This is a genomic window from Peptoniphilus mikwangii, assembly GCF_000468535.1.
Taxonomy (GTDB): domain Bacteria; phylum Bacillota; class Clostridia; order Tissierellales; family Peptoniphilaceae; genus Anaerosphaera; species Anaerosphaera mikwangii.
Genome location: NZ_AUQY01000002.1, coordinates 749,728 through 807,398, shown reverse-complemented (window position 1 = coordinate 807,398; position 57,671 = coordinate 749,728). Strand labels below are relative to the sequence as shown.

Below are 57,671 nucleotides of genomic sequence, written 5' to 3'. Positions count from 1 at the left end.
AAACTCATACTATACTGTTACCTCAAATGGCACCTCTTCACTTTGAAGTTTTTGCATCTGTTATGCAGGCGGAAGGTTATAATGTAGAAGTACTTGAGGATTTAGATTTTCATGTGGTAAATGAGGGGTTAAAGTATGTAAACAATGATGCCTGTTATCCGTCGATTTTTGTAGTAGGTCAGTTTATAGATGCATTGAAGAGCGGCAAGTATGATACAGACAATTTGACACTATTAATATCACAAACAGGGGGAGCATGTCGTGCGTCAAATTATGTGGGATTTATAAGAAAAGCGCTGAATGATGCAGGATATGGGAATATTCCCGTGCTGGCACTTTCTTTTCAGGGAATAGAATCTCATCCAGGTTTTGAAATAGGTAAGAAAAAAGGTATAAGGATTTTACAAAAGTTAATAGTTTCAATGCTCTATGCAGATTTAATTATGAGGCTGACTCAAGCTACAAGACCTTATGAAAAAATTAAAGGCTCGGCAAACCGATTAAGCAGAAAATGGATTAGTATATGTTCTGATCCAAACAACAGCTTTTCTATGAAAGAGTTTGAGAAAAATGTGCATGATATAATTTCTGAGTTTGAAAGTCTTGATGTGAACAATATTAAAAAACCGAAAGTTGGAATAGTCGGAGAGATACTTGTAAAATATTTGCCGGCTGCAAATAATTATATTGTAGATAAACTTGAAGCTGAGGGAGCGGAGGTTGTGATTCCTGATTTAACGGATTTTATAATGTATTCATTCAAAAATGCACAGATTAAGCATGAAGAACTTTCTAAATCGATACTTTCATCAATTTTTTGTAATATGGGGATATGGTTTATTGAAAGATATAGGGAAGTTATAAGAGACAGACTTGCACAATCACGTTTTGATTGTCCCAAGAAAATCGAAGAGATTATGGAATATGCAAGAGAATATGTTGATCTTGGAAATCAATATGGAGAAGGATGGCTTTTGACAGGAGAAATGGTTGAGTTAATTGAGATGGGAGTAGAGAATATAGTATGTGTTCAACCGTTTGGCTGTTTACCTAATCATATAACAGGCAAGGGTGTTATAAAGGCTGTGAGAGAAACATATCCTAATTCAAATATTGTTCCGATAGATTTTGATGCTTCGGCATCAGAAGTAAATCAATTTAACCGAATTAAGTTAATGTTATCTCAAGCAAGAAAAAATATGAACTAATAAAATAAACAGCTCTGTTATTTTACAGAGCTGTTTATTAATTTTACAAACATTAGAATTGCATCATCATATTCGGATTTGTTAAATTCAAATACATTATTTTGAAGAGTAAGCAATAATCCGTTGAATAGAAGCTGGAATAGTTTTAAAAGAGCATCCGAATTCATTTCATGTTTTTTTCGTTCATTTGCCCTTTCAATTTCAATAGAGCTTTTTATTTTTTCGGCTTGTCTTTTTAAAAAGTCTACATACTCATTATATGATTCCTTAGGACCATATTTTATTATATCTTGTTGCCAATGAAAAAGTTCTTTATTGTGTAAGAATATAAGATCCATTATTTTAACAATCCTATTTTCAATGGAAGATTTATTGTACAGAGCTATGTCAACTCTTTTATCATATTTTTTAAGGAGCATTTTAAGTGCAGCTCTGTGTAAGTTTTCTTTATTTCCAAAATGATAGTAAATTGGAGTTCTTGAAATACCGCATATAGCAGCAATTTCATTTATATTTGTTTTAGTATATCCGTTTTTTGAAAATAGATCATAGGCAACTGTCAAAATACTTTCTTTAATTAATTTTACATTTTCAACTGAATTGTTCATGCACATCTCCTTAATAGGTAATCTATATTTTATTTAATAAATTTTTTATAGTTTGGTCTTCAAGCAAGTTTGAAGTTTCATTAAATGATTTTATATCTTTGTCAGGTTCATATATTTTTCCTTCCAATTCAGCTTCCAATGCCTTTTTAATCTCTGCAAGTTTAATTGCAAGTTTAGTTTGAATGCTGATTACTTTTTTGGCGGAGTCGCTATTACCGTCAGATAATGCAGATGTAAATTCATTTACCATGTCTTTAGTAAGTATTGCGGCTTCTTTTAAAAATCTGTCAGAATTTGTAAATTTTTTAGGAGCATTTAAGGAGTTTATTTCTGCTGCTAAATTTTCGATTTCTGATTTTAAACTGTTATACTTAACTGCAATTTCTTGAGGAGTATATTTGCCTGCATCCTCAAAGTAGTATTTTTTAAGTTCGTTAAAATTAGTTTGTAGTTTTGTAGAAAGTGAAGTTATTTTTGAAATATATTCTTTTTCATCTGCTGACAAGTTTTTGTATTTATCAGTTGAAGAAAGCTTTACAATATAATTGTCTTTATCCCAATCTACTGTAACACCGAGATTTTCAGCTATAAATCTTATCGGGACGAAAGTTCTGTCCTTTGTAATTTCCGGCGCAACATCATTTTCTTTTGCAGTTCCATTTACGAGTACTTCTGTTTTGTCAATAGTAAGCACAATAGTTGTCATATTATTTGAAACAGTAACTTCTCTTTTTTCTGCATTCCAATCCACTTTGTAATTTAGTGCTTCAGAGATAAATCTAAGAGGAACTAAGGTACGGCTGTTTTTTATATATGGCATTACATCTGTCTTTATTTCTTTGCCGTCTAATTCTATTTTAATAGGTTTAGCTGCATATACATTTGTACCGATTATTAGAATTAAAATGACAAATAATAGATTTATAAATTTTTTCATAATTTCTCCTTTAATTTTTGTGTAATTTATCTGTTAGAGGAAGTATTATTTTTCACAGTGGGCATATCATTTTTTTGATAAATTGATTCAATGTAATTTAATGTTGCATCGTTTCCGCTTTGAACTTCAATAAATGATTCTGCTCCTCTTACAGGTTCAATTTTTCCGTTTACATTGTCTCTATAAAAAATTATATATTCTCTATTTTGTAGAAGATTTTTCGGAAGTTCTATAACTACACTTGACAGATCACCTTTGTAATCTTCCAAGAAGCTTACATCTGTAGTGTTATCCTGTCCTACTTGAATTCTTACTCTTGAAATATAGTCCGAATTGTCCATTAGATTTTTAAGTACTTCTCTGCTTAACTTTACATTTTGACCTGTGATTTGAGTTTCGTTTTCTACAGGTTCATCTAAAATGTCAGTGTTTTCTGAATCTGCATCTTCTACATTTTTACTTTTTTGTTCATTAGAGACATCGGTATTTTTATCATTTGCAGATTTATTTGTTTGAATTTTTGTTTCCGGCTTTTCCACTTCCGTATTTTTATTTTTGCCGCAACCAATCAGCAAAATACTAAAGCATAAAATAATTATTAATAAAAATTTTTTGTTCATATTGACCTCCTATTTGATTATAATTATAACACATTTATATAAAATGTCTTGTTAAAATAGATTTATTATGTGAAAATTATAGAAAAGTTAATTAAATTATTTAAAAGATTAATAATTGGTTAGAGCAAGATAATGCAGTATGGTATAATTTGGACTATAGGGTGATACTATGCCAACGGAAATTTTAGAAATATTGAATATATTAAATATGAGAGGGCATCTTGGATATATAGTGGGAGGTTCTCTTAGAGATATGCTATTGGATCGAACTCCATTTGATTTTGATATTGCGACTGATGCAAAGCCATATGAGATAGAGGAAATTTTTGAGGATTATTTGTTTTATTCTACTGGTAAGAAGTATGGGACTATAACCATAAAGTATAAAGACTATATTGTAGAACTTACTACTTTTAGAAAAGAAGGCGTTTATGAAAATCACAGATATCCCACAGAAGTATTTTTTACCGAGAATATAGAAGAAGATTTAAAACGTAGAGATTTTACAATAAATGCAATGGCGATGGATGGAAATGGGAATATTATAGATTTATATTCAGGAATCAGTGATATAAAATCAAGAGTAATAAGAACGGTAGGAAATGCAGATGATAGAATTTGTGAAGATGCACTTAGAATTTTAAGAGCAATCAGGTTTGCAGGCACACTTGATTTTAAACTTGATTGTGATTTAAAAGATGCGATTATCAAAAATAGATCTTTGCTGAGTAATATTTCAAAAGAGAGAATAGCATCTGAATTTAATAAGATTTTACTTAGTGAAATGCCGTCAAAATCTCTTAAACTTATGGCGGATACAAAAGTGCTTGATATAATTTATCCTAAACTTTATAATACTGTAGGATATAATCAAAAAACTCCTTATCATAATAAAACGCTTTTTGAACATTTGTTATGTGTTGTAGATAATGTTCCAAAGAATTTTGAACTTAGACTTGCGGCATTATTTCATGATATAGCAAAACCAAGTACACTTAGTGTAGATAAAAATGGAATAGGACATTTTTATGGACATGCGGAACTTGGAGCAAAAATGGCTGAGGAAATTTTAAGAGAAAACAGATATAGCAACAGCACTATAAAAAAAGTATCCACTTTAATTTTGTATCACATGAAGGTTCATGATAATATGACAGATAAAGCTCTGCGTAGGCAGATTAGAAAAGTTGGAGCAGAAAATATATTGGAGCTTTATGAACTTATGATTGCAGATAGATTTTGTACTATGACAAATAGGGATACAAAATTTTTACTTGATAGAAAAAACAGAATTACTGAACTTTTAAAAGAGAGTACATCCAAAGAAAAATTTTTAGCTGTTAATGGTAGAGATATAATGACATTAGGCTTTAAAGAGGGTAAAATAATAGGAGAAATATTGGAATATATAACAGAAGTTGTTTTAGATGATCCAAGTTTAAATAACAGAGAAGAATTAGAAAAAATAATAATAGAAAAATATGGGAGATAAAATTGGGAAAATTATTTGGTACTGATGGAATAAGAGGAGTTGCAAATTTAGAACTCACACCTGAACTTGCATATAATGTAGGAAGAGCTGCAGGATATATCCTTTCTAAGGATACTAAAGGTAAAATATTAGTTGGCAGAGATACGAGACTTTCCGGGAATTTACTTGAGAGTGCACTTATATCGGGGATTATGTCAATAGGTCTTGATGTTGAGCTTGCAGGAGTGATACCGACACCTGCTGTTGCATATCTTACAAGAAAAGGTGATTATTTGGCGGGAGTTGTTATTTCCGCATCACATAATCCGTTTGAATACAATGGAATAAAATTCTTTTCAAGCGAAGGGTATAAGCTCCCTGATGCTGTTGAAAATCAAATAGAAGAGTTAATATTTTCAGATACTAAAATTTACAAGAATGCAACATATGGGGATGTCGGCACAGTAACATACAGTTTAAATTTAAAAAAGGAGTATGAAGATTACCTTGTATCTATTTCAAATGTTGATTTAACGGGTAAAAAAATAGCAATAGATACGGGCAATGGTGCGTTAAGTGAAATAGCAGAGCATGTTTTGAGAAGACTTGGTGCTGAGGTATATGTGATAAATAATACTCCAAACGGAGAGAATATAAATTTAAGCTGCGGTTCAACAAATCCGAACCTTATAAAAGAACTTGTAATACAAACAGGTGCAGATATCGGCATGAGTTTTGATGGAGATGCTGATAGAATTATTGCGGTAGATGAAAAAGGAAATATAGTTGATGGAGATCATATACTTGCAATTTGCGCAACTTATCTTAAAAAAGAAAATAGGCTTTTAAATAATACGGTTGTCGGAACTATAATGGCAAATATTGGATTAAAGAGATATCTTTCAGAAATAGGAGCTGATTTGGTTTATACACAGGTTGGCGATAGATATGTACTTGAGGAAATGCGCAGGGGAAATTTTGTTATAGGTGGAGAACAATCGGGGCACATAATATTTTTAGACTATAATACAACCGGTGACGGACTTGCAACAGGACTTCACATATTGGAAGTTATGGGAAAATTAAACAAGCCTTTATCTGAGTTAAATGAACTTATGACAAGTTACCCTCAGGTTTTAGTAAATGCCAAGGTAAGAAATGATTTAAAAAATAAATATATGGAATTTGAAGACATAAGAGCAAAGGTATATGCAATCGAAAGTGAATTTAAAGGCAAGGGCAGAGTTGTAATAAGGCCTTCCGGAACCGAAAGTTTAGTCAGGGTAATGATTGAAGGAGAAGACGAAGACGTCTTAAAAAAATATGCAGGTGAACTTGCAAAATATATAGAAAATAGATTGAGTTAAAGGAGAAAATATGGATTATAGAATAGTAGTTGATACGGGTTGTGATATAACAGAGGAAATGGAAAGGGAAATGAATATTTTATCTGTTCCGTTTAAGATAACAGTGGACGATGTAGAATTTGTAGATGATGAAAATATAAACTTAGACGAATTTTTAGATTCAATGATTAAAAGCAACAATCCTATAAGAACATCATGTCCATCTCCTTATGACTATTTGGAAAAGCTGAATAAGTGTGAAGAAAAAAATATATTTGTAGTTACGATTTCGTCAAAAGTTTCAGGTTCATATAACAGTGCCGTTATTGCTAAAAATGACTATGTCTCTGAACATCCTGATAAAAATGTTTTTATAGTAGATTCAAAATCTGCAAGTGCCGGTCAGACATCGGTAGTTTTAAAATTGTGGGAAATAATAAATGAGGCCAGTTCATTTGAAGAAAAGACTAAAAAAATAACTACTGAGGTAGATAACAATAAAACATTTTTTATTCTTGAAAGTTTGGACAATCTGATTAAAAATGGAAGAATAAAGAAAACTGCGGGTCTAATTGCAAATATTTTAAATATAAGACCTATAATGACAACCGATGATGGGGACATTTGTCTTTTTGAAATGAACAGAGGATTTAAAAAGAGTTTGTCAAAACTTGCAAATGCAATTGGAAATGTAGCCTCTAATTTGGAGGAGAAAGTTCTTGTAATATCTCATGTAGATGCACTTGAAAAAGCAAAAGACTTAGAAAAAAAAGTGAGAGAGCTATATAAAATTAAAGATGTAATTATAATTCATACAAGAGGATTATCTTCGGGTTACGCAGATAATGGAGGCATAGTAATAGGACTATAAAAAGATATTAAAATTTTTATATTGAAAAATCCCCACATATTGTGGGGATTTTACTTTTGAACGAGAATTATACTTGTATGAAATATTATTTTTTAAATTATAAATTTTCTTATGTCTTTTATTAAATACAGAGAACCGCACCACAGAATCATGTCATCTTCATTTGCAAGAGAAACAGTTTTATCAAATGCAATTTTTCTGTCTTCAAATGCATATACTTCATTCGAGTATTTTGAAACCTCTCTCTTTAAAAACTCAAGTCCTGCAGCTCTTGGATTATCTATTGTGGTCAGTACAACAGAGCTCGCAAGAGGAATTAAATTTTTTAGGATATAGTCTATGTCCTTATCACCAAGTACACTGAATCCTAAAATTAATTTATTATAAGAAAAAGTTTTAAGATTTTCTATAAGTGCATCTATGCTTTCTGCATTGTGACTTCCGTCAAGGACAAAAGTAGGATTTTCCTTAATAACTTCAATTCTTCCTATATTTTTTGCACTTGATATTGATTTTCTTAGATTATCATCTGAAATAGAAAAAAATTTTTTTAAATAGTCAAGGGTCATTATTGCAAGAGAAGCATTATATACTTGATGTTTGCCAAGCAAAGATGTTCTCATATTTTTATGTTCTCTAAATGAGAATTCATTATATTTATCGGTAGAAAAAATATCTTTTACATCATCAAGGCTAAATGTATGAACCGGGGCATTTTTTTCTTTTGCTATTCTAATTAATTCTGTCATAACTTCTTCTTTTTGCGGATAAATAAAAACCGGAACATTATCTTTTATAATTCCACCTTTTTGCCAAGCAATTTCTTTTAAAGTTTTTCCTAAGATATTTATATGGTCTAATGAAATAGAAGTTATAACTGTTGCAATTGGTGTGTCAAAGATATTTGTGGCATCAAATCGTCCGCCCATACCGACTTCCATAACAGCTGTATCTACTTTATTTTCATAGAAATATAAAAATGCAACCGCTACGAAAATTTCAAAAGATGTAGCATAGTATCCTTCGCTGTCTAATTTTAATACTATAGGATAAATAACTTCCATGCACTTTACAAAATCGTTCTCTGAAATATACTCTCCATTAATTTGAATAGTTTCTCTTATGTCATCAATATATGGAGAAATAAATAATCCGCATTTTAAATTTGAGCCGGATAAAGTATTTTGAATATAACTGCATACAGAACCTTTACCGTTAGTGCCCGCAACATGAATTATCTTGATTTTATTTTGAATGGAACCAAGTTCTTCTAAAAGTTTTTTTACATTATCCAAGGTGTAATCACCTTGAGGATCGCCTCTATTTAGCATCCAATCCAAGTAATTTTTGTAATCCATAAAAACCTCTTTTATTTTCAATTATTAAAATTTTTTTGTTGTGTTTAATACACTGCAATTATATAATGATGTTAACAGAGTAGATAAAGAGCGTCAAGTGTTAAGAAATGGGTTGTTGTTCTTAAACGAATTTATATGATTCTTTATCGCGGCCGCTGTATTTTAACGTGCCCTCTACTTTGAATTAATTGAAAGGGGCTTTTTTTAATGAAAAAAAGTAATACGAAAGTTATTGTAAGAGCAGCATTTTTAGTTGCACTGTCAATAGTTTTAACAAGATTTTTGTCAGTTATGGTTACACCGCAATTGAGAGTCGGCATAGGTTCAATGCCTATAATTTTATCAGGTATGTTGTACGGACCTGTTGTTGGTGGAATAGTCGGATTAGTTACAGATGCAATAGGAGTAATGATTAATCCTCAGGGAACCCCTCATTTGGGTTTCACATTAAGCTCAATATTAACAGGACTACTTCCGGGACTTATCTGTATGAAGATGTTGAAAGATAATGACGAAAAATTAAATGTTGCAACTATAGTAAGTTGCGTCATAGTTATGCTAATAGTTCATATAGGTTTAAATACCTACTGGTTATCTCAACTTTTTGGAAAAGCATTTATGGCAATGCTGCCGATTAGAGCACTAAAAGCAATCATAGAAACTGTAATAACAATAATTCTTATAAGGGTATTATATAAAATACTAAAAAAATAAATCTACATATAAATCTACATAATGTAGATTTATTTTTTTATGAGTTAATCAATATATGTGTAATAATTAGTTTGGGTTATATAAAAGAGATAAGACCGTTTTTGAGATGGGAAGGAGAAAAACGACAGCTTTTAAAGTATATAAGTTTATACTATCCGTTTGATGGAAACATTACAAAATATGCAGGAATGCAAGTTATTAAAATGAGACAAATTAACAGTTTAAAATATGCCTATTTCAAGCCGTTCAACGAAATATGATTTATACAGGCCATTGCACAGAGGTCTTTTTTATTGTTCATTTTAAGGTTTATCTTTTATGCACACCCCTATAAAATAAAGTATTGTACTTTTTAATGTTGCCAATGATATGTTTACAGAAAAGAATAATGATGATTGGAAATACAAGAAAGTAGCAACTCAGAATGATTTTGATAGGTTTTAACTACTTATTTAAATGGGTATATAATATTAGAACATTTATAGTCTGGAGGTAGATTAAATGAAAAAAACAGCAGTTTTAATATATGATTCCTTTTGTAACTTTGAGTTTAGTGTAGCTCTTGAGTCATTATCACTAAGTGGGAAACAAATAACTGTATTTTCAAAAACAAAAGAACCTATCCAAAGTGAAGAAGGCTTAATAATGCAGGCTGAAAAAACTATTTATGAATTAAATATCGATGAATTTGATAGTCTACTTTTAACAGGAGCAACAGATATCAGAAACACAATTGAAGATGAAAGCATAATAGAGTTTATTAAAAATTTTGATGGTAAAATTATAGGAGCAATTTCTATCGCACCAATTTTATTATTGAAAGCTGGAATGCTTAATGAAAAATCTTTTATGGCAGGAGTAAATAAGGAAGATTTATTAGAAGAGGGTTTTGATGAAACTGATTTATCTAATATGGTAGGCTGGAATGACAATTTACAAAATCCGGTAGTGGATGGTTATATCATTGATGATAATATAATAACATCTGTGTCTTATAATTTTGTAAAATTTGGTTTAGCATTCAGTAAAATGCTTGGTTTAAACATATCTTCTAAAACATTTGGAATGTAAAACTTCAGGTTTACACTTATAATCATGTAACTTTTAAGCACTTACTATTGGTAGGTGCTTTTTTGATGCCCAAAATTAAGAAGGTGAGATATTGGCAAATAGAATAAAAGGGGCATATGATTCCAATGTCGTTTGAAGTTATGAAAATTTTTGAAAAAGCAGGTTTTAAATTAAAAGAACTTATAATAAAAGAACAACATAATTGTAGAGCGACAGGTTTTTGGAAAACTAATAACATAAAATATAATTTTTTATTGATAGCACATGAATATTTATTTATATTTAAAAAATAAAATTTCTCCTTTACTTAAAGGAGATTTTTATTTTTCTATAAATTTGATTTTACATATACAATTCTGTTTGTATTTGAATATTCTTCCGACAGTCTAAATTCAAGGTAACTGAAATTTTTAAATATTTCTTTTTCAAATGATTTATTTTTAATAATTTCTGCTGCAAGAGCTCCTCTTAATTTTTTTACAGTTGTGGAGTGTGCATGTTTATTTTTTTCAAAGTCTTCAAAAAATTCGATGTCAATAAAATTTGAAATTTCTTTATTTATGAGAGATGAAAATTCATATGATGCAAGATTGTAAATGCTGTAGTCTTTGAAGAAATTATCATAGTAGTTCTCCCAAAAATTTTTCAATGACAAATTATCTATTTTTATCGGCACGTTAAAGTCAAGTCTGTAAGGTGATATAATTTCTTTTGAAAATATTGGGCCGTATAGAGCGGACAGTATTATCAGATTTTTATATGCAAATTCAAAATCTTCATCGGTAAAGTTTTTTAAATTCATATTTTTAAAAGCAATGCCGTTATATGTTTTAAGTGCTATATTTCCGCAAGATGTTTCTATGGAATGAAATCTATTATAGTTTAGCGTTGCAAGCGCAGTGCTTATTTTAAAATATTTTTCGATTTCCTCTATATTAAGTTTTTTTAGTGAATTTAAAATTGTTTTGGTTTCATCTTTTAATGAAATGTTAAAGTCTTTTGAAAGTTCTATCATTTCTTTAGAAGGCGACATAATTATTATATTTTTCATAGTTAGATTATATATTAAAAACAGGCTTAGGTAAATATTGATATATAGATATGCTAAGCTATTTAATTTGGATATTTTATGTTATAATAAACAGTTGTTCGGGTATATTATGAGAAGGTGATATTAATGGAATTTAAAATACATTCAAGCTATGTTCCAACCGGAGATCAGCCACAGGCAATAGATGGTCTTGTAAATGGAATTAATAAAAATTTAAAGCATCAAACTCTACTCGGTGTTACAGGCTCGGGTAAGACTTTTACAATGGCAAATGTTATAGAAAGAGTTCAAAAACCGACTCTTGTTATTGCACATAACAAGACGCTTGCATATCAGCTTGCAAGTGAATTTAAGGAGTTTTTTCCCGACAATGCGGTTGAATATTTTGTGTCCTACTATGATTATTATCAGCCGGAGGCATATGTTCCTCAAACTGATACATTTATAGAAAAGGATTCTTCCATTAATGATGAGATTGATAAGCTAAGGCATTCTGCAACAATGAGCTTGTTTGAAAGGCGAGATGTAATTATTGTTGCATCAGTTTCTTGTATATATGGACTTGGAGATCCGATAGATTATGAAAATCTTGTTGTATCCTTAAGACCGGGAATGGAAAAAGATAGAAATGAAATTATGAAGCGTCTTATAGAGATTCAGTATGTCAGAAATGATCTTAATTTTGTAAGAGGTACATTTAGAGTTCGTGGAGATATACTTGAGATATTTCCATCATGGTCATCTGAAAATTCCATAAGAGTTGAATTTTTTGGAGATGAAATTGATAGGATTTCTGAAATAAATGCACTTACAGGGGAAGTTCTTGGATATAGAAAACATGTTGCAATTTATCCGGCATCTCACTTTGCGACAACGGAGCAAAAGGTTAAGCGAGCCATTGTTACAATTGAAGAAGAGCTGAATGAAAGAGTTAAGGAACTTAAAGATCAGGAAAAGTTACTTGAAGCACAAAGAATTGAACAGAGAACAAGATATGATATAGAAATGCTTTCCGAAATGGGTTTTTGCAGTGGAATAGAAAATTATTCCAGACATCTTTCAGCAAGAGAGGCTGGTTCAAGACCCTATACTTTGATAGATTATTTTCCTAAGGATTTTTTGACTATAATAGATGAATCGCATGCAACTGTTCCTCAGATAAGGGCAATGTATAACGGAGACCGTTCAAGAAAGCAGACGCTTGTGGATTACGGATTCAGACTTCCATCTGCTCTTGATAACAGACCGCTTAAGTTTGAAGAATTTGAAAGCATAATGAATCAGTGTATATATGTATCTGCAACGCCGGGTCCATATGAAAAAGAGCATGAACAGAATAAAGTTGAGCAGATAATTAGACCTACCGGACTTTTGGATCCTGTTATAGAAGTAAGACCTACAAAGTATCAAATAGATGATTTAATAAATGAAATAGAGAATGTAAAAGAACGCGGTGAAAGAGTTTTAATTACAACACTTACTAAAAAAATGGCAGAAGATTTAACTGATCATTTTAAAAAAATAGGTATGAAAGTTACTTATATGCATTCTGATGTTGATACTATTGAAAGGATGGAAATCATTAGAGATTTAAGGTTAGGTAAATATGATGTACTTGTGGGAATAAATCTTTTGAGGGAAGGTTTAGATTTACCGGAGGTATCACTTGTTGCAATACTTGATGCGGATAAAGAAGGGTTTCTTCGTTCGGAAACTTCGCTTATCCAAACTGCAGGACGTGCTGCGAGGAATGTAGACGGTAAAGTAATAATGTATGCTGATTTTGAAACAAAGTCAATGAAATATACTATTGATGAAACAAATAGAAGAAGGTTTATTCAAGATAAATATAATGAGGAAAACGGAATTATTCCAAAATCAGTTGAAAAGGGAATAAGAGAAGTAATAGAAGCTACTGTTGCGGCTGAGGGAGTTGAAAGCTATAGTAGCATTAATGAATTTAGTGATAAAGAAATTTTAGCAATGATAGATGCTCTTAAGAATGAAATGTATAAATCTGCAGAACAGCTTGATTTTGAAAGAGCTGCAGAAATAAGAGATAAAATAACTGAGCTTAGAGCTGAAATGGAAAAGATGAAAGATAATTGAGGGTGAAATTTTGTCAGAAGAGAATATTGTAATTAAAGGAGCACATCAGCATAATTTAAAAAATGTTGATTTAACAATTCCAAGAAATAAATTTATAGTTTTTACAGGTCTATCAGGTTCAGGGAAAAGTTCGTTAGCATTTGATACAATTTATGCGGAGGGACAAAGAAGATATGTAGAGAGTTTGTCATCTTATGCAAGACAATTTTTAGGACAAATGGATAAGCCGGAAGTTGATTATATTGAGGGAATGAGTCCGTCAATATCCATAGATCAAAAAACTACAAGTAAAAATCCGCGTTCAACAGTGGGAACCGTAACTGAAATTTATGATTATTTCAGACTTTTATATGCAAGAGTAGGACATCCGTATTGTCCTAAATGCGGTAAAGAAATAAGTTCTTTTACAGTGGATCAAATGGTAGACAGGGCAATGACTCTTGAAGATAGAACCAAAATTCAGGTATTGGCTCCGGTAGTTAGAAGGAGGAAGGGGACTCATAAGAGAACTCTTGAAAATATTAAAAAAGACGGATTTATAAGAGTTATAGTCGATGGAGAAATTAAGGACATATCTGAAGAGGATATAGAACTGGAAAAAAATAAGGTGCATGATATTGAAATAGTTGTAGATAGAATTGTCATAAAAGATGGAGTCGAATCAAGACTTGTGGATTCTATCGAACTTGCACTTGGATTATCTGAAGGTATGGTAAACATTGATGTGGTTGGAGGAGAAAAAATTACATTTTCTTCAAAGCTGGCCTGTCCGGACTGTGGAATTGTAATTGAGGAAATATCTCCGCGTTCATTTTCGTTCAACTCTCCGATAGGAGCTTGTGAGACATGTAAGGGTATAGGATTTTCAAAGGAAGTAGATCCGGAACTTGTGATTCCGAATAGAGAACTTTCAATAGATGAAGGAGCTATAGTTTGTTATTCCGGAGCAGAAGGAACTTACTATACGGAAATGGTTAAACAACTTGCCAAGGAATTTAATTTCAGCACAAGTAAACCGATAAAAGAAGCACCTGAAGAATTTATGAATGCGCTTCTATATGGAACTGAAAGAGAAATAGAATTTGATTTTGATTCACATTTTTCAGGAGCAAAAACATACAGGGGAAATTTTGAAGGAATACTTAAAAATTTAAAAAGAAGATACATGGAAACTTCTTCAGATTTTATAATAGGTAAAATAGAAGAGTTTATGAATGAAGAACCATGTCCGCATTGCCATGGAGCAAGACTTAAAGAGTCATCGTTGTCGGTAAAAGTAAATGGGCTTAATATATTTGAGCTTACGGAACTTTCTGTGTCTGATGCTGTTAAATTTTTTGAAGAATTAAAGCTTACAGAAAAAGAATCCATAATAGCCAATCAAATTTTAAAAGAAATAAAGGCAAGATTATCATTTTTACAAAATGTTGGACTTGAATATCTTACACTTTCAAGAATGGCGGGGACTCTTTCGGGAGGAGAAGCACAGAGAATAAGGCTTGCAACTCAAATTGGCTCACAGCTTGTCGGAGTTATATATGTTTTAGATGAACCGAGTATAGGACTTCATCAACGAGATAACGAAAAACTTTTAAAGGCTCTTAGAAATTTAACTGATATAGGAAATACACTTATAGTTGTCGAACATGATGAGGACACAATGCGAATGGCGGATCAAATTGTAGATATAGGACCTTTGGCGGGAAGAGACGGAGGAAGAATTGTTGCACAGGGAAGTGCCGATGAGATAATGCAAGTTGAAGAATCCATAACAGGGGCATATCTTTCAGGACGTAAGAAAATAGAATTACCTGAGCAAAGACGCCCTTATACCGGAAAAAGTATAAAAATTTATGGAGCAAGAGAAAATAATCTTAAAAATATAAATGTTGAAATTCCGCTTGGTCAGTTTGTTGCAGTAACAGGAGTATCAGGGAGCGGAAAGAGTTCTCTCATAAATGAAATACTATATAAATCACTTACACAAAATTTAAACGGATCAAGAGTTAAGCCGGGTAAGCATACAAAAATTGAAGGAATTGAAAATCTGGATAAAGTTGTAAATATAGATCAGAGTCCAATAGGAAGAACTCCAAGATCTAATCCTGCAACTTACACAGGAGCATTTGATTTAATAAGAGATATATTTACAATGACAAATGAATCGAAGATTAGAGGGTATAAAAAAGGCAGGTTCTCCTTTAATGTTAAAGGCGGAAGATGTGAAGCTTGTAAGGGCGATGGAATAATAAAGGTTGAAATGCATTTTTTACCTGATGTATATGTTCCGTGCGAAGTATGTAAGGGAAAGAGATATAATAGAGAAACGTTACAAGTTAAATATAGGGATAAGAATATTTCAGATATACTTGATATGACTGTTGAAGAGGCACTTGTATATTTTGAAAATCATCCGAGAGTTTTAAGGAAAATTGAAACACTAAGAGATGTCGGATTGTCTTACATTAAATTGGGACAGCCGTCAACACAACTTTCCGGAGGAGAAGCACAGAGAATTAAACTTGCAACGGAACTTTCAAAGAAAGCTACAGGAAGAACAATATATATATTGGATGAGCCTACAACAGGTCTTCATAGTGAAGATATAAGAAAATTATTAAAAGTTTTAAATGAACTTGTGAACAGAGGAAATACCGTAGTTGTGATTGAACATAATCTTGATGTTATAAAGACGGCAGATCATATTATCGATATTGGACCTGAAGGAGGAAATAATGGCGGAACAATAATTGCCACAGGTAGACCTGAGGAGATTGCCGATATAGAAAAATCATATACAGGACAATTTTTAAAGAAAATTCTATTGTAATTAAGGTTTGACTTGAAAAATGATTTATTATAAAATAGTACCATTGATGAATGGAGTGTATTAATTGAAGATAAAAAATAGTTTTGGTTTAATTGTATTATCAGCTTTGATGTTGTTTCCTACATCAGTAAGAGCTGAATATGTGAGGCCGAATCACTTTATGGATAAGAGTGGTGCGGAGAAAGTTGCTGAAATTAAAAAATTTCAAGCACTGTCAAATCTGACGGTAACAGGAAAAATAAATGATATTACAAAAAAAGTTTTATATAATTCTAATATGGTTGTAAAGGATGACATTCAAAACGCTCCTACAAGCGGAGAATGGATAGTTGTAAATAAGACTAAAAAGACATTAACTTTCTATAGCGGAACAGCTCCGATGTATAAATTTCCAATAGCGTTAGGGACTAATGAAACTCCTACACCATCAGCAAAGGGAAAGATTCAAAGTAAGCATGTAAATCCTGCATGGGGTGGAATGAACGGAAAATATAAGCCGGCAAAAGCTGATGATCCTAACAATCCTCTTGGAGAACGTTGGATGGGACTTAGTCTTCCGGGATATTCGGGTTATGGAATTCATGGCACAATAAAGCCTCATCAGATAGGGACGTATGCATCTAACGGTTGTATGAGAATGTTTAATTATGATATTGAAACATTTATATTCCCAAGAGCAAGAGTTGGTATGCCTGTTTGGATAGGGACTGATGAAGAACTTGCAAGTTGGGGTGTAAGACAAATTGTAGAGGAGAAAAAAGATAATTCTGTTGCTCCTATAAATACACCTGTAAATTCAGAACCGGTTGAAGAAAATTACACTGTAGATGAATTATTAGTATTTTAAATTAAAATTGAGTTGGCTTTTATTGAGAAGGTCAACTTTTTTATTTAGAGAATAAAGAATTTAGCTCTGCTAAATTAGCTTAAGATGTATTATAATTATATTATATTAAAAATTTAGGAGGTAAAAATGAACTTAAATATTGAACCTAAAGAAGTATTTAAATGGTTTTATGAAATAAACCAAATTCCAAGATGTTCAGGAAGTGAAAAAAGAGTTTCTGATTTTTTGGTAAATTTTGCAAAAGAAAGAAATTTAGAAGTATTTCAAGATGATGTATACAATGTAATAATAAAAAAACCTGCAACAAACGGCTATGAAAATTCAAAACCTGTAATAATTCAAGGACATATGGATATGGTTTGTGTTAAAGAAGAGGACTCAGACCACAATTTTGATACAGATCCGATAGAGATGATAGTAGACGGAGATTTTGTAAAAGCAAATAAAACTACACTTGGAGCAGATGATGGCATTGCTGTAGCTTATGCACTTGCAATTTTAGACTCAAATGAGTATAAGCATCCTGCACTTGAGGTTTTAATCACTACAAATGAAGAAACGGGAATGGATGGAGCAGCTGCTCTAAAAGAAGGTATGTTAAATGGAAATATGCTTTTAAATATTGATTCTGAGGAGGAAGGTATCTTTCTTGTAAGTTGTGCAGGCGGTTCATCAATGAATGTTATATTTGATATTGAAAGAGAACATTTTAAAGGAGAAGCTTTAAGAATAACTGTAAGGGGACTAAAGGGAGGACATTCCGGAGGAGAAATAATAAGACAAAGAGCTAATGCAAATAAAATTCTTTCAAGATTATTAAGTGCCGTAAGAGAAGTTACAGAACTTAGAATTATCTCACTTAAAGGAGGAGCAAAACATAATGCAATTCCGGATTCTGCTAAAGCTGAAATATTGGTAGAAGAAAAGGAACTTGCAATAGATACAATAGAAAAGCTTGCAGTTACCATAAAAAATGAATACAGAGTAGAAGATGATGGAATAGTAATTGATATAGAGTCTTGTGAAAATAGAGATTCATATACAAAAAATCTTACAGATGATTTCATAGATTATTCAATGATTGTGCCTGACGGAGTAATTTCTATGTCAAAAGATATAGAGGGATTGGTAGAAACTTCACTTAATAATGCGGTGTTATTTGAAAAAGATAATAAGATTGTATATACAACATCAGTTAGGTCTTCAACAGAATCTGAACTTGAAAGAGTTTTAGATGTTTTAAAGATTTCTGCTAAGAGATGTAATGCCAAAACAATAGAAAGTAACAGATATCCTGCATGGCAATTTGAAGAAGAAAGTATTTTAAGAGATATTTCCATAAAAACTTATGAGGAGCTATTCGGTAGTAAAGCAACATATAGTGCAATTCATGCCGGACTTGAATGCGGTTTATTAAAAAAAGTTCTTCCTAATTGTGATATGATTAGTTTTGGACCTGAGATGCATGATGTACACTCTCCAAAGGAAAGGGTAAGTATTTCATCAACAGAGAGAATGTGGAAATTCACATTAAAACTTCTTGAAAATTTAAAATAAAAAGAGTGGATCACCACTCTTTTTTTATTTAGAATTCAAAAATTTGATTTTCTTTTTGGATTACGTGTATAATTTTTTGCGGATATATATTTTTATATTTATTTTTTAATTTTTGTGATATCGAGTAATTTTCCCACATATGCATCGGAAAGTAATGTTTTGCGGAATTTGTCCTTAAGAAATAATCACAAGTTAAATAATAATTGTCTTTAAGTCTTGGATCGACAGGAAGCATTATTGCAAAGACATTTTCATTTTTAAATTTGTCCGCTTCAGATTTAAACCATCTGTCCATATTTTCAATATCTGATTTAGAATATTCCGGCCATATCCAATAGTTTAAATCTCCGCAGTGAACTATTCCTGTTCCATCAACATTTACATAAAAGCTTACACCTTCATCAGTTGAGCCGTGAGTTTTAACTTTAATTCCCAATAGATCAAGTTCATTATCGGGAGAAACTGAAGTTATGTTTTCAGCTTTTTTAATATCTACATCATCACTTATTATATAGTGATCAGCATTAAAGTTAAAAATTTCTTTTTTAAAGTGATCTGAATGTCTGTGACTTACAAAAAATATTGAAATTTTATTTTCGGGTAGTTGCAGTTTTCCGCCTATGTAGTCAAAAATCAAGAAGTAATTATCAGTTTCAACTGTATAGCAAGAATGTCTTATAAATGTTATTTTCATAGAGTACCTCCTTTTCACATTATAACATTTTTCAAATGTATTATAAAAAAAACACACTCTTTTCACATAGTTTTTTTAGAATGGGTATAAATTTCTATGTGAAGGAGGAAAAGATTATGGAAAACGAAACTTTATATCAAGAACAAAAATATGAATATAATTATGAAAATGAGAATAATAGAAGAAGAAAAAAGAAGAGTAATAAATCCGTAATAGTTCTTGCGATAGTATTTTCTCTTATCGGAGGAATAGTAGGTTCATCAATAACTTATGCATTGTTTGGAGAAAAAATGTCATCGGAGACGAACTTGGCATCGGCTAATGGAAATAATGCAGTCACAATAAGCACAAAAGGCGAAGTTAATGTTGCACAGGCAGTAGCTCAAAAGGCAATTCCATCAGTAGTTGGAATTACAACTAAAGGACAGGTAAATAGCATGTTCGGAGCTGTTGAGGCAAAAGGAACAGGTTCAGGAATAATTGTAGATGAAAGAGGATATATTCTTACAAATGCGCATGTTGTTAAAGTGGGATCTCAAGTTGTAGATACAGCAACTGTACTTTTGGATGACGGAACAACTTTAGAGGGAAAGCCTATTTGGGTGGATTCAAATATTGATATTGCCATAGTGAAAATTGAGCCTAAGGGAAAATTAACGGCGGCTACACTTGGCGATTCAAGTACACTTCAAATCGGTCAAACGGCAATAGCCATAGGTAATCCTATAGATATAGCATATCAAAGAAGTGTTACACAGGGTATAATTTCCGGACTTAACAGATATGTAGGTCAGGTAAATGGCGGAGGATATATGACAGGTCTTATTCAGACGGACGCCTCAATTAACGGAGGTAATTCAGGAGGACCTCTTTTGAATGAAAAAGGAGAAGTAATAGGAATAAATACAGTTAAGGTAAATTCTGCCGAAGGCCTTGGTTTTTCAATTCCGATAAATACTGTAAAGCCTATAATTGAGCAGGTAATAAACACCGGAACATATAATATTGTGTTCATGGGTATAGAAAATCCTGTAAATGCAGTTGACGTTCAGAGATATTTGAATAAGGATCTTGGAGTTGACAAGGGCGTGTTTGTATTTGCCGTCAGAGAAAATTCACCTGCTAAACAGGCTGGAATAGAAGCGGGCGATGTAATTACAAAGATAGGTGATACTGAAATTGAAAATGAAAGTTCACTTAGAGTTGCATTATATAAGTATAAGGTGGGAGACAGAGAAAAGATAACAATAGTTCGAGACGGAAAAGAAAAACAAGTCGAGATTGAGTTTGGAGAGTATCTAAAAGATACTGAAAGCATAGAAGGTAAATAAAGAAGGAGAAAAAGATACCCTCTTTACCGGTCATTCGGTAAAGAGGGTATTTTTATACGCACATGCCTCCGTCGGCACATATAATTTGACCTGTCATATATGAATTTTTATATGATATTAAAAAGCAAACCAATTCTGCAATTTCTTCCGGCTGAGAAATTCTTTGCATCGGTATTTCATTGCATATTATTTTCATGTCATCAGCGCTGTATGATTTCATCATATCTGTGTTTACAGTTCCGGGTGAAATTGCATTTACTCTTATGTTTGAAGGAGCAAGTTCAACTGCAAGTGATTTTGTAAGCGATTCGACAGCACCCTTACTTGTGGAGTATGCAACTTCACAAGACGCTCCATGTGAACCCCATATTGAAGAAAAGTTCAGTATTACACCTTCATGGTTTGATAACATTTTTGGAAGGACGGTATATATTGTATTATACATCCCGGTTACATTAGTGTTTAATATCTTGTTCCAAATATCAGGAGATGTATCCTGAAATTGTCCTGTAAAAGAAATTCCGGCATTATTTATAAGGATGTCAACACTTCCGAATGTTTTTTCGATTTCGGAATACATATTTTGGACTTCTTCGAGTTTAGATACATCTGCTTTTATTGCTATACAGTTTTTGTTTGTAATTCTTATTTCATCTCTTAGTGACAAAGCCGATTTTTCACTGTTGTTATAATTTAAAACTAAATTATAATTTTCAAGCGAAAGTCTTTTTGCAATGGCAGACCCAATTCCACGAGATGCACCGGTTATTAAAACAGTTTTCATAATATCACCTACTTTAAATTTGCCCATAGGATTGAATTTTTAAGAACTTTAAAATTAAAATATTTACTCTTAAATATTTCTCCGTCACAGTTTGCGTATATTTCATTTTCTGAACAAATTTTTCCACTTGTAACTTCATATATTGCAACTTTTTTATTATTTAAATGAGTTCCTTTTTTATATTTTGGAAGTAAGTTTAATATCTTTAGAAGGGACAGTTTTTTTACAAGTAGAAGTTCTAAAATACCATCATCTAAAATCGAGTTTGGAGATGGATTAAAACCGCTTCCGTAATATCTGCCGTTGCAAAGTGCTGTTATAGTGTAAGTGTCATTTAAAACTAATGATTTTCCATTTGCTAAATTAAGTTCTACATTTAATGTATCACTTTCAATATTTAGCAGAGAATAAATTGCACCGAGCATAAAACTGTGTTTTTTAAAAAAAGGATATTTTTTTAAAATCATATATACATTTCTAAGCACTGAGGTATCAAAACCGAGGCTCATTACATTTACACTTATTCTATCATTTATTGAAATGATATCAATTGGTGAAATTTTTGGATTTATTGTCTGTTCAATTTTAAAATTTGAGTAGTCAAAATTTTTGGAAAAGTCATTTCCCGTACCCATTGGAATTAATCCAAGAGCAGTATTGCTACCATATACTACCGATGCAACTTCATTTAGTGTTCCGTCTCCACCGCAGCTGTATATTATCTTATTTTCATATGGAAGCTCAATAAATTCTTGAGCGGCTCTTTTTGCATGTTCTTTATCTAATGTTTCAACGATTTTAAGATTTTCCAGCATATTATGCTTTGTATAAGTATTAATTATGTTTTCTTTAAAAGACTTAAAATCTGATGATCCTGCTTTAGTACTGAGTATAAAAAGAATTTTATTCATATAATCACCATAGTTATTATATTAAAAAATCCAATTAAAACAAATATTAATTGGAAAATTTTTATAGTTTAATTATTTTATCAAAGTTTAATTTTTCTATTTCAGATTCATCATGTGTAATATAAATTAAAGGTGCATTTTTTAGTCTTTTATTTAAAAAAGAAATTATTAAGTTTGCAGTATATCCGTCAACTTCTCTTATTGCTTCATCAAATATAAAGATATTTCCTCTTTTTACAATAGCTCTTAAAATTGCAATTCTTCTTTTCATACCGCCTGAAAGTGCTTTAACTTTTGTATTGATATAATCTTCAAGTTCAAGTTCACTTAATAATTTAAGTGCAGTAGTTTTATCTATTTCGCAGCAGAATATTAAATTTTCATATACAGTTCTTTCTTCAAACAGCAAATTTTCTTGAAATACAACAGAAAATTCGGGAGGAGTATCAAATATTATTTTACCGCTGTTTGAATTTGTAAGCCCCATTATTATTTTTATCAGTGTTGTTTTACCGCTGCCCGACTTACCTATTATTGCCAAACGTTCAGAATCTTTGACAGAGAATGTAACATTTTTAAAAATGAGTTTATCATCGAAGTATTTTGTAAGATTTTCAACTTCAAGTTTCATTTGCATATCCTCCTAATTAAAAATAAAAGTAATTTTTCAAGTACATGGCAAACAATCATTGCGATTATAGTATATGCAAACAGGTTTACTGTATCCAAATATATTTTGCAGTTATAAATCAGCGTTCCGATTCCAAAATTAGGAAGAGAAATAACTTCTGCGGCAAGCCCGGATTTCCATGCCATTCCAAATGCAAGAGATAAGCCGGAAATTATAAATGGTTTTAAATGAGAAAGATAAATGTAATTCAATTTTCTATTAAAACTAACATCAAATATTTTTGCCATATCCAAATAATTTTTATCAATACTTAGAAGCCCCTCGATTAAATTTGAATATACTATTGGAGTAGCTATTATCATGCTGATTATAATACTTAAATATTTGGAACTTACAAAAAAAAGAGCAAGAACTATAAAACTTACGACAGGTACCGATTTTAAAAACATCATTAGAGGAACCGAGAGTTCCTTAAAGAGTGTATTCTTATATGAGATTATAGAAAGTATGGTTGCAAAAAAAACACCTATTAAAAATCCCGTTGTAATTTTTGAAATGCTTGCGAAAAGAGAGACATAAAATACTTTATCAGTTAAAATTTTAATAATCTGAGGAATAACTTTAAGAGGAGACACAAAAAGTATCTCCTCGGGGATTAACAGACTTAAAATCTGCCATACAAAAATCCAAAACAATACTATCAAAAAAGATTTTATCTTATTTTTCATAGTAGAAGTTTTCATCAGGCATATTTCCTCCAACAGATTTAGCATCTTCATCATAAAGTGATTGTAAATAATTTGACAGTGTTTCTTTCATTTCCGCTCCGTCAATATAGACTATGTTACATTGAGGAAGTGCTGTTTTTGCTATAGGCTCAGGAACAATATCAAGTGCGGCTATAATTTTTGAAGCTTCATCGGTATTTGAATTTACAAATTCAACAGAAGATTTATATTCTTCCATAAAATTATCAAAAGCTTCTTTATGAGAATTTAAAAATTCGTTTCTTACGACTAATACACCGGTAACTAATTTTGAATCATTGACTTCTTGCCAAAGGTCATTTAGAGAAAGATTTGTGACAAGGCCTTCTGCAACTGTTAAAAACGGTTGAGGTAACATTACGACAGCTGAATTGTCAGAACGAAGCATATATGATGAAACTACTTCCTGATGTTCAGTTTTAAAGTCAATTGTTACATCGGTATCTGGATTTATATTGTGTTTTGAAAGGACGTGTCTAAGTACAAATTCAGGAGTTGCACCTTTTCCGCTTGTAATTATTGTCTTTCCTCTTAAGTCTTCAACGCTTTTTATAGAGTCATCTTTGGATGCGATGTATAAAACTCCAAGAGTATTTATATTTGCAACTTTTAGAAGTTTACCTTCTGTCTTGTTATATAAAACAGATGCCAAATTTGCAGGAATTGCAGCTACATCAAAATCACCTTTTGAAAGTCCGACAACAACTTCATCAGGACTTTGTAAAATTGTACAAGTGTATGAATTTTTTTGCTCTACGTCATTTTTAGCGTCATCAAAGAGTTTAGCAAGACCCATAGAAGTAGGACCTTTAAGTGCTGCAATTTTTATTTCGGCACTTTCAGCAGTTTGAGGCGCCGGCGAATTCTTTTCAGAATTATTTTCGGAACTTGTTTTACCGCAGCCTATAATCCCGAATGTAAGAACAAGCATAATAAATATACTGAGTATTTTTTTCTTCATAAATTAAAACCCCTTATTATTAAAATTTTATGCTAATTATATCACAAATTAAAATGATATGCTTTTTAATATTATTGTTGTTTTTATAAAATTAATGTATAATTAATCAAAAGTATGGGGGACTGATATAATGATATATCTAATAGCAGGGAATTCCGGTTCAGGTAAAAGTACACAGGCAAATATTTTAAATAAAAGAGATAATTTTTACAGAATAATTACGTATACTACAAGAGCACCGAGAGTAGGAGAAAAAAATGCAATAGATTATTTTTTTGTAGATAAATATGAGTTTAAACGTCTTGATGATGAAGAATATTTTGTAGGTATTACAGAATATGCAGGAAATTTTTATGGGATTCCGAAGCTTCAACTTGAAAAATATGTATCAAGTAAGAAAAATGTAGTCCTTGTGATTGATTTATTTGGTGTAATTGAAATTAAAAATACTTTAAAGAATACGATATGTATTTATTTAAAATTAAGTAAAGAAGAAATGATTAAAAGAATGGAGATAAGAGGAGACTTACCGCAAAAAATAAAGAATAGAGTGGAAAACGCACAAGATTTTTCACCATATGCAGATTATATTTTAGACGGAAGTAAGAATGTTGAAGAAATAGCAAAGGAAATAGACGATATAGTAGAAGAAAATAGCAAAATATAAGGCGTATTTACGTCTTTTTTATTTTTTGTAACGAAATTAATTGCTGATAGATAATTTTAAGGTGGATATTTTTAATGTAAATCTTGACCAAAGTTAATTTAAGGAAGTAAAAATATTTGACGATTGAATTTTCAATCGTCTTTTTGTTAAAATTTCGAATGATTAATTTTAAGTTAACATAGGTTAACTACCTTAAAGGTTAAAAAGACAATAAGTATACGAAATTTTAAATGCTTCTGTGTTGATAAAATATATCAAAATTATTTACATATAAATTTCTTTTTGATATTCTTTATATAAATATAAGGTATGTATTTAAAATTGTCTAAAATCAGATTGTGAAATCAGGAGGTATGTATGTTAAATAAAAGGCTCTTAAATATGATGGATAAGGAGAGAAAATATGTTATATATATTGTTATATTAAAACTATTTTCACTTTGTTTAAATATATTTATGATTTACTCAGTGGCAAATTTTATAGAGAAAATGTTTTTAAATAAAAATATTTTATTTTTTACAATAGGAAGTTTAATAGTTGTTATTTTACTTCAAGCACTAATAATTAACTTAATAAGCAAGTACAGTAATAATATATCTATTAATATAAAAGAGAAAATTCGGACAATTTTGTTCGATAAGATATATAGTTATGGAATGAAATATTCAACGAAATTTAATGTAGCGGAAGTAGTTCAACTATCTGTAAACGGCGTTGAAAATTTGGAGGTGTATTTTAATTCTTTTATACCTCAATTAATTTATTCAATGTTATCTCCGATTATATTATTTATTTTTATAGGTAGGATAAATTTTAAAATAGCTGTTGCGTTATTTTTAATGATACCGCTTATTCCGATAGCAATAATTATGGTACAAAAGATTGCCAAGAAAATTAATGCAAAGCAGTGGAAAAGTTATGTCGATCTTTCTGAAGTATTTGTGGATTTTTTAGAAGGTCTTGTAACATTAATTATATTTAATGCAGATGACGGATATAATAAGAAATTGAATAAATATGCTGAAGATTTTAGAAAGAATACTATGCGTGTTTTAGGAGTACAGTTAAATAATATTACGGTACTTGATGTAATTGCATATGGAGGAGCTGTACTTGGTATTATTTTGACAGTATTTTATTATTCTAATGCAACTATCAATTTAAGAGATGCAATTATAATTATTTTACTTTCTTCAGAATTCTTTTTGCCATTAAGACTTTTAGGTTCATTTTTTCATATAGCTATGAATGGAATGGGAGTAGTAGATCATTTATTTAGAGTTTTAGATATGCCTGATGTAAAGGATGGAAACGGTAAAATTACAGATGAGAATTATAATGTAGAACTTAAAGGGATTAATTTTTCATACAATGAAGAAAGAACAATTTTAAAGAATATAGATATGAATTTCGGTAAGGATAAAATAACTTATATAGTAGGAGAAAGCGGTTGTGGAAAATCTACAATTGCAAATTTGATAATCAATAAGGTCACTCCTTTCACAGGTGAGGTTTTATATAATAATACCGATAATGTTTCGGAAGAAGAAATATTAAAGAATTGTACATTGGTAACAAATAATCCATATTTATTTAAAGGAACACTCAGATATAATTTGCAAATGGGAAATAAAGATATAACAGATGATGAAATGTGGTATGTTTTAGAAAAATTTTCTCTAAAGGAATATTTTGAGCACGAAAATGGATTAGATACTTTAATTTTTGAAAATGGAAGTAATTTTTCCGGCGGTCAAAGACAAAGAATTGCTATTGCAAGGGCAATTTTAAAAAAATCTCCGATTTATATATTTGATGAGGCAACTTCAAATATAGATTCTGAGAGTGAAGAAATTATAATGAAATTTTTAGATACATTTAGAAAGAACAAACTTATTATTTTGATTTCTCATAGATTAAAATATACAATAAATTCAGATTATATATATTATATGAAGGATGGAGCAGTTGAAGAAAAAGGTTCATATAATGAGTTGATAAGTATTAACGGTGAATTTAAAAAGCTTTACGATAATCAAATGGCTTTAGAAAACTGGGGGATTAAATATGAGTAAGATTAGAGAATATATGCAATTGGTAAAAAAGTTAATTGTTCTTGTAAGTCCTCTGAAATTATTTATGATTCTTGCAATTTTATTTGGAAGTATAGGTCATATAATAGCAACATTAATTCCTGTAATTGGAGGATATGCACTTATAAAAGTAATGATCGGCAAATTTTACTTTTTTAAATTAATTACAATTTTGGTGATATTTGCATTACTTAGATCTGTGCTTAGGTATTTAGAACAGCTATGCAATCACTTTGTTGCATTTAGAGTTTTGGAAATTATAAGAGATAGAGTCTTCAAAGCTCTAAGAAGACTTGCTCCTGCAAAAATGGAAAATACAAATACAGGAGAGTTAATTACAATTATAACTTCAGATATAGAATTACTTGAAGTTTTTTATGCACATACAATTTCACCGATTTCAATAGCTTTTATTCATACATTATTTTTAACAATATTAATGTTTAAAATAAATATATTATATGCGGTAGTACTTGTTATATTTCATCTTATAATGGCAATAATAGTACCTATAATAACTTCAAATAGAGCAAAGAGTATAGGCGATATTCAAAGAAAAAATTTAAGCGATATAAATTCATCTATTATTGATACATTTTACGGCATAGAAGAGTCGGCACAGTATCAGTTTGGCGGAGAACGTAGAAGTGAGATGCTTGAATATACAAAAAAATTAAGCAGATCTGCAACAAGACTCAGCAGAATATATGGTGGAAATATGGCTCTTTCAAATAGTGTAATTTTAATAGGAAATATTTGCATATTAATTTCTGCAATGTATTTATATAAATTCGGATATGTAAATAAGATAGAAGTTGTTGTTCCCATAATAGCATTTATGAGTTCTTTTGGACCTGTATCTGCACTTTCAAATTTAGCAAATAATTTAGTAACAACATTTGCATGTGGTAAAAGAGTTATGTCTTTGTTGGAAGAAGTTCCGGAAGTGGAAGAAGTTGTAAATGGTAAGGATATTAACTTTGAAGAAATAGATGTTTCAAAAGTTTCATTTTCATATGGTTCCGAGGAAGTATTAAAAGATTTTGATTTAGCTGTAAAAAAAGGAGAAATACTTGGCTTAAAAGGAAAGAGCGGCTGCGGAAAATCGACATTGTTAAAACTTATAATGCGATTTTATGATGTAGATAGCGGTAAAATTGAAGAAAATAAGATAAATATAAAAGAAATAAATACAAAGACATTGAGAAAAAATCACTGCTATATAACACAAAGTACTCATTTATTTAATGGAACAATACTTGATAATTTAAAAATAGCGAAAGAAGATGCAACTATGGAAGAAATAAAAGTTGCCTGTAGAAAAGCATCTATAGGAGAATTTATAGAAGAACTTCCAAATGGTTACAATACTAAAGTCGGTGATATCGAGAATTCATTATCGACAGGTGAGAAACAGCGTATTTCGGTTGCAAGAGGATTTATACAAAATGGAGATTTACTTCTATTAGATGAACCTACAGCAAATATAGATAGTTTAAATGAGGGTATAATTTTAAAATCTATATGGGAAGAGTCTAAAGATAAGGCAGTTATATTAGCAAGTCATAAAGATTCAACACTTAGAATTTCAGATAGGATAAAACAGGTGAAAACTCTTGCGGAGTAATGAGGAGAAACCATGAAGTTTACAAATATGGAAAAGTTATATTTGTTACATTTGATTGAAAATAAAAACCAAAATACTATAACAAGTGTAGCGAGCGCTTTTAATTGTACAAAACCGAATTCTAAAAAAATCCTCGATAAAATGCTAAATGATGGAGTTTTGTGCAAAGAAGAAAACAGATATATGTTGACAAAAAAAGGAAATGATTTTGCAGAAAAATTTAATAAAAACAGAATAAATATAGAAAAATTTCTAAATATTTTGCTTAATTTAGAAGAAGATAAAATTAAAGAGTTATCATATAAATTAATGGGAAATGAATTGGATATCTTAAATGAGATATTAGCGGAAAAATCTAAAAAGATGTTAAAGTTTAAAAGTACAAATGTGGATTATAATGAGTTAATAAATATTCTTGGCAGCGGAGAATATAATGCATATTTGTCTATTGATAAAATTGAAGATGAACTTAAAAATTCGAGTATTGAAACTTCAATGGCCATGATGGGATTTGAAAGTAATGTAAGAATTGTTGTTGGTGAAGAATCTTATATTTTATTAGCACCGAAAGAAGTTAAAAAAGCATCTGACGGATTTATTAGAAGCGGATTTGTAATGGATATCAGTTATTTTGAAAATGGAGTAGAAGAAGATGTAGTGTATAATGAAAAAAATTTTTTAATACCATTACATGTTTTTAAAAATTGGAAATTGATAAATAAAAAAATTCTATACTCATCATCATATTTAAAGATAAGTTCTAAAATAGGTTTTAGTAAAAATCATAATAAGAAGGCAATATTTAATGTATTTATAGATTTAATGAATTTATAAAAATATTAAATATTGACGGCTGGAAATTAAATCATCTTTTTATATTTTTGCCTTAAATATATATTTTATACATTGTAATTATGTTATAATTTAATTAGTTTATTAATTTATTAATTTATTAGGGAATAAGGGGGATTATTATGGCTCAAATTGTAAAGCCTTCAACACTTCCGGGGTTTATGGAATTGTTGCCGAAGGAACAAATTCTTTTTAATGAAATGATGGATACTATTAGGAAAAATTTTGAGAAACACGGATTTTTGCCTATAGATACTCCTGCGATAGAAAAAAGTGAAGTGCTTCTTGCAAAAGGTGGAGGAGAAACTGAAAAACAAATTTATAGATTTACAAAGGGATATACCGATATGTCACTTCGTTTTGATTTAACGGTGCCTCTTGCAAGATATACTGTTGAGCATTTTAACGATTTGTCTTTTCCGTTCAGAAGGTATCACATAGGAAAAGTATATCGTGGAGAAAAAGCTCAAAAAGGTCGCTTCAGAGAATTTTATCAATGTGATATAGATACAATAGGGAATGAAAAACTTGATATATTGAATGATGCGGAATTCCCTGTAGTAATTTATCATACTTTTAAAGATCTTGGCTTTGACGATTTTACAATAAGAATTAATAACAGAAAGATATTAAAGGGATTTTTTGAATCATTAAATATTTTAGATTCTGTAGATGTATTAAGAGCAGTTGATAAAATTGACAAGATAGGCAGAGAAAAAGTTAAAGAAGAACTTTGTGATAACGGAATAGCAGAAGATGTTGCCGTTAAAATAATTGATTTTATATCAATTTCAGGAACAAACAGTGAAATTTTTGAGGCGCTTGATAGACTTGAAATTGACAATGAAATATTTAATGAGGGACTGAGTGAATTAAAACAAGTTGTAAAATACATTACAGAATTTGCAGTACCTGAAAAGAATTTTACAGTTGATCTTAAAATTGCAAGAGGACTTGATTATTATACCGGCACTGTATATGAAACAACTCTTGATAATTATTCTAACGTAGGGTCAGTGTGTTCCGGAGGAAGATATGATAATCTTGCAAGCTATTATACGGATAAAAAACTGCCGGGAGTAGGTCTTTCTATCGGACTTTCGAGACTGTTCTATCAATTAAATGAAGCTAAAATTATTGAAGCTAAGAAGAAAAGTCTTATAGATTTGATTGTAATTCCGATGACCGGTTTTGTAGATGAAGCTATAAAGCTTGTTTCAAAATTGAGAGATGGTGGAATTAATACAATTATATATACAGAAGATGCTAAAATTGCAAAGAAATTTAAATATGCAAATGCTCTTGAGGTCCCGTATACATTAGTTGTTGGAGAAAATGAAGTAAAAACAGAAAAATATGCATTAAAAGATATGGTAACAGGAAATCAGGAAGAACTTTCTCTTAGTGAAATAATTAGTAGAATTAAGGAGAATTGATTTGAAATTTATAGTAGATGAAAAAATAAGAAGCGTACTTGGTGTTGATGCAATAGTAGGTGCACTACTTGAAAATGTGAATTTGAATGCCGCATTACCTTTAAAGTATGAAGATGAGATAAAATATCTCACTGACAGAGCTCTTGATGTTACAGAGCAAATGCTTGAAGAAAATGAAGTGCTTGAAGGATATAGAGAAAAGATAAGAGCGATAGGAAGATCTTTAAAGAGATATCCGCCATCAGCAGAAGCACTCATTAACAATATAAAAAGACGCGGAGCTATGCCGAGGATAAACTCACTTATAGATTTATATAATATGGGCTCATTAAAAAGTATGCTGTCAATCGGAGCACATGATGCGGACTCATTTAAGGGGGCTATAAGATTTACTTTTACGGATAAAACTGAAAGTTTTGTACCCGTTGGAGGAGGAACAAAACCTGTTCATGAAGGTGATTTTGTATATAGGGACGATGAAAAGATTGCCGCATATTTGGATGCGAGAGATGCTGAGGATTTTAAAATAGTTGAAGATACAAAAAATGTACTTCTTATAATTCAGGGCAATCAGAATACAAGTACTGAAATGAGAATGAAAGTTCTTGACGAGATATGTAAAAGTATAAAAGAAGTTTGCGGCGGAAGCTATAAGATATTTGCCGCACCGGCAGGAGAAGAAACAGAAATATAAAAATGGGGCGAAAGCTCCTTTTTTATTTGAAATAGCATATAAATAAATCATCTGTGAAAATAAAACATAGCAATTAGGAATTATAAATAGTTTAATTTAGATTAAACATATTGATAAAGTAAAAAATGTCAGATAGAAATTAAAGGTAAAAAAATGTCAAATTTTTTCAAATATCACTTGAAAAAATTTTATGCGTGTATTAAAATAATAAGTAAGTTAGCACTCTATCTTTATGAGTGCTAAATAGTTTAAAAATAAAATAATTAATATATTTAGGAGGCTTAAAAATGAATTTAAAACCATTAGATGATAAGCTTGTAATTAAAAAAGTTGAAAAAGAAGAAACTACAAAGTCAGGTATTGTATTGCCAAGTTCTGCAAAGGAAGAATCAAATATAGCGGAGATTGTTGCAATAGGCAAGGCTATATTGGATGATGAGAAAAGATGTGATGAAGTGCATGTTGGAGATAAAGTTGTATTTTCTAAATATGCAGGTTCAGAAATTGAAGTTGAAAAAGAAAAATATACAATAGTTAAATACACAGATATTTTAGCGGTATTAAAGTAATTGGGAGGATATAAAATGGCAAAGGAAATTAAATTTTCAGAAGATGCGAGAAGCGGTTTAATAAATGGAATTAATAAACTTGCAAATACAGTTAAGGTAACTCTTGGACCTAAGGGAAGAAATGTAATATTAGATAAAGAATATGGAGCACCGCTTATTACAAATGACGGTGTTACAATTGCAAGAGAAATTGAGTGTGAAGATAAGTTTGAAAATATGGGAGCTCAACTTTTAAAAGAAGTTGCTACAAAGACAAATGATGTAGCTGGAGATGGAACTACAACTGCGACATTACTTGCTCAAGCGATTATACTTGAGGGAATGAAAAATTTAGCTGCAGGAGCTAATCCCATGATTTTACAAAAGGGAATTAAAAAAGCGGTTGATAAAGCGGTTGAAGAAATAAAAGCTTTTTCAAAGCCTGTTGAAACAAAAGAATCAATAGCACAAGTAGCGACAATTTCAGCAGCAGATGAGGAAGTAGGACATCTTATTGCGGAAGCAATGGAAAAGGTTGGGAAAGACGGAGTTATTACTGTTGAAGAATCCAAATCAATGGGAACAAGCCTTGATGTAGTTGAAGGTATGCAATTTGATAGAGGATATGTATCTCCATACATGGTTACTGATAATGAAAAAATGGTTGCCGAGCTTGAGAGTCCATATATTCTGATAACAGATAAGAAGATTACAAATATTCAAGATTTACTACCTCTACTTGAACAAGTTCTTCAAGCCGGAAAACCACTTCTTGTTGTTGCGGAAGATATTGAAGGCGAAGCACTTGCTACACTTGTATTAAATAAGCTTAGAGGAACAATTAATGTAGTTGGAATTAAAGCTCCGGGCTATGGCGATAGAAGAAAAGAAATGCTTCAAGATATTGCAATATTAACAGGAGGTAAGGTTATTTCTTCCGATTTAGGACAAGATCTAAAAGATGCAACTGTTGAAATGCTTGGTAGCGCTTCAAAGGTAAGAGTGGAAAAGGATCTTACTGTAATTGTAAACGGAAACGGAAGCAAAGACGAACTTGATGCAAGAATTTCTCAAATCAAATCACAAATTGAGGCAACTGATTCCGACTTTGACAGAGAGAAGTTACAAGAAAGACTTGCAAAGCTTTCAGGCGGTGTAGCAGTTATTCAAGTTGGTGCTGCGACAGAAGTAGAGCTTAAAGAAAGAAAACTCAGAATAGAAGATGCTCTTTCAGCAACAAGAGCTGCTGTTGAAGAAGGTATAGTTCCGGGTGGTGGAACAGTTCTATTGGATTGTATAGATTCAGTGGCAAAACTTTTAGAAAATGCCGATGGGGATGAAAGAACAGGTATGAATATAATTCTTAAGGCACTTGAAGCACCTGTAAGACAAATTGCGGTTAATGCAGGACTTGAAGGAAGCGTAATAGTTGAAAGAGTTAAAGAGCTTGAAGTTGGAATGGGCTATGATGCACTTAAGGGAGATTATGTTAATATGATTGATTCCGGTATTGTAGATCCTACAAAGGTTACAAGATCTGCACTTCAAAATGCAGCAAGTGTAGCTGCTATGATTCTTACAACGGAAGCTGCTGTTGCGGTTATTCCTAAAGAAGAGCCACAAATGCCGATGAATCCGGGAATGGGAATGATGTAATAATAAAAGGGTATCGATTGATACCCTTTTTTATATTCTTATAAAATAAATTATTGTCAGTTTATACTCTTTTATTTTTCCACTTGCCTTGTTTATGATACACCATTATCATAACAAAAAACAGAAAATCTGATGGGATATAAGTATACCATAAATATTGTACAGGTAAGTTAAGTTTTCTACAAAGTATAATTAAAGGCATTTGTAATATCCACTGAGAAACTAAGGATGATATTAAGAGAGGAGTATTATATCCTGAACCCATAAATACTGTAGCTCTTCCAAGTCCGTATCCTAAAAAAGATATACACATTGCCGAAGCCGGCAAGAAAATTGCTCCCATATTTATTACATCAATATCATTTGTAAAAATGGATATTAATTTTTTGGAAAAAATAAAGCAAATCAATGTAAAAACAAATAATATTATGGCATTAAATTTTGCAGCTGTTTTTGATGTCTCTTCTGCTGCATCTATATTCTCTTCTCCAAGAAAATTACCTACAAGGACTGAACCGCCCATTAACAATCCCATCATAGGCAACATTGAGACCCCATAAATTTTAGAACTTATTCCGGCAGCTGTAAGTGGAATTAATCCATAACTTGCTACAAATTTTACTCTTGCTGCCTCAAATAAAAATGTAAGGAATGATTCAAAAGCACCGGGAATTCCGACGGTAATTAATTTATAGTCAATATTTGGAATTAATCTGAATAAATTTTTAAATTTAATTTTTATATAATTATTTCCTTTAAGTAAAATAAAAAAACCGATTAGAAAACTGACTGATGTTGAAATTACAGTGGCAACCGCTGCGCCAAATGTTCCTAAATTAAATCCCGTAATATTTATAAAAGGAACTTTTTCAAACATAAATATAGGGTCTAAAATCATATTCAGTATTGCACAAAATCCCATTATTTTCATTGGTGTTTTAGGATCTCCCGTACACCTGAATATTGAATTTACAGAGAATGACGAAAACATAATAGGAATAAAAAAGATTCTTAAATAACCATAAGAAAGTGCTATATCTATTACAGTCTTGTCGGGGGTGTAGAAGTGTAGTAGAGGTTTAATGAAAATAAAAAGTAATATCGAAGTTAGAATTCCCATCAAAAACTTAAAAGAAAGAGTTTGTTCGCATATTTTTTCTTTCATTTCAATGTCATTTCTTCCTACACTTTGCGAAATCATTGATACGGAACTTACGCCTATAATTTCGTTTAAAACTTCAAATAACCACAGTATAGTTGAAAATAAAGTTACAGCGGAAATAGCCTGAGAAGAAATTTTTCCAACCCAGTACATATCCACTATATCATATATTGATTGCAATAGCATTGCAGCCATTGTAGGAATTGAAAGTTGAACTAATTTGTTGAATATCTGTTTATTATTATGCATAAAATCACCATCACTATAAGGTTCATTATAACATAAATTAAAATTATGATGAAATAAAAAGTTATAGTAAATTTTGATAATTTAATATTTTTGACTTCTAATTGTAATTAGATTGTCAATTTATTTTTTAAATGGAATAGGTTAAACTTATAGTTAAGGAGATGATAAAAAATGAAGAGTATTAAAAAAATTTATTCCTTAGTAATAGCATTTGTACTATTAATAGCATTTGCTCCAAAGGTAAATGCACAGGGAACTTATGTGGGACTTCCGAGATTTAATGTTACGTTAAATGGAGTTAGTGTAGACAATAGCTATGCGAGGTATCCGCTTATCGTCTATAAGGACATAACATATTTTCCTATGACATACAATACAACAAGATTTTTAGGAGTTGAAACAAATTGGAGCGAGTATTCAGGACTTCAAATTAATCAAACCGGAATAAACGGTAAATTTGATTTTTATCAGACTAACAGAAAAAATGCAGACGTATATCCTGTAACAGTTCCTAATTTTAAAATAACAGTAAATGGAAAGACAATAGTAAACAGGAATGAGGAATATCCTTTATTGGTTTTCAGAGATGTGACATATTTTCCTATGACATGGAGATTTTGTGTAAATGAATTTGGCTGGAAATATAATTTTACACATCAGAAAGGTCTTGTTATTACATCAAACAACAATTCCGGCGGCAGTGTTCCTACTCCTAAGCCACCTGAAAATCCAATTGATGATTACAAAGATTATTCAAGTACAATATATTATAACTTGAATTATTATGTGATAAAGACAAATGGAACAAATTATAGATTGTTTAGAGAAAGTTCAATAAATAAAGATGTTAAGATGTTAAGTGATCTTGAAGTAAAGAGTTTTTATCAAGATGGAAACAAGCTATATTTTACATCGGGAAATAGCTTTTATTCTTATGATATGGATAAGGGAACATTTGACACTGTAATTTCAAACAGTAATGTAAAAGATGGAAAGATAGTTTCAAATGGAAGTCAAGTATTTTATGTAAGTGCAAGTAATGGAGAGTTGTATTCAAAAAATAATGTAAATCTTAATCCGGGTGCGAAGGTAGAAACACTTGAGAAAAAAGGTAATTATGTTCTTTCTACATTCACATATGATTTGGGGGTTAAATATAAATTAATAGTATTTGATAAAAATGGAATGGCAATTTACAAAACAGAAGATCAAACACAAAATGCAAAAATAGAAGGAAGCAATTTGACATACTTCAATGTAAATACCATGAAGAATGAAACTATATCATTGAATAAATAATAAAAAGGACTTACTTTCAAAGTAAGTCCTTATTTATTGAAACTTAAAACCGTAACAGCCATAAGTATAAGTAGCATTCCGAATAAATCTATCATCATAAAGCTCTCTTTTAATAAAATTATTGAAAACAAAAGTGAAGAAACAGCTTCAAGTCCGGCGATAAGAGAACCGCGAACAGGTCCTATAATAGAAACACCGGTTAGGAAACAATTAAATGCAAGGACAGTTCCAAATACTATCATCGCAATTAGACCGAGTATTGTCATCATATCAAAATTAACGGAAAATTTCCAAGGTTGGAGTAAAAAAGTAATGACAATGCCTCCGATAAACATACCGAATCCTGTAACAACAGAACTTGAGTATTTTTTTAATATGTTTATTGGAAGTAAGGTATAAATAACTACGGAAAATGCGGCTAATATACCCCAGAACAGTCCGGAACTACTTATTACAAGTGTACTTAGGTCCAAGTGAGTTGCAAGTACAACTGTTCCCAATAGTGCAAGTGCAATTGAACTTATTTCTTTAATTTTTGGTGCACGCATTTCTTTTATACAAACACCTACTACAATAAATATTGAACTTAAAAATTGAAGAACCGTTGCAGTTGGTGCATTAGTTTTTGAAATTGTAATTAAATATGAAAACTGACAAAATAACATTCCAAATATACCGAAGGCTATTAAAGTCAATGTATCTTTTTTATTTTTAAAAATTTTGAAGGTTTCTGTTTTATTCTTATATAGAGATAATAAAATAAGTATAAGTCCTGCAAATATAAGTCTTGTGTTTACAATAATTTTAGCATCCAGCCCCTTTGTACTCATCAGATATTGTCCGCAGGTGCCGGAAAAGCCCCAAAAGGTCGCTCCGATTATTGTCATAATATATCCTCTTAACATGATTTTACTATTTTTTTGCATAAAAAAACCTCCGATTTGTATTATACTTTAATCTGGGTATAAATGTAAAGATTGATAGAGTTAAAAAAGGGAGGAATTATGGATAAAAGAATGTTGGTTTACGGGTTTGATGTTCAAAGTGAAAGATTTTTAAAGCTTATAGAAATAGCAAACAATCTCGGTATTGAAACTGAAACAGTAAAATATGATGATATAGATAAGAAGGTCGGAATTTTAATGGGAGTCGAAGTAGATGATACAGAATATAATTCAAGTTGTGACGAAATAGGAGAAATTGAATTTTTATTATTCTCTGATTTTGAAAGAGAAGTTCTTGGAAAATTTGCTTTTGAAATTAAACAAGAGGGGATAATTATTCCGCATAAGGCGGTTATAACACCTACATCAAAAAATTGGAGTTTCAGATATTTAATATCTCATATAAAAGATGAACATAAAATTGTAAATAAATATAATGAACTTGGCAGACTTATAAAAAAAGCACAGGAAAAGTTTGAAAAAGAAAATAATAATAATAATAATCTCAAAGAAGAAATTGATTTTGCACTTAGTATAAGAGAACTTAAAGATATAAGTGAAAAAGATATAGATGAGAGGTATAATAGATTAAGTAAAGTAATTTTTAAATAGGGGGTATATTAATGGATGCAGTAAAAATTTCAAAAGAGCTTATTGAATTTATAGACAACAGTCCCTGTTCTTATTTTGCGGTAAGAAATATGGCGGGGCTTTTGGAAAAATTCGGTTTTAAAAAACTTGAGTGCAAGGATAATTGGGAACTTAAAAAAGGTGATAAATGTTATATAACTAATAATGACAGTTCTATTATAGCATTTACAATTGGAAGAAATGATGTTGAGAAAACCGGTTTTAAAATAGTAGGCTCTCATAGTGATTCACCCGGATTTAGAATTAAAAATAATGCACAAATGAAATTTGAAAACAATTTAAAATTAAACACTGAAGTATATGGAGGAGCAATTTTATCGACATGGTTTGACAGACCGCTAAGCATTGCCGGAAGAGTTGTATTAAAATCAGATAATTTATTAAATCCTAAGATTGAACTGGTAAAAATTGATAGGGATTTACTTATAATACCAAGCCTTGCAATTCATATGAACAGGGATATTAATAAAGGATTTGAGTTTAATCCGCAAACACATACACTTCCTCTTATGGGATTAGCTAATGAAGAAATAAAAGAAGATATGCTTGTTGATTTATTGGCAAAAGAACTTTCGGTTTCGACAGATGACATTACAGACTATGATTTATATTTATATGACAGAAACGGCGGCAAAATACTTGGATTAAATAATGAGTTTGTTTCTGTGGGAAGACTTGATAATCTTGCTATGGCATATATAAGTTTAAAAGCACTTATGGATACCGACTCGGGTAGCGGTGTTAATGTTATGGTATGTACCGATAACGAAGAAGTCGGAAGCAGTTCAAGACAAGGTGCAGACAGCCCTATGGTTGAGAATACGCTTGAAAGAATTGCAATAGGACTTGGAAAAAACAGAGAAGAATTTTTTAGAGCGATAGATTTGAGTTATATTATCTCAGCGGACATGGCACATGCTGTTCATCTTAACTTTGGAGAAAAAGCGGATCCTACAAACAGACCTTTGCTTGGAGGAGGACCTGTTATAAAATATGCAGCGAACAAAGCTTATACATCTGATGCGGTTTCGGCATCAATATTTAAGGGGCTTTGCGACAGAGCGGAAGTTCCGTGTCAAAGTTTTTATAATCGTTCCGATATGAGAGGAGGTTCAACAATAGGACCTATAACTCAAAATCATATAAATATAAAATCGGTTGATATAGGAAATCCTATGCTTTCAATGCATTCTGTAAGGGAACTTTGTGCGGTAGATGACAATTTATATTTATATAAAGTATTTTTAGAATTATATAAATAATGAAAAAATGATATGTATCCTCTTTTGACAAGCGGGATACATATCATTTTTTGTGTTTAAAAAGTTATATTATTTGTTCTATTTTTTGAATGTAAATTTGTTATCCTTGATATCCGTTATAATTGCAAGAGAAAATAAATCGTAACCGAGTTTTCTTATAAGTTTTCCTCCGTCTTGGAATCCTTTTTCTATTGCCACACTAAGTCCGATTATTTTTGCACCGCTTTGTTGAGATATTTTTATAAGACCGTTTAAAGCATTACCTTCTGCTAAGAAGTCATCAATTATCAGTAAATTATCTTTTTCGGAGAGGAATTTTTTTGAAACTGTGACTGAATATTTTTTGTCTGTTGTAAATGACTTTACCTCTTCCTGATAGACTTTGTCACCCAAATTTTTGTGGTGTTGCTTTTTGGCAAATACGACGGGAATATAATTGAATTTTTGTGACAATACAGTTGCAAGTGCGATTCCCGATGCTTCAATTGTGAGAATTTTATTTATATTTCTGTCTTTAAAATGCTCATATATTTCATCGGAAAGTTGAGATAAAAATTTTATATCAAGCTGATGATTTAAGAATGAATCTACCTTTATTATATTTTCATCTAAAATATAGCCGTCTTTTATTATTTTTTCTTCCAATAATTTCATGTTTACTTCCCCCGAATAATGTTATAAAAAATCAAAGATTTTTAGGATATTAAGTATAAAATAATGGTATAATATAAAAAAGTCAAGGAGGAATTATTATGTTTAAAGAGCTTGTTGAAAAAAGAAGAAGTATCAGAAAATATAAATCGGATAGAATAAAACAAGAAGAATTGAAAATAATATTAGAAAGTGCTCTTAAATCTCCTACCGGTAAAAATTTAGACAGTTTACAATTCATTTTGATAGAAGATGAAAAAATACTTGATGAGCTTTCGCATTTTAAAAGTCATGGTGCAGGATTTTTGAAAGGAGCTAAAGCGGCAATAGCAGTTTTAACAGATAAGGAGTTAGCGCCGGTAACATATAACCAAGATGCCTGCATAGCGGCTACAGTAATTCAATTTCAAGCAGAAGATTTAGATATAGGAAGCTGCTGGGCTAATGTTAGAGGTGCAACAAATGATGAGGGTAGAATTTCTGAAGATGTTATAAGAGAAGCTCTTGAAATTCCTGCTAAATATAATGTAGAATGTATTATTGGACTTGGCTATAAGGCTGAAATTCCTTCAGAAAAAAGGAAAAAGGAATTTGAAAGTCATGTACATTATGAAAAATTTTGAGGGCAGAATGGAACTAATTTTAAATAATCTTGAAGAAACAAAAAAATTTGGAGAAAAACTTGGCAGCCTTTTGAAAAAAGGTGATGTAGTTTGTCTTAACGGAGACCTTGCCGCAGGCAAGACGACCCTTACAAAGAGTATAGGCATTGGAATGGGAATAGATGATTATATAACTTCTCCTACATTTACGATAGTGAATGAGTATTACGGAAAACTTAATTTATACCATTTTGACACATATAGATTAGAGGGAGATAATGATGTATATTATCTTGGATTTGATGAATATTTTTATGGAGACGGAGTATGTGTTGTGGAGTGGGCAGATAGAATAAGTTCAAGTTTACCGGAATGTTATTTGGAGTTAAATATAACTCAGTTGGATGAAAATAAAAGGAAAATTGAAATCAATGCCGTGGGAGATAGAGCTAAAGAATTAATGGAGGATTTAAGATGATATCACTTGGGATAGATACTTCTACTTTCAAAACTTCTGTAGGACTTGTTGAGGATGACAGAGAAATAGCCTCTTATGAATTATCAGCGAACATGTATAATTCGGAAGAAGTGGTAAATATGATATCTGAAATATTCAGCAAGATAAATTTTTCAATAAAGGACATAGATTTAATTTCCGTGGGAATCGGTCCGGGTTCATTTACCGGAACGAGAATAGCTGTTACAATAGCAAGAACTCTTTCGCAGACATTAAATAAGGAAATAGTAGGAGTGTCTTCTTTAAAAGCTGTTGCCATGACTTATGAGGGAAGTGAATTTATAGTTCCGCTCATAGATGCAAAGAGAAACAGAGCTTATTTTGGTATATATAAAAATTCAGATGTTATTAGGACTGTTAAAGATGACAGACTTATGGATATAGATGAAATTGCAAATGAACTTTCTGGAAAAGCTGTTGTAATTCTTGGAGCGGGAGCTGAGTTTTTTTACGATAAATTAAAAGATAAGATGAATTTGAAAATGCCTAAGGAAAGACTTATAAGAGGAGCGAATGTTGCAAGACTCGGCATAATCGAATATAGAGAGCGTGGGTCGGATAATTTGTTTGATGTTTTGCCGAATTATATAAATCTATCTCAGGCGGAAGAGAATTTTAAAAAATTAAAACAGATATGAATGGTGAATTTAGAATAAGAAAAGCGAGAACAGAAGATGTCGACGCCATATTTAAGATAGAAGAAAGCTCATTTGATGATGCGTGGTCTAAAAAATTAATTACAAGCGTTTTAGAAAATGAATTTGCGCATAATTATGTAGCGGAAAATGAAAAATTGGATTTGGTCGGGTATATTTTCATTTCTGAGATTCTTGGAGATGTATCAGTAGATAATATAGCAGTTGATAAAAATTATAGAGGAATCGGAATTTCAAAACTGCTTATGGATAAATTGATTGATTTATACGGAAATAATCCAATCACGCTTGAAGTTAGAACGGATAATATAGAAGCTGTTAACTTATATAAAAGATATGGATTTGCGGAGTCGGGACTTCGTAAAGACTATTATGGATTGGGAATAGATGCAATAATAATGTGGAGAAGGTAAAATGAAAGTATTAGCGGTTGAATCATCGTGTGATGAAACATCAGTAGCGGTAGTTGAGGATGGTAGAACTGTCCTTTCAAATATAATTTCATCACAGATAAAAACTCATAAACAATTTGGCGGAGTAGTACCTGAAATAGCGTCAAGACAGCATGTTGAGGCTATGAATACGGTGCTTGCAGAGGCAATAAAAGAAGCGGGAGTAAAATATGAAGATATAGATCTTGTAGTTGCTACAAGGGGTCCCGGGCTTATAGGAGCGTTACTTGTAGGACTTAATTCTGCAAAGGCATTTGCATATGCGATAGAGAAACCGTTTATAGGGGTAAATCATATCTACGGGCATGTGTGTGCAAATTATATATCTAATAGAGATTTGGAGCCTCCATTTATAGGACTTATAGTATCGGGAGGGCATACATATCTTATAAAAGTTAGGGACTATGTAGACTTTGAGCTTGTCGGAAGAACAAGAGATGATGCAACAGGTGAAGCGTTTGACAAAGTTGCAAGAGCTATGGGGATAGGATATCCCGGAGGACCTATAATAGATAAGCTTGCAAAAGAGGGAAATGCCAATATAGAATTTCCAAGAGTAATGCTTGAAGAAGGATCGTATGATTTTTCATTTAGCGGGCTTAAAACGGCAGTTATAAATTATCTTCATAATAAGCAACAAAAAAATGAGCCTTATATAGTTGAAGATGTTGCAGCATCATTTCAAGTTGCAGTAACAGATGTGTTAGTGGAAAAATCAATACGTCTTGCAAAAAGTGAAAATATGGATAAAATAGTTCTTTCGGGAGGAGTTGCAGCTAATGAAGGGCTCAGACAAGCTCTTAAAGAGAGAGCGGAAGATGAAAATATAAAAATTTATTATCCGGATAAGATACTTTGTACAGATAATGCTGCAATGATTGCATCTGCAGGATATTATTTATATAAAAGCGGAAATTATGATAAAAATTCCTATGCAAAACCTAATTTGGGGTTATAATCATGGGTAATTATTAAATTAGGAGGGATTGTATGTACGATTTTACATTTGAAGTTGGAACTAAAATTTTATTTGGGAAAGATCAATTAGAAAAATTGCCGAAGGAAATAAAAAAATACGGAAACAGAGTTTTATTATGCTATGGTGGAGGAAGTATCAAGAGAATCGGACTATATGATGATGTAGTGAAGCTCCTTAATGACAATGAAATATTTTATTGTGAATTAGATGGAATAGAATCAAATCCTCGTGTTGAATCCGCTGAAAAGGGAATTCAAATTGCAAGAGAAAATAATTTGAATTTTATTCTTGCAATAGGAGGAGGTTCTGTAATAGACTGTGCAAAATTAGTTGCAGCAGGAGTTTATACAGACTGTACTCCTTGGGATATTGTAATTTCAAAATGTAATGTTGAAAAAGCGGTACCTCTTGGAACTATACTTACAATAGCTGCGACAGGTTCTGAAATGGATAATGTATCTGTAATTACAAATTTGAAAACTAAAGAAAAGCTTGCGTGGGGAACAAAACTTGTGTTGCCTAAATTTTCATTTATGAATCCTGAATATACATTTTCTGTCCCGAAAAAACATACTGCGGCAGGAGTAGCGGATATTATGAGTCATACTATGGAAAACTATTTTACATTAAATGACGGTTGCTATTTACAAGATCGTTTTGCGGAAGGCATATTAAAGACATGTGTGGAGTATGGACCTGTTGTATATAATAATCCTGAAAATTATGATGCTCGTGCAAATATTATGTGGGCAAATTCTTGGGCAATAAACGGAATTTTAGATAGCGGAAAGGCAACAGACTGGAGCGTTCATGCAATGGAACATGAACTTAGTGCATTTTATGATATAACTCATGGAGTTGGGCTTGCGATTTTGACTCCAAACTGGTTAAAATATGTTTTAAATGAAGATACAGTTTCAAAAATAAGAACATTCGGTATAAATGTTTTTGGTATAGAGCAATCGGATGATGAATTTGCAGATGCTAATAAGGCGATAGATACATTAAGAGAATTTTTTAATAGCATGGAAATTCCGGATACACTTACAAAAGTAGGTATAGGAGAGGAACATCTTGAAGAGATGGCAAAACTTACGATCGAACACAAAAATGGAATTATTAACGGATTTGCTAAACTTGACGAAAAAGATGTGCTTGAAATTTATAAGATGAGTTTATAAGAAATATTTTGAATAGGCAGCTTATTATTATATAATAGTAGTCGAAAGACTACTATTTTTAATTTGAGTTTGGAGGGTGAGGATATGAAAAAATTTTTTTCTTTTCTAATATTGCTATTTTTGATACCGACATCAGTATTTGCAGATATGGGACCTAAGCCTGAAATGAATATAAGAGTATATAATGTACCGCAAGGTTTCAAGATATATTTATCGTGCGATAACTATAAGGATTATAATTTGTATGAAGAAGAAAAAATAGGGGAACCTGAATTTTTAAAGTTTGCCGATGAGCATAAATTAATTGTTCATCGAGAAAGTGAGGGAGGAATTCCCATATGGTTAAGAGTATCAGAAACAAAAGGTTACGATACATATAACTATAGCTATAGAGTTCCGAGTAAATTTAAAATAGCGGTCATAAATTCAAAAGGTGAAGTGTCATATTCAAATGAAGTCGAGGTAAAAGCTTTTAATGAAGAGTTCAGCTTTAATTATGAGAATATGCAGATAAAGAGAAATTACTTTTTGTTGGCACTATATTCGCTGCAATTTTTAAAAACTTTTGTTATTACGCTGATTTTAGAAGTTGGATTTTTGTACTTAGTAGGATATAGAACAAAGAGAGATTTAAGAAAAATTGTTATATTAAATTTAATTACTCAAATTTTACTTAATGTTATTTTGACATATGCACTGATTAAAAGTGGAAGTTTTTTTGCGTTGACCATTATAATTCCGGTTGAGATTTTTATATTCGCACTTGAGGGAGTTTATCTTGGAGCTACACTTGAGAGTTTCGGAAAATTTAGAAATACTGTTAGCGTTATAATTGCAAATTTAATTTCATTCGGCATAGGATTTTATATAATTAAATAGAGGATAATATGATTTTAATAAAGAATATAAAGCTTGAGCAGGATAGTATACAACTGCTTGAATCCAAGTTAAAAAAGGTTTTAAAACTTGAAAAATTTGAATATGAAATATATAGAAAATCAATAGATGCAAGAAACAGCATTACATTTAATTATCAGGTAATTATAAAAGAAAATATATCTGAGAAAAAACTTTCAAAAATAAAGGATGCGGTTTTTTATGAGGAGCCTAATTTTGAAATTTCATTACCTCATAAAAAATCTAAAACCATAATCGTGGGTAGCGGACCCGCCGGATTGTTTTGCGGCTATATACTTTCAAAGTACGGCTGTGATGTTATGATAATCGAGCGTGGAGAAAAGATTGAGGACAGAATAAAGAGCATAGACAGTTTTTTGAACGGAAAAGAACTGAATATAAATTCAAATATTCAATTCGGCGAAGGCGGAGCGGGAACATTTTCTGACGGGAAACTCACAGCTCGTTCAAAGGATATCAGAGTTAGAGAGGTGCTTAAAATATTTGTAGAAAATGGAGCACCTCAAGATATATTGTATGATGCTAAACCTCATATAGGAACTGACATACTTAGAAAAGTAATTGTAAACATGAGAAACTTCATTTTAAAAAATGGAGGCGAATTTGAATTTAATACAGTATTTTCAGACATATGCATAGAAAATGCAAAAGTTAAAAATATAATTGCAGAAGATAAAAAGATGTATGCCGATAATTATGTGCTTGCTCTCGGAAATTCATCTCGAGATACTTTTTATATGTTGTCTAAAAAAATAAAGATGAAAAACAAACCGTTTGCAGTTGGTTTTAGAATAGAGCATTTACAAAAAAATATAAATTTCAGCCAGTATAAGTGTGAAAATGAAAGCTTGCCTGCCGCAAGTTATATGTTGACATACAATGATAAAAATTTAAGGCTTAGCGGATATACATTCTGTATGTGTCCGGGAGGATATGTAATAAATGCATCATCTGAAATGGGAATGTTGTGTGTAAATGGAATGAGCTATTACAAGAGAAACGGAGAGAATGCAAATTCCGCACTTATAGTAACAGTTGATGAGAGTATTTACGGAACGGAATTATTGGCGGGCATGGAGTTTCAAAAACGGATAGAAAAAAGAGCGTTTGAACTTGGCGGTTCAAACTATTTTGCTCCGATTCAAAAAATAGCAGACTATCTGGAAAATAGATCGACAACAAAACTTGGAATTATTAAGCCTACAATTAAGCCCGGTTATACACTTTCAAATCTCAGAGGTATATATCCGGATGTAGTAGACGAAGTGATTTCAAACAGTATTATAAATATGGACAGAAAACTGAAGGGATTTGCAATATCTGACGGAATTTTAACCGGAGTGGAAACAAGAAGTTCCAGTCCTGTCAGAATATTGAGAGATGAAAATTTAAAAGCGGAGGGAATTATGAATTTATATCCCATAGGAGAAGGTTCAGGGTATTCCGGAGGGATAGTTTCTTCTGCAATCGATGGAATAAAGGCGGCAGAAAAGATAATAAGAGGAGAATAGAATGTTAAATATAGTTTTTTATGAACCGGAAATACCGTTTAATACAGGAGCAATTGCAAGAACATGTGGACTTACAAAAACAAGGCTTCATTTAATTGAGCCTCTTGGATTTTCGGTGGACAGCAGTCATTTAAAAAGAGCGGGGCTTGATTATTGGCACTTGGTAGATATAAATTACTACAAGAGTTACGATGATTTTTTAGAAAAGAATGAAGATAAAATGAAAGGCGGAGCAAGTTTATATTTTGCGACGACAAAGGCGGTGCAGAAGTATACGGATGTAAAGTTTAAAGACGGAGATTATATAATGTTCGGTCCTGAAACAAGGGGTATTCCCGAAAATATTTTATTTAATGACATTGAGCATTGCATAAAGATTCCTATGCTTAAAGATTACGGAAGAAGTTTAAATCTTTCGAATTCTGCAAATATAATATTATTTGAAGCATTAAGGCAACTTGATTTTTTAGGATTAGAATAAATAAACTGTTGTTATAAAATCGAAATTACTTTACAAAATTGCATAGTTGTGATAATCTATTTAGGTAAATTTTAATATAGGGTCATTATGACTTAAATTAAGGGTATACCCCTATTAATAGGAGGTGTTTTTATGGCTGACAGAGTAGTATTAGAATGTACACAATGTAAACAAAGAAATTACATTACCTACAAGAATAAGAAGACTAATACTGAAAGAATTGAGCTAAAAAAATATTGTAAGTTCTGTAAGGAGCACACAACTCACAAGGAAACAAAGTAATTTAAAAGGAGGAATAAAATTGGCAGCAAAGGATTCTGTAAAAAAGACTGAAGAAAAAAGTCTATCAAAATACTTTAGAGGAGTAAAATCTGAATTCAAGAAAGTTGTTTGGCCAACTAAACAAGAAGTTTTAAATTACAGTGCAATAGTAATTGTAGTTAGCATATTATTCTCTCTTCTTTTAGCTCTATACGACAAAATTGTGTTAACATTGTTTAAATTCATCATTTAAAAGTGGTGGTATTTATGGAAGATGAAAGACAAATCAATTTGGAAGATAGAGAAAAAGAAGCGAAATGGTATGTGATCCACACTTATTCAGGACATGAGAACAAAGTTAAGGCAAACATGGAAGCCATGGTCGTGAATCGAAACATGGAAGATTTGATTTTTGACATCCAAGTTCCAATTGAAGAGTACGTTGAGAATAAAGAAGGTTCAAAAAAAGTTAAAGAGAGAAAATTATTTCCAAGTTATGTTCTTGTGAAAATGATAATGAACGATGAATCTTGGTATCTTGTTAGAAATACAAGAGGCGTAACAGGATTCGTAGGACCGGGATCAAAACCTGTGCCACTTTCAGACGAAGAAGTTATTACACTCGGAGTGTGTGATAATAAAGAAATTTTTGGAGAATACGAAGTTGGAGAGACTGTTAAAGTAATTAGCGGACCATTCAATGACTTTGTAGGAAAAATTGATTCTTGTAATTATGAAAAGAAAAAAATTAAAGTATCGGTTTCTATGTTTGGACGTGACACATTAGTTGAATTGGATTTTAATCAAGTTATTAAACAGTAGTAGAAGCTAAAAGCTTCAAGAAGTGGGAGGGATATTCCCGCCTAAACCACAAGGAGGAAAGAAAATGGCAAAAAAAGTAATAGCATTAGTCAAATTACAAATTCCGGCTGGAAAGGCAACACCAGCTCCACCGGTAGGTACAGCACTTGGACCTCACGGTGTAAATATTATGCAGTTTACAAAGGAATTTAATGCAAAGACAGCTGATCAAGCCGGTCTTATAATTCCGGTAGTATTGACTGTATATCAAGACAGATCATTTACATTCATAACTAAGACACCACCGGCAGCAGTTCTTATTAAGAAAACTATCAATCTAAATTCAGGTAGTGGAGAACCTAATAAGAAGAAAGTAGGTAAGATTACAAAAGCACAAGTAAAAGAAATTGCTGAACTAAAAATGAAAGACTTAAATGCAGCAAGCGTTGAAGCTGCTATGAGCATGATTTCAGGTACAGCAAGAAGTATGGGTGTAGAAGTAGTAGAGTAGTGGGAGGAAGTTTCCGTTAAAACCACAAGGAGGGATTTTAATGCCAAAAAGAGGTAAAAAATATTTAGAAAGCGCAAAGCTTGTAGATAAAACTAAATTGTATGATGTAACAGAAGCTATTGAACTTGTTCAAAAAACTTCAGTTACAAAATTCGATTCAACTGTTGAACTTGCAGTAAGACTTGGAGTAGATCCAAGACATGCCGACCAACAAGTAAGAGGTACTACAGTACTTCCTCATGGAACAGGTAAAGTTAAAAGAGTTCTTGTATTAGCAAAAGCAGATAAACTTAAAGAAGCTGAGGAAGCCGGTGCTGATTATGTAGGTGGAGAAGAATTAGTTGAAAAAATCCAAAAAGAAAACTGGTTTGAATTCGACGTTGTAATTGCAACACCTGATATGATGGGTGTAGTTGGTAAAATCGGTAGAGTTTTAGGACCTAAGGGATTAATGCCAAACCCTAAATCAGGAACAGTAACTTTTGATGTAGGAAATGCAGTAAAAGAAACTAAAGCCGGAAAGGTAGAATATAGAGTAGATAAAGCTGCTATAATCAATGTACCTATCGGAAAAGTTTCATTTGGAACTGAAAAGTTAGAAGACAACTTTAGATCACTTATGTCAGCTATAATAAAGGCTAAGCCGGCAGCTGCAAAGGGAAGATATCTAAAGTCGGTTACAGTTGCAACAACTATGGGACCCGGAGTTAAGATTAACGGTCAAAAATTAGTAGAGCAATAAAAACACCTGAGGAAAGTGAAAAATCACTTTCCTTTTTTATTTATAAAACTGAAAATTAAGGATAAATTATTTTTGATTTCATATTATCCTACTCATCTGATATTGAAAAATATTGAATTATTATTAAAAACAATACGAATTGAGAATTATGTCGGCAGGATAATAATAAATTAAAACTATTATAAGAATTGTATATAATCATAAGAGTAAACAGATTTAAAAAGTTAAGTAAATTACAAGATTTATTCTATTTTAATCTTTAGAAGATATAAAATTTCTGATTATACATTTAAATGATAGAGTTACTTTTTAAAGACTATATGGTATAATTTTTAAGATAGTATTTGCTCATTTTCATCATGTATTTAAAAACAAATCGAAAGTTTAAAAATATTGTATGAAAGTTTTTAGTATCATATTAGGAGGAAGAAATGAATAAAAAATTATTAGTGTTAGTTGTAACTTTGCTTGTTATATTAACAGCATGTCAAGGAAAGGATAATAAGGAAATGGGAAAGAATGATGAGAAAAAAGAGTTGGTAGTATTTGCGGCGGCATCTATGACTGAAACATTGGAAAAAATTAAGACTCTTTATGAAGAAGAACATCCTGAAATAGAATTGATATATACATTTGATTCATCAGGAACATTAAAGACACAAATAGATGAGGGAGCAACTTGTGATGTATTTATTTCAGCAGCATTAAAACAAATGAATGCCATTGATCCGAAAGAATCAAAAGAAGAAATTTCAAATCCGATAGATTCTGAAAGCAGAATTAATTTATTGGAAAATAAAGTTGTTCTTGTTGTTCCGAACGGAAATGTAAAATCGATAAAAAATTTTGAAGATTTAAATACAGATACTGTAAGTTCAATAGCACTTGGAAATTCTGATGTTCCTGTAGGACAATATTCAGAAGAAATATTAACTAATTTGGGAATTTGGAATGAAATTCAAAATAAAATTACTTTTGGATCAAATGTAAAGGAAGTGACAACATGGATTTCAGAAAAGGCTGTTGATTGTGGAATAATATATAAAACTGATGCCTTTTCAGCAGGACTTGAAGTAGTAGATGAGGCAGAAGAAGGTGAAATTAATACTCCTGTTATATATCCGGCGGCTATTTTACAGAATAGTAAAAATGCAAAAGAAGCTAAGGAATTTTTGGAATATTTAAAAAGTGATAGCGCTAAAGAAATCTTTGAATCAGTCGGATTTGCTGTAGTGGAATAAAGATATGACAGATTATTATCCGCTTCTAAATTCAATTAGAATTGCATCAATTTCATCAATTATAACTTTTTTGACAGGTATATTTATAGCATATTATATAGAAAGACTGCCTAGAATTATCAAAGGTGTTTTAGATGTTATTCTGACTATGCCATTGGTACTTCCGCCAACAGTAATCGGATTTTTTCTGCTTAAGTTATTGGGACCGAATACTGTAATAGGAATGTGGTTTCTTGAAACATTTTCTGTAAGACTTGTTATGAATTGGTATTCATCAATATTTGCAACTGTGATTGTAACATTTCCGTTAATGTATAGAACAGCAAGAGGTGCGTTTGAATCTTTTGATTGGAATTTAAAATATGCAGCTCAAACACTGGGTAAAAATGACATTTGGATTTTTTGGAAAATAATATTTCCGAATTGTAAACAAGGTATTATTGCCGGAGTTGTACTCAGTTTTGCAAGAGCACTTGGTGAATATGGAGCAACAAGTATGGTTTCAGGGTTTACTCCAGGGAAAACTGCAACTATTTCAACAACAGTCTATCAGATGTGGAGAATAGGAAGAGATGATATAGCATATAAATGGGTAATTATAAATATAATGATTTCTTTTGCAGTTTTAATTACCATAAATTTATTAGAAAAGAAAAAATCACGGAGAGTTTTTTAATAATGCTTAAACTTGATATAAGACGAAGATTAAAAGATTTTAATATAGATGTTAATTTTGAATTTAACAAATCTGTCCTTGGGCTTTTAGGGGCATCCGGAAGCGGAAAGAGTATGACTCTTAAGATGCTATCAGGCTTAGTAAAGCCTGATAGCGGATATATAGCATTGGATGATGCCGTACTTTTTGATTCTGACAGCTCGATAGATCTTAAGCCCCAGATGCGTAACATAGGATATTTATTTCAAGATTATGCACTGTTTCCCAATATGACTGTAGAAAAAAATATATTAGCCGGAGTTAGAACCGGAAGCTATAAAGAAAAAATTAAAAAGGTAAATTCTGTTTTAAGTGATTTAAAGATAGAAAAATTAAAAAAATGTTTTTCGGATAATTTATCCGGAGGAGAAAAACAACGTGTTGCACTTGGTAGAATTTTAGTAAATAATCCTAAACTGATTTTATTAGATGAACCTTTTTCGGCACTTGATGAATATTTAAAGTGGCAGATTGAAATTGAAGTAAAACAAGTTTTAGAGGAATATAATATTCCGTCTATTTTAGTTTCTCATAATAAAGATGAAGTATATAGAATGTGTGATGAAGTTTGTGTATTACATTGTGGAAAATCAGAACCGATTCAAGAAACAAAATCTTTATTTTTAAAGCCGAATACACTTTCAGCTGCAATGCTGTCAGGATTTAAAAATTATTCTGAGATCAAATATGTTGAAAAAGATAGAGTATATGCAATTGATTGGGATATTTATTTATCAGTTTTAGAGAATAATTTTGAAAATAAAATTGTAGGAATAAATTCAAGTAGCTTTAAAATTTTAAATGCAAATATTGAGGGAGAGGAAAATATATTTCACTTAAATGAATATAAAGTTCAAGTGGAATTATTTTCAGTTGTGATTATTGCAAAAATTTCAAGTTTTGCTAAGCCGTTATATATTGAAATTGAAAATAATGAGTGGGAAAGAATTAAAAATTTTGAAGACATATTTATACAAATTAAATCGGATGATATAATTTTTTTGAGATAATTAAATTTTAATATGGAGTAATAAACGATGAAAGATCAATATTTTAGAGAGATTTCTTATTTTAGAATTTCATTGACTCCTGTTTGTAATTTTCGTTGTATCTATTGTATGCCATATAATCAATCTTTTGATAAGGTAGATCTTATTCCTATGGAGCAAATTGAGCAGATTATAAAAGTGTCTGCTCAAAATGGTATAAAAAAGATTAGATTTACAGGCGGAGAGCCTCTTTTAAGGGAAGGACTTCTGCCCCTCTGTCATAAAATTTCAAATAAAATTGGGATTGATGAAATTTGCTTGACTACAAATGGTAGTTTTTTGAAAGATATGGCAAAAGATCTTAAAAAAGTTAATGTAAAAAGGATAAATTTGAGTTTGGATACATTAGATTCTAAAAAGTTTAGCGATATAACAAGAGGGGGAAAATTAAAATCAACTTTAGAAGGATTGGATGAAGCTTTAAAATTGGGATTTAAAGTAAAAATTAATACAGTATTAATGGGCGGAATTAATGTGGATGAAATATCAAATTTAGTTGAACTTACAAAAGAATTACCGATAGAATTGCGTTTTATTGAATTAATGAGAATGGGTGTTACAAAAAATTGGCAAGAAGATGTTTTTGTAAAAAACGACATAGTTTTAGATAAAATTAAAGGATTAAAACAAATTGGAAATTTTGGAGTTGCATCTGTGTATAAAGTACCGGGATATTGTGGTGAAATTGGTCTAATCAGTCCTATAAGTTCATGTTTTTGTGAAAACTGCAATCGTATCAGGATGACATCTGACGGAAAATTAAAACCATGTTTACATTCTAAGGAAGAATTTGATATTTGTAATTTATCAAAAGAACAAATAGAAGAAAAGTTTAAAGAGGCAGTATTTGCAAAGCCGTTTCAACATAAATTACTTAGAGGAGAAAGTGAAACTAATAGAACTATGAATTTAATCGGAGGATGAGATGAAAAAATTTACTCATTTTAATGAAGATGGAATGCCAAAAATGGTTGATGTAAGCGAAAAAGATAAGACAGTCAGAATAGCTGCAGCAAGTGGACAAGTATTGCTGAATGCCGAAACTTTCAAGAGAATTAAGGATAAGACTATTGAAAAAGGAGATGTATTGGCAGTAGCTCAAGTTGCAGGAATTATGGCGGCAAAAAAAACATCGGATATTATTCCGATGTGTCATAATATAAATTTGTCGGGAGTAGATATTAAGTTTATATTGGATGAGGATAAAAATATAATTGAGGTTCAGTCGACAGTAAAGACTACTTCTGAAACCGGAGTGGAAATGGAAGCACTACATACTGTATCAGTAGCTATGCTTACAATTTATGATATGTGCAAAGCTGTTCAGAAAGATATTATTCTAACTAATATTTATTTGATGGGAAAAGTCGGAGGTAAAAGTGGAGAATATGGAAGTATTGTAATATGAGAGTTGTGAGCGTATCTATAAGTAAAGAAAAAGGAACTAAGAAAATTCCGGTATCATATATTGAAATAAAGAAGGATCATGGGATTATTGGAGATGCACATGCGGGTAATTGGCATCGTCAAATAAGCCTGTTGGGAATTGAGAGTCTTAATAAAATGAAATTAAAATTTCCCAATTTATCTGCTGGAGATTTTGCTGAAAATATTTTGACAGAGGGTATAGAATTGTATAACCTTTCTGTGGGTACGGTACTTGAGATAGGAAATACAAAAATAGAAGTTACACAGATTGGAAAAGAATGTCATAAAGGATGCGAAATAAGAAAAATCACAGGTGATTGTGTAATGCCAAGAGAGGGAATTTTTGGTATAGTTTTAAAAGAGGGAAAAATTTTTCCGGGAGACAGTATTAATTTTATTGAAAGGTAGGTGACCGATATGATAGAAAAAGTACGAACAGAAGATGCGATTGGAAAACCTTTAATTCACGACATAACATCTATCAGAAAAGACGGTTTTAAGGGAGTTTTATTCAAGAGAAATCATATAATTCAAAGTGATGATATAGATAAGTTGAAAGACATAGGCAAAGAACATATATATGTCGGAGAATTGGAAGACAATCAAGTGCATGAAGAGGATGCAATTTTAGAAATTGCTCCTAAAATTGTTGATGATAACATTGAGTGGGGACTTCCGTCTGAAGGAAAAATTACATTTAAAAGTAAAGTAAGAGGACTTTTTAAAGTAAATGAAGAAGCCGCCTTTAAATTGAATTCTATCGAAGATTATACATTTGCTTCAATTTCTAATAATACGGTTGTTGATATAGGAGATAAGCTTATAGGCGGAAGAATTGTTCCGTTATATACTACAAGGGATTTAGTTGAAGAGGCTAAAAAAATATCAGAAGAAAATAATCCCATATATCGAGTATTGAAATTTTATAAAAAGAGAGTGGGAATAATAATTACAGGCAGTGAAATATATTCGGGAAGAATTAAAGATATGTTTGAGCCGATGATTAGAGAAAAGTTAAAATTTTATGGTGGAGAAATCGTAGATGTAATATTTGTTCCGGATGATATTGATAAACTACTTGAATCCATGAGAGAATTATTGAGTAAAGACATAGAGCTTTTAATATTATCCGGAGGAATGAGTGTAGATCCTGATGACCTTACACCGACAGCTATAAGAAATATCAGTTCGGATATAATATTTAAGGGAGTTCCGATACAGCCTGGAAATATGCTGACAGTAGGAGTTTTAAAAAAGACATATATAGTTGGAGTTCCTGGAGCTTCAATCCATTCTTCAAAGACAAGTTTGGACTTGCTGTTACCTAAAATATTTTCAAATTCTCCTGTAAATAAAGATGAATTTATAAAAATGTCTGTCGGGGGGCTTCTGTAAGGTGATTATGAGTGATAAATACAGCGTCGGGGTTTTAACTATCAGCGATAGATCGTATAGGGGAGAAAGAGAAGATTTAGGGGGACCTATACTCATAGAATTGATAGAAAAGCTTGGATTTGAGGTTAAAAATTTTAAAATAGTACCGGATGAAAGAATCAATATAAGAGAGACTATTGAAGAATGGGTTGATGAAGATGATTTAGCTCTTATATTAACTACCGGTGGAACGGGTTTTTCTGATAGAGATATAACTCCGGAAATTACAATTGAATTATGTGATAGGAGAGTGCCGGGAATTTCAGAGGCAATGAGAAGCTATGGAGCTAAATTTACACCTATGAGCTATTTGTCAAGAGCAGAATCGGGCATTAGAAAAAATACTTTGATAATAAATTTCCCCGGAAATCCTAAAGCGATAAGAGAAAATTTTGAAGCTATAATACCTTTCTTAAAACATGGTATAGATACATTGAGAGGAAAAAACAATTTAAAAAATGTTCATTAATCTATGTGAAATTAGAAATTTAATATTGAAAATTACATTTTTGTTATTTAATAATTATAATAGATAAAAGTGTTTTAAGTATATTATGTAATAAGGGTGAAGATTATGGCAAAATATGAAAGACGTTTTAAAGGAAATTTTGATGAAGTTTTAAAACTATGTAAGGATACAATTGAAAAAAAGAGTTTGACTGCAAGTTTAGAAGATCAAAGCTATTTTGAAAATGAAAAATTTAAAGCATCTGTGAGTATTTTTGAAAGATTCAGCTATAGAGGTTCTAATAGAGTAAGTCTAAGTATTACTTTAATTGAAAGTGATGAAGAACTTTTTATATCGGCTATAACATCAGGAGGTTCTCAAGATGTGTTTTCAAAGGTAAATGCATTTGGAGAAGTCAGTTTTTTAGAGACATTAATACCTGCAGTTGAAGAATATATTAAGAAATATTAAATAATTAAATAAAATCTTGACTTATGGAAAATAAGTTGAGATTTTTGTTTTTTTAAAATATTAATTTAGATAAATGGAAAATTAGTTATAACTTGAAAAAATTAATTGATTTATTATTATATAATATTTATGAAGGAGTGATAATATGGAATTAAAAATTAATAAATTAGATGAACTTAGAAATAAATTTGGTGCTGATAGAGCGAATAGAGTTGCACAAAATGCTGCAATGGAAAATGGAATTGATAAAGCTGCAGTAAAAAATATGGTGTATGAAGAACAAAGACACAGTTTTAATGTAAATTTAAATCAAGGAGACATTACCAACCAAAAACAATCCGGAAGATGTTGGATGTTTTCTGCACTTAATGTGATGAGATACAGAATAATAAAAGATTTAAATTTAAAGACATTTGAACTTTCTCAATCATATCCGTTGTTTTATGATAAGCTTGAAAAAAGTAATTACTTTTTAGAAAGTATATTAAAAACTCTTGATGAAGATATTCATTCAAGACTGGTTGCTCATATTTTAAGAGATCCTCTTGGGGACGGAGGACAGTGGGACATGTTTGTAAATCTTGTGAAGAAGTATGGTGTGGTTCCCAAATATGTAATGGGTGAAAGTGCAAATTCATCAAACACAAGAGCACTTGATGATTATCTTACTAAACTTCTCAGAGGATATGCTGTAAAGCTTAGAAAGGCTCATGAGAGCAAAAAAGGAATGGATGAATTAAATTCCATGGTAGAAAAATACATGGAAGAAATTTATAATGCTCTTTGCATAAGTCTTGGTACGCC

General features: G+C 31.1%; 62 protein-coding genes and 1 riboswitch (2 of these 63 only partly in view). Of the genes, 48 read left to right on the top strand and 14 right to left on the bottom strand.

Annotated features, from left to right (window positions below; genetic code table 11):
• Positions 1-1,208, top strand: the 3' portion of a protein-coding gene (locus M915_RS04265) for a 2-hydroxyacyl-CoA dehydratase (protein ID WP_036729644.1). Its footprint begins 3,001 nt before the window's first position; only the last 1,208 of its 4,209 coding nucleotides appear in the window; its start codon lies beyond the left edge, outside the window; the stop codon is at positions 1,206-1,208.
• 17 nt (positions 1,209-1,225) lie between these two features.
• On the opposite strand, the gene M915_RS04260 is transcribed toward M915_RS04265, so the two are convergent.
• Genes M915_RS04260 through M915_RS07295 form a run of 3 tightly spaced genes read right to left on the bottom strand, consistent with a single transcriptional unit; the run spans position 1,226 to position 3,373 of the window.
• On the bottom strand, positions 1,226-1,816 hold the full coding sequence (locus M915_RS04260) for a TetR/AcrR family transcriptional regulator (protein WP_036729642.1): 591 nt from the start codon (positions 1,814-1,816) through the stop codon (positions 1,226-1,228).
• 22 nt (positions 1,817-1,838) lie between these two features.
• Positions 1,839-2,753, bottom strand: coding sequence for a copper amine oxidase N-terminal domain-containing protein (locus M915_RS04255; protein WP_036729639.1), 915 nt, complete (start codon positions 2,751-2,753; stop codon positions 1,839-1,841).
• Between the two features lie 26 nt (positions 2,754-2,779).
• Positions 2,780-3,373: a hypothetical protein gene (locus M915_RS07295; protein ID WP_051259789.1), complete on the bottom strand. Its 594-nt coding sequence runs from the start codon at positions 3,371-3,373 to the stop codon at positions 2,780-2,782.
• 169 nt (positions 3,374-3,542) lie between these two features.
• Here M915_RS07295 and M915_RS04245 point away from each other — a divergent pair, with 169 nt between their 5' ends.
• The 3 genes from M915_RS04245 to M915_RS04235 are packed head-to-tail and all read left to right on the top strand — an operon-like array spanning position 3,543 to position 7,061.
• Positions 3,543-4,865 carry a CCA tRNA nucleotidyltransferase gene (locus M915_RS04245; RefSeq protein ID WP_036729636.1) on the top strand — a complete coding sequence of 441 codons (1,323 nt, stop codon included), beginning with the start codon at positions 3,543-3,545 and terminating at the stop codon, positions 4,863-4,865.
• A 2-nt stretch (positions 4,866-4,867) separates the two neighbouring features.
• A complete protein-coding gene (gene glmM, locus M915_RS04240) occupies positions 4,868-6,211 on the top strand; it encodes a phosphoglucosamine mutase (protein ID WP_036729634.1) in 1,344 nt (447 codons plus the stop codon).
• 10 nt (positions 6,212-6,221) lie between these two features.
• Positions 6,222-7,061 (top strand): DegV family protein, encoded by an 840-nt coding sequence (locus M915_RS04235; protein WP_036729631.1) that lies wholly within the window; start codon positions 6,222-6,224, stop codon positions 7,059-7,061.
• A 92-nt stretch (positions 7,062-7,153) separates the two neighbouring features.
• Here the strand turns inward: M915_RS04235 and M915_RS04230 are convergent, their stop codons facing one another.
• Positions 7,154-8,419, bottom strand: a complete 1,266-nt coding sequence (locus tag M915_RS04230; RefSeq protein WP_036729628.1) for a bifunctional folylpolyglutamate synthase/dihydrofolate synthase — start codon at positions 8,417-8,419, stop codon at positions 7,154-7,156.
• A 73-nt stretch (positions 8,420-8,492) separates the two neighbouring features.
• A riboswitch (THF riboswitch) is annotated at positions 8,493-8,579 on the top strand.
• Between the two features lie 47 nt (positions 8,580-8,626).
• Between M915_RS04230 and M915_RS04225 the strand changes: the two genes are divergently transcribed.
• From M915_RS04225 to M915_RS07415, 4 genes are all read left to right on the top strand, one after another.
• Complete coding sequence (locus M915_RS04225; RefSeq protein ID WP_036729626.1) at positions 8,627-9,133, top strand: folate family ECF transporter S component; 507 nt, start codon at positions 8,627-8,629, stop codon at positions 9,131-9,133.
• A gap of 71 nt (positions 9,134-9,204) precedes the next feature.
• Positions 9,205-9,393, top strand: coding sequence for a hypothetical protein (locus M915_RS04220; protein ID WP_036729623.1), 189 nt, complete (start codon positions 9,205-9,207; stop codon positions 9,391-9,393).
• A 241-nt stretch (positions 9,394-9,634) separates the two neighbouring features.
• On the top strand, positions 9,635-10,204 hold the full coding sequence (locus M915_RS04215; RefSeq protein WP_036729620.1) for a DJ-1/PfpI family protein: 570 nt from the start codon (positions 9,635-9,637) through the stop codon (positions 10,202-10,204).
• A 116-nt stretch (positions 10,205-10,320) separates the two neighbouring features.
• Positions 10,321-10,497, top strand: coding sequence for a DNA methylase (locus M915_RS07415; RefSeq protein WP_081689739.1), 177 nt, complete (start codon positions 10,321-10,323; stop codon positions 10,495-10,497).
• 35 nt (positions 10,498-10,532) lie between these two features.
• Here the strand turns inward: M915_RS07415 and M915_RS04210 are convergent, their stop codons facing one another.
• Complete coding sequence (locus tag M915_RS04210; RefSeq protein WP_081689738.1) at positions 10,533-11,255, bottom strand: YaaA family protein; 723 nt, start codon at positions 11,253-11,255, stop codon at positions 10,533-10,535.
• A 126-nt stretch (positions 11,256-11,381) separates the two neighbouring features.
• Here M915_RS04210 and uvrB point away from each other — a divergent pair, with 126 nt between their 5' ends.
• The 4 genes from uvrB (at position 11,382) to M915_RS04190 (ending at position 18,598) form a co-directional block, all read left to right on the top strand.
• Positions 11,382-13,364, top strand: coding sequence for an excinuclease ABC subunit UvrB (uvrB, locus tag M915_RS04205; RefSeq protein ID WP_036729614.1), 1,983 nt, complete (start codon positions 11,382-11,384; stop codon positions 13,362-13,364).
• A 10-nt stretch (positions 13,365-13,374) separates the two neighbouring features.
• Positions 13,375-16,194, top strand: coding sequence for an excinuclease ABC subunit UvrA (uvrA, locus tag M915_RS04200; RefSeq protein ID WP_036729611.1), 2,820 nt, complete (start codon positions 13,375-13,377; stop codon positions 16,192-16,194).
• Between the two features lie 64 nt (positions 16,195-16,258).
• Positions 16,259-17,041 carry a L,D-transpeptidase gene (locus tag M915_RS07290; protein ID WP_009221833.1) on the top strand — a complete coding sequence of 261 codons (783 nt, stop codon included), beginning with the start codon at positions 16,259-16,261 and terminating at the stop codon, positions 17,039-17,041.
• A gap of 126 nt (positions 17,042-17,167) precedes the next feature.
• On the top strand, positions 17,168-18,598 hold the full coding sequence (locus tag M915_RS04190; RefSeq protein ID WP_036729608.1) for an aminoacyl-histidine dipeptidase: 1,431 nt from the start codon (positions 17,168-17,170) through the stop codon (positions 18,596-18,598).
• A 28-nt stretch (positions 18,599-18,626) separates the two neighbouring features.
• Here M915_RS04190 and M915_RS04185 read toward each other — a convergent pair whose 3' ends face one another.
• The gene (locus M915_RS04185; protein ID WP_036729606.1) at positions 18,627-19,292 is read right to left on the bottom strand and encodes an MBL fold metallo-hydrolase; all 666 of its coding nucleotides are present in this window, start codon (positions 19,290-19,292) and stop codon (positions 18,627-18,629) included.
• 116 nt (positions 19,293-19,408) lie between these two features.
• Between M915_RS04185 and M915_RS04180 the strand changes: the two genes are divergently transcribed.
• Positions 19,409-20,623, top strand: a complete 1,215-nt coding sequence (locus M915_RS04180) for a S1C family serine protease (RefSeq protein WP_036729603.1) — start codon at positions 19,409-19,411, stop codon at positions 20,621-20,623.
• A 52-nt stretch (positions 20,624-20,675) separates the two neighbouring features.
• Here the strand turns inward: M915_RS04180 and ymfI are convergent, their stop codons facing one another.
• The 5 genes from ymfI to M915_RS04155 all read right to left on the bottom strand — a co-directional run bounded on the left by ymfI (position 20,676) and on the right by M915_RS04155 (position 24,677).
• On the bottom strand, positions 20,676-21,407 hold the full coding sequence (gene ymfI / locus M915_RS04175) for an elongation factor P 5-aminopentanone reductase (RefSeq protein WP_009221837.1): 732 nt from the start codon (positions 21,405-21,407) through the stop codon (positions 20,676-20,678).
• Between the two features lie 8 nt (positions 21,408-21,415).
• Positions 21,416-22,318 carry a diacylglycerol/lipid kinase family protein gene (locus tag M915_RS04170; RefSeq protein WP_036729600.1) on the bottom strand — a complete coding sequence of 301 codons (903 nt, stop codon included), beginning with the start codon at positions 22,316-22,318 and terminating at the stop codon, positions 21,416-21,418.
• Between the two features lie 61 nt (positions 22,319-22,379).
• The gene (locus M915_RS04165; RefSeq protein WP_036729598.1) at positions 22,380-22,949 is read right to left on the bottom strand and encodes an ATP-binding cassette domain-containing protein; all 570 of its coding nucleotides are present in this window, start codon (positions 22,947-22,949) and stop codon (positions 22,380-22,382) included.
• Entirely contained in the window at positions 22,946-23,692 is a 747-nt protein-coding gene (locus M915_RS04160; RefSeq protein WP_036729595.1) for an ABC transporter permease, read from the bottom strand. Before M915_RS04160 ends, M915_RS04165 begins: the two co-directional genes overlap by 4 nt.
• A complete protein-coding gene (locus M915_RS04155) occupies positions 23,667-24,677 on the bottom strand; it encodes an ABC transporter substrate-binding protein (RefSeq protein WP_009221841.1) in 1,011 nt (336 codons plus the stop codon). Before M915_RS04155 ends, M915_RS04160 begins: the two co-directional genes overlap by 26 nt.
• A 130-nt stretch (positions 24,678-24,807) precedes the next feature.
• Between M915_RS04155 and M915_RS04150 the strand changes: the two genes are divergently transcribed.
• The 8 genes from M915_RS04150 (at position 24,808) to groL (ending at position 34,251) form a co-directional block, all read left to right on the top strand.
• Entirely contained in the window at positions 24,808-25,344 is a 537-nt protein-coding gene (locus M915_RS04150) for a guanylate kinase (RefSeq protein WP_009221842.1), read from the top strand.
• Positions 25,345-25,701: 357 nt separating this feature from the next.
• The gene (locus M915_RS04145) at positions 25,702-27,420 is read left to right on the top strand and encodes an ABC transporter ATP-binding protein/permease (protein WP_036729593.1); all 1,719 of its coding nucleotides are present in this window, start codon (positions 25,702-25,704) and stop codon (positions 27,418-27,420) included.
• Complete coding sequence (locus tag M915_RS04140; protein WP_036729590.1) at positions 27,413-29,065, top strand: amino acid ABC transporter ATP-binding/permease protein; 1,653 nt, start codon at positions 27,413-27,415, stop codon at positions 29,063-29,065. Before M915_RS04145 ends, M915_RS04140 begins: the two co-directional genes overlap by 8 nt.
• Positions 29,066-29,077: 12 nt before the next feature.
• On the top strand, positions 29,078-29,899 hold the full coding sequence (locus M915_RS04135) for a hypothetical protein (RefSeq protein ID WP_036729588.1): 822 nt from the start codon (positions 29,078-29,080) through the stop codon (positions 29,897-29,899).
• A 140-nt stretch (positions 29,900-30,039) separates the two neighbouring features.
• A complete protein-coding gene (gene hisS, locus M915_RS04130; protein ID WP_036729585.1) occupies positions 30,040-31,353 on the top strand; it encodes a histidine--tRNA ligase in 1,314 nt (437 codons plus the stop codon).
• Position 31,354: 1 nt separating this feature from the next.
• Positions 31,355-32,047 (top strand): B3/B4 domain-containing protein, encoded by a 693-nt coding sequence (locus tag M915_RS04125; protein ID WP_009221847.1) that lies wholly within the window; start codon positions 31,355-31,357, stop codon positions 32,045-32,047.
• A gap of 287 nt (positions 32,048-32,334) precedes the next feature.
• Complete coding sequence (locus tag M915_RS04120; RefSeq protein ID WP_009221848.1) at positions 32,335-32,616, top strand: co-chaperone GroES; 282 nt, start codon at positions 32,335-32,337, stop codon at positions 32,614-32,616.
• Positions 32,617-32,631: 15 nt separating this feature from the next.
• Entirely contained in the window at positions 32,632-34,251 is a 1,620-nt protein-coding gene (groL, locus tag M915_RS04115) for a chaperonin GroEL (protein WP_009221849.1), read from the top strand.
• A 61-nt stretch (positions 34,252-34,312) separates the two neighbouring features.
• Here groL and M915_RS04110 read toward each other — a convergent pair whose 3' ends face one another.
• Positions 34,313-35,662 (bottom strand): MATE family efflux transporter, encoded by a 1,350-nt coding sequence (locus M915_RS04110; protein WP_051259788.1) that lies wholly within the window; start codon positions 35,660-35,662, stop codon positions 34,313-34,315.
• 171 nt (positions 35,663-35,833) lie between these two features.
• Here M915_RS04110 and M915_RS07285 point away from each other — a divergent pair, with 171 nt between their 5' ends.
• Positions 35,834-36,961 carry a hypothetical protein gene (locus M915_RS07285; protein ID WP_051259787.1) on the top strand — a complete coding sequence of 376 codons (1,128 nt, stop codon included), beginning with the start codon at positions 35,834-35,836 and terminating at the stop codon, positions 36,959-36,961.
• Between the two features lie 29 nt (positions 36,962-36,990).
• Here the strand turns inward: M915_RS07285 and M915_RS04100 are convergent, their stop codons facing one another.
• Positions 36,991-37,887: a DMT family transporter gene (locus M915_RS04100; RefSeq protein ID WP_036729581.1), complete on the bottom strand. Its 897-nt coding sequence runs from the start codon at positions 37,885-37,887 to the stop codon at positions 36,991-36,993.
• Between the two features lie 78 nt (positions 37,888-37,965).
• Between M915_RS04100 and M915_RS04095 the strand changes: the two genes are divergently transcribed.
• On the top strand, positions 37,966-38,517 hold the full coding sequence (locus tag M915_RS04095) for a DUF3783 domain-containing protein (protein WP_036729577.1): 552 nt from the start codon (positions 37,966-37,968) through the stop codon (positions 38,515-38,517).
• Positions 38,518-38,528: 11 nt separating this feature from the next.
• Positions 38,529-39,818, top strand: a complete 1,290-nt coding sequence (locus M915_RS04090; RefSeq protein WP_036729574.1) for a M18 family aminopeptidase — start codon at positions 38,529-38,531, stop codon at positions 39,816-39,818.
• A 78-nt stretch (positions 39,819-39,896) separates the two neighbouring features.
• On the opposite strand, the gene M915_RS04085 is transcribed toward M915_RS04090, so the two are convergent.
• Entirely contained in the window at positions 39,897-40,472 is a 576-nt protein-coding gene (locus tag M915_RS04085; RefSeq protein ID WP_036729571.1) for a xanthine phosphoribosyltransferase, read from the bottom strand.
• 98 nt (positions 40,473-40,570) lie between these two features.
• On the opposite strand from M915_RS04085, the gene M915_RS04080 reads away from it, so the two are divergent.
• The 24 genes from M915_RS04080 to M915_RS03965 all read left to right on the top strand — a co-directional run.
• A complete protein-coding gene (locus M915_RS04080; RefSeq protein WP_036729569.1) occupies positions 40,571-41,092 on the top strand; it encodes a nitroreductase family protein in 522 nt (173 codons plus the stop codon).
• 7 nt (positions 41,093-41,099) lie between these two features.
• Positions 41,100-41,549 carry a tRNA (adenosine(37)-N6)-threonylcarbamoyltransferase complex ATPase subunit type 1 TsaE gene (tsaE, locus tag M915_RS04075; RefSeq protein WP_009221857.1) on the top strand — a complete coding sequence of 150 codons (450 nt, stop codon included), beginning with the start codon at positions 41,100-41,102 and terminating at the stop codon, positions 41,547-41,549.
• Complete coding sequence (tsaB, locus tag M915_RS04070; protein WP_009221858.1) at positions 41,546-42,226, top strand: tRNA (adenosine(37)-N6)-threonylcarbamoyltransferase complex dimerization subunit type 1 TsaB; 681 nt, start codon at positions 41,546-41,548, stop codon at positions 42,224-42,226. Before tsaE ends, tsaB begins: the two co-directional genes overlap by 4 nt.
• Positions 42,223-42,657 carry a ribosomal protein S18-alanine N-acetyltransferase gene (gene rimI, locus M915_RS04065; RefSeq protein ID WP_036729566.1) on the top strand — a complete coding sequence of 145 codons (435 nt, stop codon included), beginning with the start codon at positions 42,223-42,225 and terminating at the stop codon, positions 42,655-42,657. Before tsaB ends, rimI begins: the two co-directional genes overlap by 4 nt.
• A 1-nt stretch (position 42,658) precedes the next feature.
• Entirely contained in the window at positions 42,659-43,654 is a 996-nt protein-coding gene (gene tsaD, locus M915_RS04060) for a tRNA (adenosine(37)-N6)-threonylcarbamoyltransferase complex transferase subunit TsaD (RefSeq protein ID WP_036729564.1), read from the top strand.
• A gap of 32 nt (positions 43,655-43,686) precedes the next feature.
• Positions 43,687-44,856, top strand: a complete 1,170-nt coding sequence (locus tag M915_RS04055; RefSeq protein ID WP_036729561.1) for an iron-containing alcohol dehydrogenase — start codon at positions 43,687-43,689, stop codon at positions 44,854-44,856.
• 84 nt (positions 44,857-44,940) lie between these two features.
• Entirely contained in the window at positions 44,941-45,735 is a 795-nt protein-coding gene (locus M915_RS04050; protein ID WP_036729558.1) for a hypothetical protein, read from the top strand.
• Between the two features lie 8 nt (positions 45,736-45,743).
• Entirely contained in the window at positions 45,744-47,285 is a 1,542-nt protein-coding gene (locus tag M915_RS04045) for an NAD(P)/FAD-dependent oxidoreductase (RefSeq protein ID WP_036729556.1), read from the top strand.
• A 1-nt stretch (position 47,286) separates the two neighbouring features.
• Positions 47,287-47,766, top strand: a complete 480-nt coding sequence (locus tag M915_RS04040; protein ID WP_036729553.1) for a tRNA (cytidine(34)-2'-O)-methyltransferase — start codon at positions 47,287-47,289, stop codon at positions 47,764-47,766.
• Positions 47,767-47,898: 132 nt separating this feature from the next.
• Positions 47,899-48,048 carry a 50S ribosomal protein L33 gene (rpmG, locus tag M915_RS04035; protein WP_009221863.1) on the top strand — a complete coding sequence of 50 codons (150 nt, stop codon included), beginning with the start codon at positions 47,899-47,901 and terminating at the stop codon, positions 48,046-48,048.
• A gap of 19 nt (positions 48,049-48,067) precedes the next feature.
• Entirely contained in the window at positions 48,068-48,280 is a 213-nt protein-coding gene (gene secE / locus M915_RS04030) for a preprotein translocase subunit SecE (protein WP_009221864.1), read from the top strand.
• 14 nt (positions 48,281-48,294) lie between these two features.
• On the top strand, positions 48,295-48,849 hold the full coding sequence (gene nusG / locus M915_RS04025) for a transcription termination/antitermination protein NusG (RefSeq protein ID WP_036729551.1): 555 nt from the start codon (positions 48,295-48,297) through the stop codon (positions 48,847-48,849).
• 64 nt (positions 48,850-48,913) lie between these two features.
• Positions 48,914-49,339: a 50S ribosomal protein L11 gene (rplK, locus tag M915_RS04020; RefSeq protein WP_009221866.1), complete on the top strand. Its 426-nt coding sequence runs from the start codon at positions 48,914-48,916 to the stop codon at positions 49,337-49,339.
• A gap of 40 nt (positions 49,340-49,379) precedes the next feature.
• On the top strand, positions 49,380-50,081 hold the full coding sequence (gene rplA / locus M915_RS04015) for a 50S ribosomal protein L1 (protein ID WP_009221867.1): 702 nt from the start codon (positions 49,380-49,382) through the stop codon (positions 50,079-50,081).
• A 431-nt stretch (positions 50,082-50,512) separates the two neighbouring features.
• Complete coding sequence (gene modA / locus M915_RS04010) at positions 50,513-51,322, top strand: molybdate ABC transporter substrate-binding protein (protein WP_009221868.1); 810 nt, start codon at positions 50,513-50,515, stop codon at positions 51,320-51,322.
• A gap of 4 nt (positions 51,323-51,326) precedes the next feature.
• Positions 51,327-51,998, top strand: coding sequence for a molybdate ABC transporter permease subunit (gene modB / locus M915_RS04005; RefSeq protein WP_036729548.1), 672 nt, complete (start codon positions 51,327-51,329; stop codon positions 51,996-51,998).
• 2 nt (positions 51,999-52,000) lie between these two features.
• Positions 52,001-53,047 (top strand): sulfate/molybdate ABC transporter ATP-binding protein, encoded by a 1,047-nt coding sequence (locus M915_RS04000; protein ID WP_162799487.1) that lies wholly within the window; start codon positions 52,001-52,003, stop codon positions 53,045-53,047.
• Positions 53,048-53,074: 27 nt separating this feature from the next.
• On the top strand, positions 53,075-54,010 hold the full coding sequence (gene moaA / locus M915_RS03995) for a GTP 3',8-cyclase MoaA (RefSeq protein ID WP_036729544.1): 936 nt from the start codon (positions 53,075-53,077) through the stop codon (positions 54,008-54,010).
• Position 54,011: 1 nt separating this feature from the next.
• Positions 54,012-54,494 carry a cyclic pyranopterin monophosphate synthase MoaC gene (gene moaC, locus M915_RS03990; protein ID WP_036729542.1) on the top strand — a complete coding sequence of 161 codons (483 nt, stop codon included), beginning with the start codon at positions 54,012-54,014 and terminating at the stop codon, positions 54,492-54,494.
• Positions 54,491-54,922, top strand: a complete 432-nt coding sequence (locus M915_RS03985; RefSeq protein ID WP_036729540.1) for an MOSC domain-containing protein — start codon at positions 54,491-54,493, stop codon at positions 54,920-54,922. Before moaC ends, M915_RS03985 begins: the two co-directional genes overlap by 4 nt.
• 9 nt (positions 54,923-54,931) lie before the next feature.
• On the top strand, positions 54,932-55,909 hold the full coding sequence (locus M915_RS03980) for a molybdopterin-binding protein (protein ID WP_051259785.1): 978 nt from the start codon (positions 54,932-54,934) through the stop codon (positions 55,907-55,909).
• A gap of 7 nt (positions 55,910-55,916) precedes the next feature.
• Positions 55,917-56,417 carry a MogA/MoaB family molybdenum cofactor biosynthesis protein gene (locus tag M915_RS03975; RefSeq protein WP_036729852.1) on the top strand — a complete coding sequence of 167 codons (501 nt, stop codon included), beginning with the start codon at positions 55,917-55,919 and terminating at the stop codon, positions 56,415-56,417.
• A gap of 105 nt (positions 56,418-56,522) precedes the next feature.
• Positions 56,523-56,867, top strand: a complete 345-nt coding sequence (locus tag M915_RS03970; protein WP_009221874.1) for a DUF6054 family protein — start codon at positions 56,523-56,525, stop codon at positions 56,865-56,867.
• A 145-nt stretch (positions 56,868-57,012) separates the two neighbouring features.
• On the top strand, positions 57,013-57,671 hold the 5' portion of the coding sequence (locus M915_RS03965) for a C1 family peptidase (RefSeq protein ID WP_036729537.1). It continues 679 nt past the right edge of the window; only the first 659 of its 1,338 coding nucleotides appear in the window; it begins with the start codon at positions 57,013-57,015; its stop codon lies off the right edge, out of view.

What these genes read in the sequence shown, in the direction of transcription:
- M915_RS04095 (WP_036729577.1), top strand. Translation starts at nt 37,966, where the DNA reads ATGGATAAAAGAATGTTGGTTTACGGGTTTGATGTTCAAAGTGAAAGA.
- ymfI (WP_009221837.1), bottom strand. Translation starts at nt 21,407, where the DNA reads ATGAAAACTGTTTTAATAACCGGTGCATCTCGTGGAATTGGGTCTGCC.
- M915_RS04090 (WP_036729574.1), top strand. Translation starts at nt 38,529, where the DNA reads ATGGATGCAGTAAAAATTTCAAAAGAGCTTATTGAATTTATAGACAAC.
- tsaB (WP_009221858.1), top strand. Translation starts at nt 41,546, where the DNA reads ATGATATCACTTGGGATAGATACTTCTACTTTCAAAACTTCTGTAGGA.
- M915_RS04165 (WP_036729598.1), bottom strand. Translation starts at nt 22,949, where the DNA reads ATGAAACTTGAAGTTGAAAATCTTACAAAATACTTCGATGATAAACTC.
- M915_RS04110 (WP_051259788.1), bottom strand. Translation starts at nt 35,662, where the DNA reads ATGCATAATAATAAACAGATATTCAACAAATTAGTTCAACTTTCAATT.
- M915_RS04230 (WP_036729628.1), bottom strand. Translation starts at nt 8,419, where the DNA reads ATGGATTACAAAAATTACTTGGATTGGATGCTAAATAGAGGCGATCCT.
- M915_RS04235 (WP_036729631.1), top strand. Translation starts at nt 6,222, where the DNA reads ATGGATTATAGAATAGTAGTTGATACGGGTTGTGATATAACAGAGGAA.
- moaA (WP_036729544.1), top strand. Translation starts at nt 53,075, where the DNA reads ATGAAAGATCAATATTTTAGAGAGATTTCTTATTTTAGAATTTCATTG.
- M915_RS04210 (WP_081689738.1), bottom strand. Translation starts at nt 11,255, where the DNA reads ATGAAAAATATAATAATTATGTCGCCTTCTAAAGAAATGATAGAACTT.
- moaC (WP_036729542.1), top strand. Translation starts at nt 54,012, where the DNA reads ATGAAAAAATTTACTCATTTTAATGAAGATGGAATGCCAAAAATGGTT.
- M915_RS04255 (WP_036729639.1), bottom strand. Translation starts at nt 2,753, where the DNA reads ATGAAAAAATTTATAAATCTATTATTTGTCATTTTAATTCTAATAATC.
- nusG (WP_036729551.1), top strand. Translation starts at nt 48,295, where the DNA reads ATGGAAGATGAAAGACAAATCAATTTGGAAGATAGAGAAAAAGAAGCG.
- M915_RS04055 (WP_036729561.1), top strand. Translation starts at nt 43,687, where the DNA reads ATGTACGATTTTACATTTGAAGTTGGAACTAAAATTTTATTTGGGAAA.
- rimI (WP_036729566.1), top strand. Translation starts at nt 42,223, where the DNA reads ATGAATGGTGAATTTAGAATAAGAAAAGCGAGAACAGAAGATGTCGAC.
- rplA (WP_009221867.1), top strand. Translation starts at nt 49,380, where the DNA reads ATGCCAAAAAGAGGTAAAAAATATTTAGAAAGCGCAAAGCTTGTAGAT.
- M915_RS04000 (WP_162799487.1), top strand. Translation starts at nt 52,001, where the DNA reads ATGCTTAAACTTGATATAAGACGAAGATTAAAAGATTTTAATATAGAT.
- M915_RS04080 (WP_036729569.1), top strand. Translation starts at nt 40,571, where the DNA reads ATGTTTAAAGAGCTTGTTGAAAAAAGAAGAAGTATCAGAAAATATAAA.
- M915_RS04050 (WP_036729558.1), top strand. Translation starts at nt 44,941, where the DNA reads ATGAAAAAATTTTTTTCTTTTCTAATATTGCTATTTTTGATACCGACA.
- M915_RS07295 (WP_051259789.1), bottom strand. Translation starts at nt 3,373, where the DNA reads ATGAACAAAAAATTTTTATTAATAATTATTTTATGCTTTAGTATTTTG.
- M915_RS04160 (WP_036729595.1), bottom strand. Translation starts at nt 23,692, where the DNA reads ATGAAAACTTCTACTATGAAAAATAAGATAAAATCTTTTTTGATAGTA.
- M915_RS04225 (WP_036729626.1), top strand. Translation starts at nt 8,627, where the DNA reads ATGAAAAAAAGTAATACGAAAGTTATTGTAAGAGCAGCATTTTTAGTT.
- M915_RS04040 (WP_036729553.1), top strand. Translation starts at nt 47,287, where the DNA reads ATGTTAAATATAGTTTTTTATGAACCGGAAATACCGTTTAATACAGGA.
- tsaD (WP_036729564.1), top strand. Translation starts at nt 42,659, where the DNA reads ATGAAAGTATTAGCGGTTGAATCATCGTGTGATGAAACATCAGTAGCG.
- M915_RS04085 (WP_036729571.1), bottom strand. Translation starts at nt 40,472, where the DNA reads ATGAAATTATTGGAAGAAAAAATAATAAAAGACGGCTATATTTTAGAT.
- modA (WP_009221868.1), top strand. Translation starts at nt 50,513, where the DNA reads ATGAATAAAAAATTATTAGTGTTAGTTGTAACTTTGCTTGTTATATTA.
- M915_RS03970 (WP_009221874.1), top strand. Translation starts at nt 56,523, where the DNA reads ATGGCAAAATATGAAAGACGTTTTAAAGGAAATTTTGATGAAGTTTTA.
- M915_RS03980 (WP_051259785.1), top strand. Translation starts at nt 54,932, where the DNA reads ATGATAGAAAAAGTACGAACAGAAGATGCGATTGGAAAACCTTTAATT.
- M915_RS04045 (WP_036729556.1), top strand. Translation starts at nt 45,744, where the DNA reads ATGATTTTAATAAAGAATATAAAGCTTGAGCAGGATAGTATACAACTG.
- M915_RS04245 (WP_036729636.1), top strand. Translation starts at nt 3,543, where the DNA reads ATGCCAACGGAAATTTTAGAAATATTGAATATATTAAATATGAGAGGG.
- M915_RS07415 (WP_081689739.1), top strand. Translation starts at nt 10,321, where the DNA reads ATGATTCCAATGTCGTTTGAAGTTATGAAAATTTTTGAAAAAGCAGGT.
- M915_RS03985 (WP_036729540.1), top strand. Translation starts at nt 54,491, where the DNA reads ATGAGAGTTGTGAGCGTATCTATAAGTAAAGAAAAAGGAACTAAGAAA.
- M915_RS04180 (WP_036729603.1), top strand. Translation starts at nt 19,409, where the DNA reads ATGGAAAACGAAACTTTATATCAAGAACAAAAATATGAATATAATTAT.
- M915_RS04190 (WP_036729608.1), top strand. Translation starts at nt 17,168, where the DNA reads ATGAACTTAAATATTGAACCTAAAGAAGTATTTAAATGGTTTTATGAA.
- M915_RS04215 (WP_036729620.1), top strand. Translation starts at nt 9,635, where the DNA reads ATGAAAAAAACAGCAGTTTTAATATATGATTCCTTTTGTAACTTTGAG.
- M915_RS04100 (WP_036729581.1), bottom strand. Translation starts at nt 37,887, where the DNA reads ATGCAAAAAAATAGTAAAATCATGTTAAGAGGATATATTATGACAATA.
- M915_RS04120 (WP_009221848.1), top strand. Translation starts at nt 32,335, where the DNA reads ATGAATTTAAAACCATTAGATGATAAGCTTGTAATTAAAAAAGTTGAA.
- M915_RS04185 (WP_036729606.1), bottom strand. Translation starts at nt 19,292, where the DNA reads ATGAAAATAACATTTATAAGACATTCTTGCTATACAGTTGAAACTGAT.
- rpmG (WP_009221863.1), top strand. Translation starts at nt 47,899, where the DNA reads ATGGCTGACAGAGTAGTATTAGAATGTACACAATGTAAACAAAGAAAT.
- rplK (WP_009221866.1), top strand. Translation starts at nt 48,914, where the DNA reads ATGGCAAAAAAAGTAATAGCATTAGTCAAATTACAAATTCCGGCTGGA.
- M915_RS07285 (WP_051259787.1), top strand. Translation starts at nt 35,834, where the DNA reads ATGAAGAGTATTAAAAAAATTTATTCCTTAGTAATAGCATTTGTACTA.
- uvrB (WP_036729614.1), top strand. Translation starts at nt 11,382, where the DNA reads ATGGAATTTAAAATACATTCAAGCTATGTTCCAACCGGAGATCAGCCA.
- M915_RS04150 (WP_009221842.1), top strand. Translation starts at nt 24,808, where the DNA reads ATGATATATCTAATAGCAGGGAATTCCGGTTCAGGTAAAAGTACACAG.
- M915_RS04145 (WP_036729593.1), top strand. Translation starts at nt 25,702, where the DNA reads ATGTTAAATAAAAGGCTCTTAAATATGATGGATAAGGAGAGAAAATAT.
- M915_RS04140 (WP_036729590.1), top strand. Translation starts at nt 27,413, where the DNA reads ATGAGTAAGATTAGAGAATATATGCAATTGGTAAAAAAGTTAATTGTT.
- M915_RS04135 (WP_036729588.1), top strand. Translation starts at nt 29,078, where the DNA reads ATGAAGTTTACAAATATGGAAAAGTTATATTTGTTACATTTGATTGAA.
- M915_RS04170 (WP_036729600.1), bottom strand. Translation starts at nt 22,318, where the DNA reads ATGAATAAAATTCTTTTTATACTCAGTACTAAAGCAGGATCATCAGAT.
- M915_RS03975 (WP_036729852.1), top strand. Translation starts at nt 55,917, where the DNA reads ATGAGTGATAAATACAGCGTCGGGGTTTTAACTATCAGCGATAGATCG.
- M915_RS04155 (WP_009221841.1), bottom strand. Translation starts at nt 24,677, where the DNA reads ATGAAGAAAAAAATACTCAGTATATTTATTATGCTTGTTCTTACATTC.
- tsaE (WP_009221857.1), top strand. Translation starts at nt 41,100, where the DNA reads ATGGAACTAATTTTAAATAATCTTGAAGAAACAAAAAAATTTGGAGAA.
- hisS (WP_036729585.1), top strand. Translation starts at nt 30,040, where the DNA reads ATGGCTCAAATTGTAAAGCCTTCAACACTTCCGGGGTTTATGGAATTG.
- groL (WP_009221849.1), top strand. Translation starts at nt 32,632, where the DNA reads ATGGCAAAGGAAATTAAATTTTCAGAAGATGCGAGAAGCGGTTTAATA.
- modB (WP_036729548.1), top strand. Translation starts at nt 51,327, where the DNA reads ATGACAGATTATTATCCGCTTCTAAATTCAATTAGAATTGCATCAATT.
- M915_RS04260 (WP_036729642.1), bottom strand. Translation starts at nt 1,816, where the DNA reads ATGAACAATTCAGTTGAAAATGTAAAATTAATTAAAGAAAGTATTTTG.